Annotated in this window: 49 protein-coding genes and 1 tRNA gene (2 of these 50 cut by a window edge); 15 read left to right on the top strand and 35 right to left on the bottom strand. The window is 37.2% G+C overall.

Going from position 1 to position 57,671, the window contains the following annotated elements; all coding sequences use genetic code 11:
- Positions 1-123: the 5' end (the start) of a S9 family peptidase gene (locus P278_RS15790; protein ID WP_038268899.1), read on the bottom strand. It extends 2,088 nt beyond the left edge of the window; 123 of the gene's 2,211 nt are visible here — the first part of the coding sequence; its start codon is at positions 121-123; the stop codon falls past the left edge of the window.
- Positions 124-298: 175 nt separating this feature from the next.
- Between P278_RS15790 and P278_RS15785 the strand changes: the two genes are divergently transcribed.
- The gene (locus P278_RS15785; RefSeq protein WP_038268898.1) at positions 299-1,624 is read left to right on the top strand and encodes a hydroxymethylglutaryl-CoA reductase, degradative; all 1,326 of its coding nucleotides are present in this window, start codon (positions 299-301) and stop codon (positions 1,622-1,624) included.
- Positions 1,624-2,523: a GYDIA family GHMP kinase gene (locus P278_RS15780; RefSeq protein WP_038268897.1), complete on the top strand. Its 900-nt coding sequence runs from the start codon at positions 1,624-1,626 to the stop codon at positions 2,521-2,523. Before P278_RS15785 ends, P278_RS15780 begins: the two co-directional genes overlap by 1 nt.
- 71 nt (positions 2,524-2,594) lie before the next feature.
- On the opposite strand, the gene P278_RS15775 is transcribed toward P278_RS15780, so the two are convergent.
- From P278_RS15775 to P278_RS15745, 8 genes are all read right to left on the bottom strand, one after another.
- A complete protein-coding gene (locus P278_RS15775) occupies positions 2,595-4,712 on the bottom strand; it encodes a peptidylprolyl isomerase (RefSeq protein ID WP_038268895.1) in 2,118 nt (705 codons plus the stop codon).
- 87 nt (positions 4,713-4,799) lie between these two features.
- Entirely contained in the window at positions 4,800-6,074 is a 1,275-nt protein-coding gene (locus P278_RS15770) for a hemolysin family protein (RefSeq protein WP_038268894.1), read from the bottom strand.
- On the bottom strand, positions 6,074-6,268 hold the full coding sequence (locus P278_RS16805; protein WP_074976231.1) for a DUF6526 family protein: 195 nt from the start codon (positions 6,266-6,268) through the stop codon (positions 6,074-6,076). Before P278_RS16805 ends, P278_RS15770 begins: the two co-directional genes overlap by 1 nt.
- Positions 6,269-6,457: 189 nt before the next feature.
- A complete protein-coding gene (locus tag P278_RS15765) occupies positions 6,458-7,813 on the bottom strand; it encodes a tetratricopeptide repeat protein (RefSeq protein ID WP_038268892.1) in 1,356 nt (451 codons plus the stop codon).
- A 65-nt stretch (positions 7,814-7,878) separates the two neighbouring features.
- On the bottom strand, positions 7,879-8,433 hold the full coding sequence (lptC, locus tag P278_RS15760; RefSeq protein WP_038268890.1) for an LPS export ABC transporter periplasmic protein LptC: 555 nt from the start codon (positions 8,431-8,433) through the stop codon (positions 7,879-7,881).
- A 1-nt stretch (position 8,434) separates the two neighbouring features.
- A complete protein-coding gene (locus P278_RS15755; RefSeq protein ID WP_038269168.1) occupies positions 8,435-9,805 on the bottom strand; it encodes a tetratricopeptide repeat protein in 1,371 nt (456 codons plus the stop codon).
- Between the two features lie 19 nt (positions 9,806-9,824).
- The gene (locus P278_RS15750) at positions 9,825-11,141 is read right to left on the bottom strand and encodes a hypothetical protein (protein ID WP_038268889.1); all 1,317 of its coding nucleotides are present in this window, start codon (positions 11,139-11,141) and stop codon (positions 9,825-9,827) included.
- Positions 11,138-11,869, bottom strand: a complete 732-nt coding sequence (locus tag P278_RS15745; protein ID WP_038268888.1) for a type III pantothenate kinase — start codon at positions 11,867-11,869, stop codon at positions 11,138-11,140. The genes P278_RS15750 and P278_RS15745 overlap by 4 nt, the downstream gene beginning before the upstream one ends.
- 115 nt (positions 11,870-11,984) lie before the next feature.
- On the opposite strand from P278_RS15745, the gene P278_RS15740 reads away from it, so the two are divergent.
- Positions 11,985-12,060 (top strand) — tRNA-Phe (locus P278_RS15740).
- Between the two features lie 725 nt (positions 12,061-12,785).
- On the opposite strand, the gene P278_RS15735 is transcribed toward P278_RS15740, so the two are convergent.
- From P278_RS15735 to P278_RS15710, 6 genes are all read right to left on the bottom strand, one after another.
- Positions 12,786-13,241 (bottom strand): rhodanese-like domain-containing protein, encoded by a 456-nt coding sequence (locus tag P278_RS15735; protein WP_152973951.1) that lies wholly within the window; start codon positions 13,239-13,241, stop codon positions 12,786-12,788.
- Between the two features lie 13 nt (positions 13,242-13,254).
- Positions 13,255-14,121 (bottom strand): pseudouridine synthase, encoded by an 867-nt coding sequence (locus P278_RS15730; protein ID WP_038268886.1) that lies wholly within the window; start codon positions 14,119-14,121, stop codon positions 13,255-13,257.
- A gap of 92 nt (positions 14,122-14,213) precedes the next feature.
- A complete protein-coding gene (locus P278_RS15725; protein ID WP_038268885.1) occupies positions 14,214-15,119 on the bottom strand; it encodes a geranylgeranylglycerol-phosphate geranylgeranyltransferase in 906 nt (301 codons plus the stop codon).
- A 13-nt stretch (positions 15,120-15,132) separates the two neighbouring features.
- Entirely contained in the window at positions 15,133-16,071 is a 939-nt protein-coding gene (locus tag P278_RS15720; RefSeq protein ID WP_038268884.1) for a mevalonate kinase family protein, read from the bottom strand.
- 143 nt (positions 16,072-16,214) lie between these two features.
- On the bottom strand, positions 16,215-16,562 hold the full coding sequence (locus tag P278_RS15715; RefSeq protein ID WP_038269164.1) for a four helix bundle protein: 348 nt from the start codon (positions 16,560-16,562) through the stop codon (positions 16,215-16,217).
- An 18-nt stretch (positions 16,563-16,580) separates the two neighbouring features.
- On the bottom strand, positions 16,581-17,675 hold the full coding sequence (locus P278_RS15710) for a diphosphomevalonate/mevalonate 3,5-bisphosphate decarboxylase family protein (RefSeq protein ID WP_038268882.1): 1,095 nt from the start codon (positions 17,673-17,675) through the stop codon (positions 16,581-16,583).
- A gap of 131 nt (positions 17,676-17,806) precedes the next feature.
- Here P278_RS15710 and P278_RS15705 point away from each other — a divergent pair, with 131 nt between their 5' ends.
- Positions 17,807-18,283 (top strand): TspO/MBR family protein, encoded by a 477-nt coding sequence (locus tag P278_RS15705; RefSeq protein WP_038268880.1) that lies wholly within the window; start codon positions 17,807-17,809, stop codon positions 18,281-18,283.
- Here the strand turns inward: P278_RS15705 and P278_RS15700 are convergent.
- Positions 18,280-19,485 carry a BaiN/RdsA family NAD(P)/FAD-dependent oxidoreductase gene (locus tag P278_RS15700; RefSeq protein ID WP_038268878.1) on the bottom strand — a complete coding sequence of 402 codons (1,206 nt, stop codon included), beginning with the start codon at positions 19,483-19,485 and terminating at the stop codon, positions 18,280-18,282. The genes P278_RS15705 and P278_RS15700 overlap by 4 nt on opposite strands.
- A 28-nt stretch (positions 19,486-19,513) precedes the next feature.
- Positions 19,514-20,296 (bottom strand): glycerophosphodiester phosphodiesterase, encoded by a 783-nt coding sequence (locus P278_RS15695; protein ID WP_038268876.1) that lies wholly within the window; start codon positions 20,294-20,296, stop codon positions 19,514-19,516.
- Positions 20,297-20,452: 156 nt separating this feature from the next.
- Here P278_RS15695 and P278_RS15690 point away from each other — a divergent pair, with 156 nt between their 5' ends.
- Positions 20,453-20,863 carry a hypothetical protein gene (locus P278_RS15690; protein ID WP_038268875.1) on the top strand — a complete coding sequence of 137 codons (411 nt, stop codon included), beginning with the start codon at positions 20,453-20,455 and terminating at the stop codon, positions 20,861-20,863.
- Positions 20,864-20,900: 37 nt separating this feature from the next.
- On the opposite strand, the gene P278_RS15685 is transcribed toward P278_RS15690, so the two are convergent.
- The 7 genes from P278_RS15685 to P278_RS15655 all read right to left on the bottom strand — a co-directional run bounded on the left by P278_RS15685 (position 20,901) and on the right by P278_RS15655 (position 31,832).
- Positions 20,901-22,286 (bottom strand): alpha-amylase family glycosyl hydrolase, encoded by a 1,386-nt coding sequence (locus tag P278_RS15685; RefSeq protein ID WP_038269162.1) that lies wholly within the window; start codon positions 22,284-22,286, stop codon positions 20,901-20,903.
- A gap of 4 nt (positions 22,287-22,290) precedes the next feature.
- Complete coding sequence (locus P278_RS15680; protein WP_038268873.1) at positions 22,291-24,126, bottom strand: glycoside hydrolase family 13 protein; 1,836 nt, start codon at positions 24,124-24,126, stop codon at positions 22,291-22,293.
- A gap of 70 nt (positions 24,127-24,196) precedes the next feature.
- Positions 24,197-26,308, bottom strand: a complete 2,112-nt coding sequence (locus P278_RS15675; protein WP_038269159.1) for a glycoside hydrolase family 97 protein — start codon at positions 26,306-26,308, stop codon at positions 24,197-24,199.
- Positions 26,309-26,316: 8 nt separating this feature from the next.
- Positions 26,317-28,614, bottom strand: a complete 2,298-nt coding sequence (locus tag P278_RS15670; protein WP_038268872.1) for a glycoside hydrolase family 65 protein — start codon at positions 28,612-28,614, stop codon at positions 26,317-26,319.
- Between the two features lie 20 nt (positions 28,615-28,634).
- On the bottom strand, positions 28,635-29,273 hold the full coding sequence (gene pgmB, locus P278_RS15665) for a beta-phosphoglucomutase (RefSeq protein ID WP_038268871.1): 639 nt from the start codon (positions 29,271-29,273) through the stop codon (positions 28,635-28,637).
- Between the two features lie 61 nt (positions 29,274-29,334).
- A complete protein-coding gene (locus P278_RS15660; RefSeq protein ID WP_038268869.1) occupies positions 29,335-30,675 on the bottom strand; it encodes an MFS transporter in 1,341 nt (446 codons plus the stop codon).
- A gap of 137 nt (positions 30,676-30,812) precedes the next feature.
- Entirely contained in the window at positions 30,813-31,832 is a 1,020-nt protein-coding gene (locus P278_RS15655; protein WP_038268867.1) for a LacI family DNA-binding transcriptional regulator, read from the bottom strand.
- A gap of 308 nt (positions 31,833-32,140) precedes the next feature.
- Here P278_RS15655 and P278_RS15650 point away from each other — a divergent pair, with 308 nt between their 5' ends.
- The 5 genes from P278_RS15650 (at position 32,141) to P278_RS15630 (ending at position 42,197) form a co-directional block, all read left to right on the top strand.
- Positions 32,141-35,071: a SusC/RagA family TonB-linked outer membrane protein gene (locus P278_RS15650; RefSeq protein WP_038268866.1), complete on the top strand. Its 2,931-nt coding sequence runs from the start codon at positions 32,141-32,143 to the stop codon at positions 35,069-35,071.
- An 18-nt stretch (positions 35,072-35,089) separates the two neighbouring features.
- Entirely contained in the window at positions 35,090-36,715 is a 1,626-nt protein-coding gene (locus tag P278_RS15645) for a RagB/SusD family nutrient uptake outer membrane protein (RefSeq protein WP_038268865.1), read from the top strand.
- Between the two features lie 18 nt (positions 36,716-36,733).
- Entirely contained in the window at positions 36,734-38,026 is a 1,293-nt protein-coding gene (locus tag P278_RS15640) for a SusE domain-containing protein (RefSeq protein ID WP_038268863.1), read from the top strand.
- A gap of 71 nt (positions 38,027-38,097) precedes the next feature.
- Positions 38,098-41,481, top strand: a complete 3,384-nt coding sequence (locus P278_RS15635; RefSeq protein WP_038268862.1) for a DUF4961 domain-containing protein — start codon at positions 38,098-38,100, stop codon at positions 41,479-41,481.
- Entirely contained in the window at positions 41,478-42,197 is a 720-nt protein-coding gene (locus P278_RS15630) for a hypothetical protein (RefSeq protein WP_051413624.1), read from the top strand. The genes P278_RS15635 and P278_RS15630 overlap by 4 nt, the downstream gene beginning before the upstream one ends.
- Positions 42,198-42,199: 2 nt before the next feature.
- On the opposite strand, the gene P278_RS15625 is transcribed toward P278_RS15630, so the two are convergent.
- Positions 42,200-43,216, bottom strand: coding sequence for a LacI family DNA-binding transcriptional regulator (locus P278_RS15625; RefSeq protein WP_038268861.1), 1,017 nt, complete (start codon positions 43,214-43,216; stop codon positions 42,200-42,202).
- A gap of 238 nt (positions 43,217-43,454) precedes the next feature.
- Here P278_RS15625 and P278_RS15620 point away from each other — a divergent pair, with 238 nt between their 5' ends.
- Positions 43,455-44,651 carry a Pycsar system effector family protein gene (locus tag P278_RS15620; RefSeq protein ID WP_038268860.1) on the top strand — a complete coding sequence of 399 codons (1,197 nt, stop codon included), beginning with the start codon at positions 43,455-43,457 and terminating at the stop codon, positions 44,649-44,651.
- Here P278_RS15620 and P278_RS15615 read toward each other — a convergent pair.
- Positions 44,648-47,014, bottom strand: a complete 2,367-nt coding sequence (locus P278_RS15615; RefSeq protein WP_038268859.1) for a GAF domain-containing protein — start codon at positions 47,012-47,014, stop codon at positions 44,648-44,650. The two genes, P278_RS15620 and P278_RS15615, sit on opposite strands and share 4 nt — an antisense overlap.
- 116 nt (positions 47,015-47,130) lie before the next feature.
- On the opposite strand from P278_RS15615, the gene P278_RS15610 reads away from it, so the two are divergent.
- Both P278_RS15610 and P278_RS15605 read left to right on the top strand, forming a co-directional pair.
- Positions 47,131-47,907 (top strand): DUF3050 domain-containing protein, encoded by a 777-nt coding sequence (locus tag P278_RS15610; RefSeq protein ID WP_038268858.1) that lies wholly within the window; start codon positions 47,131-47,133, stop codon positions 47,905-47,907.
- Between the two features lie 58 nt (positions 47,908-47,965).
- A complete protein-coding gene (locus P278_RS15605) occupies positions 47,966-48,871 on the top strand; it encodes a metallophosphoesterase (RefSeq protein WP_038268857.1) in 906 nt (301 codons plus the stop codon).
- On the opposite strand, the gene P278_RS15600 is transcribed toward P278_RS15605, so the two are convergent.
- The 7 genes from P278_RS15600 to trmB form a co-directional block, all read right to left on the bottom strand.
- On the bottom strand, positions 48,868-49,197 hold the full coding sequence (locus tag P278_RS15600) for a 2Fe-2S iron-sulfur cluster-binding protein (RefSeq protein WP_038268856.1): 330 nt from the start codon (positions 49,195-49,197) through the stop codon (positions 48,868-48,870). The two genes, P278_RS15605 and P278_RS15600, sit on opposite strands and share 4 nt — an antisense overlap.
- A 77-nt stretch (positions 49,198-49,274) precedes the next feature.
- Positions 49,275-50,327: an NAD(P)/FAD-dependent oxidoreductase gene (locus P278_RS15595; RefSeq protein ID WP_038268855.1), complete on the bottom strand. Its 1,053-nt coding sequence runs from the start codon at positions 50,325-50,327 to the stop codon at positions 49,275-49,277.
- A 100-nt stretch (positions 50,328-50,427) separates the two neighbouring features.
- Positions 50,428-50,664, bottom strand: coding sequence for a NifU family protein (locus P278_RS15590; protein WP_038268854.1), 237 nt, complete (start codon positions 50,662-50,664; stop codon positions 50,428-50,430).
- Positions 50,665-50,669: 5 nt separating this feature from the next.
- The gene (locus P278_RS15585) at positions 50,670-51,806 is read right to left on the bottom strand and encodes an Mrp/NBP35 family ATP-binding protein (RefSeq protein WP_038268853.1); all 1,137 of its coding nucleotides are present in this window, start codon (positions 51,804-51,806) and stop codon (positions 50,670-50,672) included.
- A 164-nt stretch (positions 51,807-51,970) separates the two neighbouring features.
- Positions 51,971-52,303 (bottom strand): MGMT family protein, encoded by a 333-nt coding sequence (locus P278_RS15580; RefSeq protein WP_038268852.1) that lies wholly within the window; start codon positions 52,301-52,303, stop codon positions 51,971-51,973.
- Positions 52,293-52,925: a LysE family transporter gene (locus tag P278_RS15575; protein ID WP_038268851.1), complete on the bottom strand. Its 633-nt coding sequence runs from the start codon at positions 52,923-52,925 to the stop codon at positions 52,293-52,295. The genes P278_RS15580 and P278_RS15575 overlap by 11 nt, the downstream gene beginning before the upstream one ends.
- Positions 52,926-53,600 carry a tRNA (guanosine(46)-N7)-methyltransferase TrmB gene (gene trmB / locus P278_RS15570; RefSeq protein WP_038268850.1) on the bottom strand — a complete coding sequence of 225 codons (675 nt, stop codon included), beginning with the start codon at positions 53,598-53,600 and terminating at the stop codon, positions 52,926-52,928.
- 154 nt (positions 53,601-53,754) lie between these two features.
- On the opposite strand from trmB, the gene P278_RS15565 reads away from it, so the two are divergent.
- Positions 53,755-54,816, top strand: coding sequence for a glycosyltransferase (locus P278_RS15565; protein ID WP_038268849.1), 1,062 nt, complete (start codon positions 53,755-53,757; stop codon positions 54,814-54,816).
- Here P278_RS15565 and P278_RS15560 read toward each other — a convergent pair.
- Positions 54,790-55,833, bottom strand: coding sequence for a sensor histidine kinase (locus P278_RS15560; protein WP_038268848.1), 1,044 nt, complete (start codon positions 55,831-55,833; stop codon positions 54,790-54,792). The two genes, P278_RS15565 and P278_RS15560, sit on opposite strands and share 27 nt — an antisense overlap.
- Entirely contained in the window at positions 55,834-56,520 is a 687-nt protein-coding gene (locus P278_RS15555) for a response regulator transcription factor (protein WP_038268847.1), read from the bottom strand.
- A gap of 236 nt (positions 56,521-56,756) precedes the next feature.
- On the opposite strand from P278_RS15555, the gene P278_RS15550 reads away from it, so the two are divergent.
- On the top strand, positions 56,757-57,671 hold the 5' end (the start) of the coding sequence (locus P278_RS15550; protein ID WP_038268845.1) for a TonB-dependent receptor. 1,860 nt of this gene lie beyond the right edge of the window; only the first 915 of its 2,775 coding nucleotides appear in the window; the start codon lies at positions 56,757-56,759; its stop codon lies beyond the right edge, outside the window.

Genomic DNA, 57,671 nt, shown 5'->3' with positions numbered 1-57,671 from the left:
GTCCATACCTTCAGTCCTGAAAGCACCTCCCCATATTTCTTCTAATGTAATTTTCTGATTTTGAGCAGTCAGCGCAGAAGCCAACCCTAATAAAAGGAAAGAAAAAATAAATGTTCTCTTCATCGATGTTAAGGATTTTTTAAAAATCCGTCAAGTTTACTAATTATTTCACAGAAATATAAACTTTTTTAGTTAAACGTTACTCAAAACCATCTAGCTAAAAGGAAAAACAAGATATAATTCTTACAAAAAAAGGGTTTCTTTATTATTATCTTTGCTTTTTGAAACAAATCGAACCATGAAAAAACCTGTTGACGGATTTTCAAAACTGACCAAAGAAGAAAAAATAGACTGGTTGGCCAATCATTATTTTCAAGACAGAAAAGATGCCGTATCTATTATAAAACAATATTGGAATACCAATGCAGCTCTTCAGAAGCTACATGATGAATTTATAGAGAACACTATAACCAATTACTATTTACCTTTTGGTATTGCACCAAACTTTGCGATTAACGGACACTTATATTCCATCCCAATGTGTCTTGAGGAAAGTTCTGTTGTAGCTGCCGCCAGTAAGGCTGCAAAATACTGGTTAAAACGTGGCGGATTTAAGGCGGAGGTTATTGCTACCGAAAAAATCGGGCAGGTTCATTTTATGTATCATGGTGATAAGGAAAAACTTGTTCGTTATTTTAATCAAATAAAACCTTTACTCATAGAAGCTACCGACAGCATCACGAAAAACATGCGTAAAAGAGGTGGTGGTATTTTGGATATTATACTAAAAGATAAAACTGCTGATCTGGACAACTATTATCAGATACACGCTACCTTCGATACATTAGACGCGATGGGAGCTAACTTTATCAATAGTTGTCTTGAGCAATTTGCAAAAACATTTAAAGCGGGTGCTAATACTTATGAAGAGTTCACAGAGGAAGAACGAGACATTCAGATAGTAATGAGCATTTTATCTAATTACGTTCCCAACTGCCTGGTAAAGGCAGAAGTTTCTTGTAAAGTGGATGAGCTCAATGAGGATCAGAATATTTCTCCACAAGCGTTTGCAGAGAAGTTTGTAAGAGCCATAGACATTGCTAAAGCAGAGCCACACAGAGCAGTTACCCACAATAAGGGAGTGATGAATGGTATTGATGCGGTTGTTTTAGCCACCGGGAATGACTTTAGAGCAATTGAAGCAGGTGTTCATGCTTATGCGGCCAAAAATGGCACCTATTCCAGTCTAACACACGCTACCATTGATAATGGTATATTTAAATTTTGGATTGAAGTTCCATTAGCGCTGGGAACTATTGGCGGTTTAACAAATTTACATCCATTGGTAAAGCTTGCACTGGAGATGCTGGGCAAACCTTCTGCTAAAGAGCTTATGCAGATAGTAGCTGTTGCAGGGCTTGCACAAAATTTTGCTGCCATTCGTTCATTGATCACAACAGGCATTCAAAAAGGTCATATGAAAATGCATTTAATGAATATTCTAAACCAATTGGGCGCTACCGATGAAGAGAAAAGCATTGTGGTTGAGTTATTCCATAACAAAACGGTAACCCACAGTGAGGTTATCAAAGAATTTAACAACCTTAGAGCTAAGTCATTATAATGCATCATTTTCAAAGCAATGGGAAATTACTCATCACGGGAGAATACCTGGTACTTGACGGAGCACTGAGCTTAGCGTTACCCACTATCTACGGACAAACCCTGAGCATTGAAGAAAACAATAACCAAATAATTGAGTGGTCAAGTCTTGACCACCAAGGAAATCCCTGGTTTTCATGCAACATGGACCTATCCCTAAGCGGAAGTCCGAAAAATGAAGTAGAGGCCACTTTATTACATATTTTAAAAACAGCCAAGGCACTCAATCCTGACTTCTTAAAAAGCGTACAAGGAGTAAAAGCAATATCAGTTATGGATTTCCCGCGAGACTGGGGACTTGGATCTTCCTCCACCTTAATTAACAATATTGCTCAATGGGCAGGAATTAACGCATTTGATCTCTCTAACAAAACCCTTGGAGGTAGTGGGTACGACATTGCCTGCGCACAGCATAATACTGCCATATTATATCAATTAACAGATGGTAAGCCAACCATAACAGAAACCAAGTTTACCCCTCCATTCAGAGATCAAATCTATTTCATACACTTAAACCAAAAGCAAAACAGCAGGGAAGGCATTAAAAAATACAGGGCATTAAATAAATCTGTCAACACATATATAAGTGATATAAATACGATTACCAAGGGCATTCTGGAATGCACAGATGTAGCCGCGTTTAAATCTCTTATTGACACCCATGAAGATATCACCTCAAAGGCCATCGCTATGGAACCCATAAAAAAGCGCTTCTTTAATGACTTTGAGGGAAGTATTAAAAGTCTTGGAGCCTGGGGCGGTGATTTTATTATGGCTGTAGGAGATGACCAAACGCCTCAATATTTTAGTCAGAAAGGATTTGATACCATTCTTACTTTTAAAGAAATGATCAGGTTATAAATTAAGAATGACCGTAAAATAAAAAAGCCTCCAACGGGAGGCTTTTTTAATACTTAAAATCAAGATAATTTTTAATAAAAATCAGCTCTATTATCTTCAATATCGGCATTTTCACGTAGCGCGTTAAACGCTGCTCCGGTAGCTCTACCTCTATTTGTTGTTCTTTGTGTGGTTGCGTAAGGCGCATAGTTATCAAGCTCTACAGCAGGGTTCTTTTTAGTAACCTGAACCATATAAACTCCATTTTCACCTTCAATAAGTCCTGATGAAGCACCTTCTTCTATTGCGAAGGCTGTACCTACCACCTTAGGCTCACGTCCTGCACCAGCGATACTAGGGGTTTTCATATTCAAATCAGTTGCTGTCTTCACTGTCACATTATTGGCGCTTGCAAGTTCATCTAATGACTTCCCATTATTTGCTTCTATAATCTGAGCAGCTTTCTTTTGTTTTCTGATAATCGGAGCTACAAGTGCTCTTGCATTATCTACAGACATTAACCCTTCTTTAATTTTTCTAGTTAACTGAACGATAGCATAACCGCCAGTAACGTCAAATCTCGAAACATCTCCAACCTTAGTTTCCGGATTGAAAGCCCACTGAATAAGTCTTCTTTGCTCTCCTAAACCAGGAACCATTTCCTGCAAAGCCATTAAACTATTTACAGGGCGAACTGTATAATCAGACTCTTTCGCTACTGCACCAAAATTTTCAGAATCTGCAGCTGCATCCATTTCGAATTTCGTAGCCTTCGTATAAAGTTCGTTTGAAGTTTCTTCAGAAGGAATTACCTTTCTTGATATGGTGGCTAACTGAACAACGTTATACTTATCTTCTACTTTAATGATGTGATAACCAAAATCTGTTTCTACAAGGTCAACACTTCCAATTTCATTATCAAAAATAAAGTCATTAAAAGGCTTAACCATTTGACCTGGGAATATATTATCGTAGGTTCCTCCACTAAAAGCTGACCCAGGATCTTCAGAGTATTCTCTTGCAAGTGCAGCAAAATCCTCATCTGCCTTTACTTTTGCAAGCACCTCTTTAGCTAGTGCTTCAGCCTCTTCCTTAGTTCTGTTTTCCTTAAGGTTTACTCCTGTACCTTCGTACCCTATTAATATATGGCTAGCTTTTACATTACCACCTTCTCTTTTATCCATCATACGGGTAAGCTTAAAAGTCTCCCCATCTTTATATGGCCCATATACTTCTCCAACACCCAGGTTGAATAAGGTATCGCTAAATTGAGTAGGTAGTTGAGCTTTTGCAACATAGGTAGTATCAAAAGGAACATCAGAATGTTTTGCAACAAACTCCGCCACCTGATCTTTTGGTAATTCTGCAAACCCTGGAATGGTATCATTCGATTGAGTTGCATTATTATAAACTACACTTTTGTTTAAAAGAGCTTCTACTTCATTTCTAATTTCAGCTACATCAGCCTCTGAAGCTTTTTCTTCAAAAAACACATAACGGATATTTCTGGAAGCATCTCCTTCAAATTCCTTTTTGTGGTCTTTAATATAGGCAGAGATTTCACCATCGGTTACCGTAATGGTACTATCCGCTATTGATGAATAAGGAACCTGAACATATTTAAAATCTACTTTATCATTTTCAAGTTTATATGAAAGCTCACCATCTTTAATAGTAGCAACAACTCCTGCTTTAATCAGGTTAAAATAGGATTGCTCTTTTGAGGCATTAATCAAAGCATTTTCCTGCATTTCCCATTGCTGATAAGCCATTGGATTATTTGCCTTTAAATCTGCTATATATTCAACAAATTTTCCCGCATCAAATACACCAGCTTCATTTAAGAACGCAGGATTTGAAGCAAGTTGAGGGTTTGATTTAACAACATTGATTATTTGATCTTTTTCAATATTAATCCCTAACTCTTCAAATTGTTCTTCCAACAAAGTCATCCTTACCTCTTGATTCCAAACCTGATTAACAATTTGTAAGGTTGAAGCTCGTCCCTGATATTGTCTGGACAAGTTATCAACTTGTTGTGCAAACCCTTCTCTTGATACAGGGTTTCCATTGATTTCACCAACATTTGATTTTGTTGAAGAAAATGCATTATTGTTAAAAAGATCTGATACTACAAACGCGAAAAGCGCCAATCCTATAACCAGGATTAAGATCAAAGATCGACTTCTAATTTTTTCAAGAATAGCCATCTGTCATCTAAATTATTAAATATTAGATGGCGAAAATAGCACTTTTTTGCAATAATAAAAACCTGCTTAGCTAATAATTATGGCATTTTAATCGTCTTCAAGCACTTTAAGATGCAGCAGCTCTATTTTTGTATTCGTTGCTTGCAAGACTTTAAATTGAAAGTTGTCAATTTTAATTTTTTCTCCCTTTTCAGGAATCTCTCCGATTTGGTTTACAATCAGCCCTCCTATTGTATCATAATGTTCACTTTCGGGAAGCTCTAATTTATAGGTTTCATTTACATAACTCACCTCCAATCGGGCAGAAAAATTATACTCCTTATCATTGATTTTTTCTTCAAACAATTCTATGGTATCATGCTCATCTTCAATTTCACCAAACAGCTCCTCTACGATATCTTCTACCGTTAGAATGCCCGAAGTTCCTCCATACTCATCCAATACCACAGCGATACTTTTCCTTCGTTTGGTAAGCACGCCTAAAATATCACTTATCGGCATAGTTTCCGGAACAAATTCTACCGGCAGCATCACACTCTTTATCGTTCGTGGTTTCTTGAACAATTCAAAGGAATGGACATAACCAATGATATCATCGATTGTATCTTTATACACCAGTATTTTCGAGTAGCCGGTCTCTACAAATTTATTCACCAGATTCTTCGGAAGCTCATGTAATTCTGCTGCACATATTTCAGTTCTGGGAATCATTATATCGCGCGCCTTATGATCAGAAAACTCCAAGGCATTCTGAAAAATTTGTATTTCAGAATCAACATCCTCATCCTCATCGACCTGCTCCATTTGTTCGGTAATATAATCACCCAATTCTACCTTACTAAATGCGATACTTTCTGTATTACCTTCTACTTTGAAGAATACCCTCAAAATAAATTCAGAAATCCAAATAACAATTTCAGCGATCACCGAGAACAATTTATAGAACAAGTAGGCCGGTACAGCCAGCACTTTAAGCAATGTATTCGAATATATCTGAAAAAGGGCTTTTGGAAGAAACTCTGCGGTAATCAATAAAATCAAAGTAGCCAATAGCGCTTGCACAACGATAATCCTGGCAGGAACCGCATCGGAACCGACATATTCCGGATATAGCCAATAGACCAGCAGGCTACCCATATAAAAAGCATAAACAACCAAAGCTATATTATTACCCACGAGCATGGTGGTAATAAACTTTGACGGCCTTTTGGTAAGTTTTGTCAGTATTTTAGAAAGAAAACCTCCTTGCAGCTTTTCTATTTCAATATGAATTTTATTAGAGTTCACGTAGGCAATCTCCATTCCTGAAAAAAAAGCTGAAAACAGCAATGACACAATAATGATCACAACCGTGGAGCCCATCACTTATTTTTTTGTCGATTTTGGAACTTCTTACGATAGCGTCTTCTAAAGAAGAACATGAAAAAAGACACAACCGCAAACAATAAGAAAAGATAAGACCTATTGCGGTCTGTACTCCAATTTGAAACCACTTCGAAAACTGAGATTACTCCTATAACAAGGTATACCACCTCAAAAATTCTAAAAAACTTCATCTGTCATCTATTTTCAACAAAGATACATTTTATTACACAAGTTGATCATTCCCTACTACAGTTCCTTTTGCAAAATTCATCATACTTTTTTAAAGACAGGCATTAAGAATCTAACCAAAGTAATTTTAACATCCTTAAACGCTTCACATCATTAAAACCCTATTTGTTTTAACTAACAATACCATATATTTAATCCAGATTCGGCACTTTTATAACCCCTCCAATCCAACATCTCAGCTGAATTGACTTACCAGCCATATCTGCATTAAAAATTTCAGTACGCGACGGAGCAAGCCCTCTATATCTCGATGCAGCATTAAGCGCTTTACTTTTAATGGATGGATCTACCTGAGCCGCGCGGTCTGCTTTAAGAGCTGCCCTCCAATAGACAGCTTTCTTTTCGAAGGTCGTACTACCACATTCGTTAGCGCTGTTACCATAAAGATATGCCTGCAATAAATAAGCATTCCCATTGGCCGGATTAGCATCGATTGCCTTTTGAGCGTAGTCATATGATTTAGCTCTATTGGACTTGGAATATTTAGAAGCTATTTTAATTAGTAAATTGGATTTCTTAACAGGATCCGCTTCTAAGGCAACTGCTTCATTGTAGAACTTTAGTGCTTCTGCGGTATTACCCTTTTTATCATTCAGCGTACCTAATCCATAAGCACTGGAGGCAGAAGGTTCCAGTTGATGTAAAGCTTCCACCACACGCACATAAATCGGCCCATCCGAACAATCCTTATTGTCAAGTCTGTACAGGGCACGCTTCAACCACGTGGCATCGTCCGACTTTGATTCAAAATTCTTTTCATACAATGGCACCAACTTATCGCAGTCTGCTAAATTTCCAAGCTTCCCATCTACACTTGCAATTATCTTTTCCAGTTCAGTACCATTTTTTCTTACGGCATTTAACTTCTGCTCCTCTTTAGGAGTCAATGTTCCGGCATCCTCTTTCTCCGCCAGAGAAACTGCTATTTCAGCCATACTCACTGCCTCTTCGTCCAACCTGGCAGTCACCTCATCGTAACTATCAAATACCTCCTGAAGATCTTTAGTTCCTTTATCATGCAAATCGACCATTAGGGAAAAGTACAAATACAATCCCTTAAAGTTTTTAAAATTTTTTCTATCGGTTTTAAACGCATCATCGAGCATAGCATACATCTCCTCATCTGATGCCAACGCATAAGAATTCATCAACAAGGCCTTATCCGAAGCATAATCTGCTTTATCGTATTTATCAGGAAAATACTTGATATAATTATCATACAACCCAAGAAGGTCGTTCACATACTTTTTCTGATTATCGCCTGTTGTATTATCGATCTTATAATCCAAAATCCTTTTACCATAATAAAAGGTTGCAAAATTAAGACTGGGACATTTCTCATAAACGATTTTCCAAGGCTCATAAGCAGCCTCGTAATCATTTACCCTGGCATGATCATAAAAATTTTGAAGATTCAATGTACAATCCTGATCCTGAGCTGTAGCCAAGAACAATCCGAAGACAAAACAAAATAAAAAAGGCTTCATTTATTAGCTATTTTCTAATAAATATAGCCTTTTATTACATAACATTCTCTTTTTTACTACAAAAACTACTCCTTTACAACAGCACTTCCTGTATTTTCATGTGAATTCACCACTGAGAAGTCTTTATTAAAGTCTATTCCGGTTCCAGACATATTGAGTTCTTCACTGGTGAAAGTGTATTCCTTTTCGGTAAACACCCATTCGTTAGTTTGGTCCCAATAGAGTTGGGGTGCCTCCAATTTTTTACCATCATGTGTTTCCAACACTACATTACCCTGAAGATCTACCAGACTGGTTTGCGAATACATAATACCGTAATCTGCTGTAACGGTACTTTTATTATTCTGATCATCAAAAAACTCAACATAGAGGCCCTTTGGAAATTCTTGAAATTGAAATTTTTGATTTGAGAAATCTTTATTTAAAGGGCTTGTGAGGATCGCCTTTACTTTTCCCGAATCGGTATAGGTAAGTTTAAAATTCTCTGCTATCCCGGAAGGCACTTTCTGAGGAGCGTTGATACTTTTCACATCTTCATATTGACCTTGACATGAAAAAAACATTGTCACAGCGAATACTGTGACAATGCCAAATAAATTATATCTAAAAATCTTTTTCATTCTATAAGCTAGGAACCTTTACGCTTCCTCCTAACCAACAGTTAAAGGATATTGTTTTTCCGGCCATACCAGAGTTAAAAATATCAGTTCTTGATGGAGCTCTTCCTTTATAAGCCTCAGCCGCAGCATAAGCTCTACTTTTAACAGAAGGGTCCATTTGCGCTGCTCTTGAAGCTCTATCTGCAGCCTTCCAGTACACAGCTCTCTTCTCAAATGATGTAGTACCACATGAATTTGCACTATTTGCTATACATACAGCCTGTAATAAATAAGCATTACCATTAGATGGATTTGCATCAATCGCTTTTTGAGCATATTTATAAGATGTTGCATATTGCTTTCCTTTTGAATACTTCGAAGCGATTTTATAAAGCAAGTTAGACTTCTTAACAGCATCAGTCTCTAAAGAAACAGATTCATTGTAATATTTTAAAGCTTCAGAAGAGTTTCCTTTTTTATCATTCAAAGTACCTAAACCATAGGCTGAAGATGCTGAAGGCTCTAAGTTATGTAAAGCTTCTACCACCTGAACATAAATTTCACCATCGGTACATTCTTTATTATCTAATCTGTAAAGTGCACTTTTAAGCCATTTAGCATCATCCTTTTTAGCTTCGAAGTTTTTCTCATACAACGGCACTAATTTATCGCAATCTGCCAAGCCACCAAGTTTAGCATTAATACTTGAATACACTTTTTCATAAGACCCACCATTAATTCTTACGGCATTTAATTTCTTTTGTTCTTTGCTGGTCAGGGTACCTGCATCTTCCTTAGCAGCTAAAGAAGTAGATATCTTACCAAGCTTAAGTGTTTCTTCATCTATCTTTCCGGTTACATCATCATAGGCATCGAAAACATCCTGAAGATCTTTCTTTCCTTCAGCCTGAAGATCCACTAGTAATGAAAAGTATAAGTACAGAGCTTTCGGGTTCGTAAAGTTGTCTCTATCTTCTTTAAAAGCTTTGTCTAACATATTATAAACTTCCTCATCAGTAGCAAGACCCTCTTCTTTACTTGTAAGCGCCTTATCTATCATCACATCAGCCTTATCATACTTGTTAGGGAAATATTTGATAGAGTTATCATAGAGCGCCAGAAGATCGTTTATATATCCTGTTTTCTCATCACCAGACGAATTTTCTATTTTGTATTTTAAAATTTTCTCCCCGTAATAAAAGGTCGCGTAATTTAAGCTTGGACAATTATCATAAACCATTTTCCAAGGTTGATACGCAGCTTCATAATTCTTTACTTTTCCATGTTCGGCAAAGATAGACAGGTTTGGCATACATTCGGCATTCTGAGCCTGAGCTCCAGCAAAACCAACGACACCTATCAGTGCCAACATTGCTATAAATCTCTTTTTCATCTCATTAAATAATTTGCGGTTAATCATACTTTCTTTTCACGAACCATCTATCGTTGAAAGACAATCCTATATTTACGTTAAAATAATTTTCCTGAACTCTATTGTAAAGGGTGCTTCCTCTTTTTCCAATCTCCACACCTATATTAATGTTTGAAAACATTCCTGTGAACTGTGGAAGCGCATTAGTTGAAGGAACATATCCACCCAACGGCATACCAACTCCAAAAGTCATGCCAAAATCATGAGTTGGCATTCCATTCACTTTCAAACCACTCCTTCCATTATGCAATCCTGCACGGTATACAATCCTTTTCCAGTAACTAGTAAATGAATCGTAGTCAGGTATAAAAAACCCTCCGACAGAAAACCGTTCTGCATTCTCGTAAGAGGAACGCCCAAAGTTTTCAAACTTATTTTCAAATTTACTGGTTTTTTTTAATTCAAACTCAGCCCCAAGGTACCATTTTTTACTTTCACCCACCCCTAAACCGGCTGTAAATGACTGTGGTATCGATAAATTGATACGATCTAAGCCTTGTTCCGACAAATCAACATCCTGCGTATCTCTTGGGGTTTCCTCTCCGTTACTACCAATTAGCACGGTAGCAACTTCTCTTGAGTTCTCCGACACCAAAATAGATTCCGGGGTATACATAAATGATGATTGCCAGTATAACTTTTTACCTAGTTTCCCTTCATAATTTAATGCAGCCTTCACATCAAAGCCACTATACTCTGAAGCACTTATTTCCCTGGTACCGTATCGAATATCATCTCTTAATCCTAAATACTTATGTTCTGTTTTCCCGAACAAGTAACTTCCGGTAAGTCCAACACTAAGTCCTTTATACAATCTATACCCCATGGAAAAGAAGACTTTATTAACTCCTCCATCACCAGAATATCGGTTCAAGACTGCCGGACCATCTGCATCTTCTTCAATAGATTGCAATCTATACCCTACTGTTGAATACGGCTGAATACCAAATCCAAACCCAAAGCGATCAGAAACCGGAACTCCCAATGCCAGATAATCGAATGAAACAGTGGAAGCATTTTCATTGGCATCATCTGTTTTTAATCCTAAAGAATTATAAGAAAGACCTGCCGAATATGTTGTTAATCTCAATTTTGAAAACGAAGCAGGATTAGCCAGATTGACGTGTATACTATCCGAATAAACACTTAAACCACCCATCGCCCTGCTTTCAGCTGTATTATTATACTTGGATTGCCCTACACCAAAGTATGAATACGGAGATGGACTACCATTTGTTTGCGCAAAACCAACCCCTACCATCATCAGTGCAAAGGCAACAAAAATTCTTTTTATCATTCGTCTTTATTGAGTTCTAAAATATAGTTTAATCCTTCAAGAAGGATTTTCGGATTGGCAAATATGGTATTTTTTAGTCTTTTAGACAAAAAATGTGAATCTCCTCCTGTTAAAATAACTGTTAAATCTTTAAATTTCTTTTGATATTCATCTATTATACCATCAATTTCCATCGCCACACCATTTAAAACTCCAGAGGCAATACTCGATTCTGTGGAATTTCCAATTAAGGAAACAGACTCAGATGTTTCAATAAGAGGAAGTCTGGCTGTAAATTCATTTAAGGCTTTAAAACGCATCTGTATTCCTGGGGAAATAGCACCCCCGAGATACTCACTGTCTTCGTTTATAAAATCGTAGGTAATACAGGTTCCTGCATCTATTATCAAGGTATTATCGCTGGTATGATTATAAAATGCGGCTGTAACTAATGCCACCCTATCCATACCAAGGGTTTTTGGCGTCGTATACTTACTCTGAAAAGGGACTATTGAATTATTAGTAAGCAGATGCACTTTACAGAAAACCGACAAGGCTTTTATATCCTCTTCCGGACATTTAGACACCGACGAAACAATAGCATGTGAGATCTCAGGATATTTTTTAAAAATTTTTGTAATTTCTTTTAAAAAATTTTTTTCCTCTATCCTACTTTCAAACATTAACTTTTGACGCTGAAAAACAGCGAGTTTCATAAACGTATTTCCAACATCTACGATTAAATTCATAAGCTTCGGTTAAAAATGTAAAGGTACAAAACCGATTTTTTTAATAATTCGTTTTGCAGTTATTATTTTTGCACCTATATTTGCACCCGCAAACGCAGTAATACTGCAAGCAACTGGTGCCTTAGCTCAGTTGGTAGAGCAAAGGACTGAAAATCCTTGTGTCCCTGGTTCGATTCCTGGAGGCACCACCACTAAAAGCCACAACTATTTCATTTTGAAACGGTTGTGGTTTTTTGGTTTTAAGAGGGTGTTGTTAACCTACTGCCTATTATTGGATCGTGTCTATACGTTGTGTTTATGTAAATTTTGCGGTTAATCCGTATTGATATAATGGATTAAACATTGGAGGAATAGATTCCGCAACAAGTGCGGAATGACAGGTAGTGTGCATTCAGTGACAAGCACGGAATGACAGATTGATTGGATGGATTCCTCAACAAGCGAGGAATGACTTCGCGATCTCAGGGGTCAAACATTCAATAAATAGATTCCGCAACAAGTGCGGATTGACAAGTAGTGTGGATTCAGTGACAAGTATGGAATGACAAGTGCAGAATGATATCATGATTTCAAGTATTATGACCACGAGTTATTTTTATACTAAAATGATTAATTTTAAATGCACTCATACTTTATCCATACTTTAACCATACTTCAGCCATACTTGAACTACGCCTAAAATCGCCATAAATTGGCAAAATTTCCCAAACTCATCACCCCGATAATCATCAAAAAGAAAGCTTTTGTATGGTTTTACATCTATTTATACAAACGGGTAAAAAAGACAACTTTTCAGGACTATTTATTGATTAAAACACCAACAAAAACTGGCCTTGGGCATACTATTGGAATAAAAAAGCCCGAACAGAGATGTCCGAGCTTTTTTAATATTTATTTATAATTAAAATAAACTTCATTAATCCATCAACGGATATCCTTTATCTATCCAGTCGACCTTTAGGTTTTGTGAAAGATTCAATAACTTATGCCTGGTGAAGCCCATCTCATTAAGCAATGTAAATGCCGGTCTGATATTAGGGCAATCCTTAAAGGGGCAACATCCGCAATACAAAACAACATTTGCATCTTTTGGCAGCTCATTTAAGCGCTTCTCCAGCTGCTTTAAGTTATCAGACTGCTGTGCGGGTCCAAATTCCACAGAACCCTTTATTGGACCTGCAGGACCAATACTATACAAGTATACATCAGAGGTATTCCCCTTTTCAATGATACCCGCTAATTCAGACGGTTGGATTAACTGCGGTTCTGCCCATGGCTCTGAGTTGGCCTTATGATTTTCGGAACACCCTGTTAAAAAGGAAATCATAAGCACACCAAATACCCAAAATACAATTCTAGTTTTGATCATCATCACCAACTAAAAATTATAACATTTTCAGGTTATTAATCTCCTGCTCATTTAATTTCCTCCAGGTACCTCTAGGCAAATCTTTTTTAGTCAGGCCTGCAAACACAACCCTGTCTAATTTAACCACCTCATAGCCTAAATGTTCAAAGATTCTACGAACAATCCTGTTGCGTCCACTATGAATTTTAATTCCCACCTCACTCTTTGAAGCATTTTCAATATAGCTCACCTCATCAACCTCGATAAGACCATCTTCGAGCTTTAATCCGTTCGCTATGGCTTTAAGATCGTCATAGACCAAATTCCTGTTCAATTTAACATGGTATATCTTTCTAATACCATGCTTTGGATGGGTTAATTTCTTTGCCAGGGCTCCATCATTAGTAAATAATAGTAACCCAGTAGTATTTCTATCCAGTCTACCAACGGGAACGATTCTGGATTTAGTAGAATTTCTAACCAAATCCATTACGGTTCTTCTACCACGTTCATCATTTGTGGTTGTAATAAACCCTTTAGGTTTATTGAGAAGTACATACTCTTTTTTCTCAGGATTAATCGTCTTACCGTCAAATTTGACTTCATCAGTCAAGTTCACTTTATAACCTAATTCTGTCACCACTTGTCCATTCACCAACACATTACCGGAGGTTATATAAATATCCGCATCACGTCGGGAACAAACACCTGAGTTCGCTATATATTTATTAAGACGTATTTTACCGTCGTCCTGTTTATTTTTCAATAAAGGAGCCTTTTTTATCGGAGCATTACCGCGAGCAAAGCTTTGCTTCCTGGTACCACCTCTTCCGGATGGTTTCCTATTATCTCCTCCTTGCCTTCCGTGCGATTTACCTTTATTTGAATTATCCTTCCTACTCATATTCGCTAATTTTTGGCAAAGATAAGTTTTGGAATTCAGATTAACGATTTTTATGCAACGAACTTCAGATAAATCTCCTCAGTTTAAACCTTTTAGAAGATACGATTGAGAACCAGGTCTACATCAATCAGAAGTATACTAAACACTCCAGACACGATAATAAACTTTAACAAGTTGTGAATAAGCACATATTGCTTCTTAGAGGTGGATCTCCACAACAGCATTAAAAACATAATGAGCAGCACCATACACCCATAAAAGAATGTATCCATATAGCCAACTTCAAATTTGGAGATTAACAGATATGAAGGTATTAACGTGAGCAAGGTCAAAAAGGTGATGACCATTTTGGAAACTTTTTCTCCATATTTAATGGGTATGGTTTGGTATCCGTAGACCAGATCTCCTTTAATATTCTCCAAATCTTTAACGAGCTCTCTAATAAGAATTACCAAAAACAGGAATAATGCGTGTACGAAAATAACCAGGTCAAAGTTTTTATAATAAATAAAGACTGCAAAAAAGGGAGTGATTGCCAATAATGCAGAAATCAGATTCCCAACAAATGTTATTTTTTTTAATTTATGCGAATAGAGCCAGATTCCGAAAATATAAAACGAAAAGAACACCACTGCCCTGAAGGAAACATAGCTTGCTATAATTACAGAAAGAAAATTAAGTATAAAGTAGGTTGTTAACTTAAACCGCTGACTTACCAACCTATCGAGCATGGTTTTCTTAGGACGGTTGATAAGGTCTTTTTCTGCATCATAAAAGTTATTTATTAAATAACCTGAAGCAATCGCCAGTGCTGATGCTGCTACAATAGCAAAAAGATTTCCATCAAAAATAACCTGTCGAAGTGGTAAATGGGATGAGAATATATAAATAGAAGCTAAATATTGAGCAAGTACGATTACTAATATATTGTAACCTCTTACTACCGAAAACAAACTCAACAATTTGAGCAAGGTCATTTTTTGTTTTCGATTCAGCATAAACAGCTATTCTTTAAAAGTTGTAAATCACCTCTAACTTATAACCTTTCAACGCTTTTTTTGCTTTTTCAAGATCTTCGGTAAATCCTAATATATAGCCTCCTCCTCCTGAGCCACATAGCTTAAGATAATATTCATTTGTATCTATTCCCTGTTTCCATAGCTTATGAAATTGGGCAGGAATCATTGGCTTGAAATGATCAAAAGCCACATGAGAAAGCTGCTTAATGTTGGTAAACAAGGATTTGAAATCTCCTTTCAAAAAATCTTCTACACAAGCATCCGTATGTTTAACGAATTGTTCTTTTACTATTTTCCTAAATCCTTCATTCTTCATATTTTCCATGAAGATCTGAACCATAGGAGCGGTTTCTCCAACCATTCCGCTATCCAGTAAAAACACAGCTCCTTTACCATCGGCATTCTGTGAAGGTATACCGGTAGGTTCAATATCATCTTTAGAATTAATAAGAATTGGTATACTAAGATAACTGTTTAGTGGATCTAAGCCTGAGGATTTGCCGTGAAAAAAGGATTCCATTTTTCCGAAAATGTCTTTCAGGATCAAAAGTTTTTCTCGCGTTAAATTCTCAAGGACGGTAATTTTATCGAAGGCATATTTGTCATAAATTGCTGCCACCAAGGCTCCGCTGCTACCTACTCCATAACCTTGTGGAATACTACTGTCAAAATACATTCCTCCATCGATATCTCTCTGAAGTTTTTCAATATCAAAAGAAACATTTGCGTCTTCATTTTCCTGAAGTTTTTCGAGGTAATCAGCAAATCTTCTTAACGAAGCGTTGGAAAACTGTGCTTCTTCAGATAAACTGTCTGCAGATTTAAGCGCCCCATTATAAAAATTATAGGGTATAGACAATCCTTTAGAATCTTTTATGATTCCGTATTCTCCAAAGAGGAGTATTTTCGAATAAAACAAAGGTCCCTTCATTATTTAATTGATAATTGACAGTTGATAATTGACAATTGACAATTGACAGTTGACAGTTGACAGTTGACAGTTGATAATTGATAATTGACAATTGATAGTTGTCAGTACATAACAACTCATTTATTGCAAATTTATGATAAACATTATTTTCTTGCTGATTTAATGATACTTATCAACAATTTTAACACTTCTTCAATTTTTGGCTTTATCCTATTATAATTATCCTTATCTAAATAGTTAGTTTCTTTTAACAGCTCAATCCAATATTCAGATTCATTAGCCTCTTTCAAAGCTATAGACAACTTACTTATAAAGTCTGGTCTGCTTTGTGCCTGCTCGGCTTCTCTAACATTTGCCCTTACAGAAGTTCCACTCCGCAAAAGCTGTTTAGACATTATTTGTTCATTTTTTTCCTCTAACAACCACTTATAAATATAGACAATTTCTACAGCGTAAGCAAAACTCTTCTCTTTAATTACGTTTTTCTTCACGCTATCAATTTTCAATTATTAATTATCCATTAAAGAAGCGCCTAAACCAATTTGGTCACAAATATACTGTCCGTTTTCACAATACGCAACCAACTCATTCTTAATAAATGTCAAAACCGTATCTTTTTCATTTTCAGGATACAGCAGATGTACATTGGCTCCTGCATCTAAGGTAAAACAAAGGTTCGACCCAGTCGCAGATCTATACTCCCAAATTTTATTTATGATCTGAAGGGTATGAGGCTTCATCAGGATAAAATATGGTAAACTAGTCATCATCATGGCATGCAAGGTTAGGGCTTCGCTTTCAACCAGCTCAATAAACCCTTTCTGATCTCCATTTTGAAGTATCTTAATCAATTTAGACAAGTTGGTTTCTGCCTGTTTAAATCGCATTTCTGCAAACGGATGTCCATGCATCAGATCATGCCCAACGGTACTGCTTACCTGCTTCTGCCCTTTATCTACCAACAATATGGTATCCTGATAATTTTTAAAAACCGAATGTATTTCTTGAGACAACTTCACCCCATAGAGATCAGAGGCTTCTTTAACATCTTCATTTTGACCCCAGACTACCATTTCTCCTTCTATACTTCTACACGCACTTCCCGACCCCAAACGGGCGAGAAAAGAAGCTTTTTGATTAAAATAGTCATTGGTTATCTTTTCATTCAGGGCTTTTTCCACGCTCATCAAACACAAGGCCAAGGCACTCATACCACTTGCTGAAGATGCAATACCACTACTATGAGGAAAGGAATTCGAGGTATCAATAGAAAAATGATAATCTTTTACAAAAGGTATATATTTTTCAACACGTTCAAAAAACTTCCCAATTTTAGGTTTGAATTCAGGTTTCGGGCTTCCCTCAAACAATAAATCAAAGCTAAATCGCTCTTGCTGTTGTTCCTTATTTCGTTTAACATAAGCAAGTGTTGTGGTAGTAGCACAATGATCGAGTGTAAAACTAATGGAAGGGTTGGCCGGTATTTGATTTTCTTTCTTTCCCCAATATTTAACTAAAGCTATGTTGCTAGGAGATTTCCAGGTTACCGTTCCCTCGATTTGGTTTTCTATATATCGCGACGAGACAAAATCGTTTTCAGTCATTAATATTCAAAATTTAAGCAAAGATAACTCAAAGAACCTTTACATAACAATTATCATATTTTAACTGTTTTTTGCGATTTAACTTTCATCAAAAATAAATTGCTATTTTAGTACACACTAACGTTAATCCTATGAAGAAAAGGCTGATTCAAAAAATTATAATTTGCGTTTTTATTTGCCTGTTAACGGGTTTGTTTGCCAGCCTGGCTACACAATCATCTGTAGAGACCTGGTATGCCGATTTAAACAAACCTAACTTCACACCTCCGGATTGGCTATTTGCTCCTGTTTGGACAGTTCTATATATCCTGATGGGAATAGCTGCAGGAATCGTATGGAGTCGTGGCTTTTACCATAAATGGGTTAAAACAGCCATGTATCATTTTGCTTTTCAATTGATCTTTAACGCGATGTGGAGTATTGTATTTTTTGGATTCAGACAGCCTCTATGGGCATTTCTAATCATCATCACTTTACTCATCCTTATTGCGTTGACGATCAAATGGTTTAAGGTTGTCAACAAACAAGCGGCTTATTTACTTATTCCATATTTCATATGGGTATGCTTTGCAGCGGCGCTCAACTTTGAAGTTTGGCGATTGAATTAATCAGCAATCGCTTTTGCAGCTATAAAAGCTCCTGTCCATGCATTTTGGAAATTAAATCCACCTGTAATGGCATCGATGTTTAGCACCTCTCCTGCAAAATAGAGGTCCTTTTGAATCTTACTCTGATACGTTTTAAAATCTACCTCTTTTAAATCTACGCCTCCGGCGGTAACAAACTCTTCTTTAAAGGTACTTTTACCATCAACATCATATACAGATTGTGTAAGTTGGCTTGCCAGGGTCATCAATTGTTGCTTGCTTACTTCAGCCCATCGCATTTGGTCGGTAATTCCTGAAGCATTGAGTAGGGAAAACCATAGTCGCTTTGGTATTTCAAAGGGTTTAATATTCACTACTAACTTTTTACCATTATTCGCTTTCACCAGCTTCAGCTCTTCCAAAGCTTCTTCAAGGCCTTGATTATAGAGCCAGTTAATTTGAATCTTAAATTTATAATCCAGAGCATTTAAGTCTCTGGCACCCCATGCTGAAAGTTTCAATATAGCAGGCCCGCTTAATCCCCAATGCGTAATCAATACCGGTCCTTCGGAATTCAAATGCGTCCCTAAGATTTTTACAGACCCCATGGTACTAAGTCCCGGGAGACTTTTAATGCGTTGATCATTAATATTAAAGGTAAACAGCGAAGGCACTGGAGTTACGAGAGAATGCCCCAAATCTTTAATCATTCTCCAGACTTTAGGACTACTACCCGAAGCTATTAATAGTTTTTTGCAGGAGAATTCACCTTTACTGGTTTCTACAAGCCAATTATCTTGTCGTTCAATACGCTTTACGACATGTCCGGTAAGGACAGAAACGCCTAATCTATTAACCTCGTGTAAAAAACAGTCTATAATCGTTTGCGAACTATCTGAGGTTGGAAACATCCGTCCATCTTCTTCGATCTTGAGGGCAACTCCTCTTTTTTCAAAAAAAGCTATAGTATCTCCGCTGCAAAAAGTATGAAAGGGACCTTTCAATTCTTTTTCTCCTCTTGGATAATACTTCGCCAGTTCATTCGGAACAAACTCGGCATGGGTCACATTACATCGACCTCCTCCTGAAATTTTAACCTTGGTGAGTACCTCTTTCCCTTTTTCTAAAATTGCGATTTTTAGCTTTGGTTTAGTTTCAGCTATATGAATAGCTGCAAAGAAACCGGCCGCTCCTCCTCCTACAATTAGCACGTCGTAATCCATGAAGGCAAAGATATGTTAATAAAGGTAATTATAGGGCTGGCTGAAGATTTTCAACATTTGCATGCACCCTGTCGGGATAGTCCGAAATGATTCCATCTACCTTAAAATCTTTCATCAACTGAATGTCTTCAGGATTATTAACGGTCCACGGATAGACCTTAAAGCCTCTTTCCTGAATTACTTCAACATTAACACCTGTAAGTTTTTTATAATGTGGATTAATGGCTTCAGCTTTTAATTCATCCGCCAAATCTAAAGCGTTAAGAGGGTCTTCTGAGATCAACACAGCTATTGGGACATTTTTATCCAGGGCTCTCATTTTTTTGAGTTCATCCCATTTAAAGCTGCTAATAATAAAACTTTCCGTACTCCAGTTTTTGGATGTTATGTAATCTTGAATAATGGCATGAACGGGTTCAGCCGTATTAGCTCCTTTAAGCTCTATATTCAATCGAACTTTATTATCAATTATATCAAGGACCTGATGTAATTGAGGAATTTGACTCCCGTTTTTCAACTGAACTTTATTGAGGTCTTCAAGGGTTAAATCTTCAATATGAACATCAAAACCGGCAAGTCGTTTCAAATTATCATCATGAAAAACGACTACCTCTCCACTTTTAATTTTAAAGACATCAATTTCAATAGCATCCACTCCCAGATCTATTGCTTTTTTGATAGACGGAATAGAATTTTCAGTTTCGTAACCTGCAGCGCCTCGATGCCCTATTGTCATCGGACGATTCCTCTCCTTACAACTTAACACAAACAGTGAAACCATCGCTAAACAAACAATACTTATTTTTTTCATTCTGACTTAACAAAAACCCATCTGTCATCATCAGCTCCATTATTTTTCAACTTGCAAAATTAAGATTAAAATCAATTCAAAAGTTATAAGAATGTTAATTGATCCTAAAAAAAATGTATTTTTAAATCACATTAACCCCTTAAAAACAAATCAATTATGTTTTCCAAATCGAATTTATTAGCCACCATTATTGCCACCATTGTTTTCTTTTTCCTTGGTTATGCCGTGTGGGGAATTGCCCTTTCGAGCTACTTTGAGGCACATGCCACCAACAATGTTATGAAAGCTATGCCCAACATGGGCACCCTGGTATTTTCAAATTTAATAATGTCTTTTGCAATGAGTACCATTTATGGTAAATGGGCTACTGGAAAGTACAGTGCTGCCAGCGGATTTTCTTTTGGCGCCTGGATTGGAATTTTTGTAGGCTTTGGTCTTGGTTTTTTATGGTATTCCACCTCTGATTTAATGGATCTGACGGGAACGATTGTAGAAGCTATTTTGGATATTTTCTTCTATGGCATTATTGGTCTGGTTATTGGCATCGTTTATCAAAAAACTTCCTGATAAATCTACAAACCCCGCAATTGCGGGGTTTTATTTTTTACTCTTCAATTAAAATCAAATATTCCCAGGGTTGTAGTTCGTATTCAACTCCTGATTTTAACACGACATCTGTATTAGTCATATAGCTTTTAAACGAACCCTCATAGTCTACCGTTGCCAATTTAGAATCATTGGTTAAATTAGCTAAAAACAACAATCTTTTACCATTTTTAATTCTTTCAAATGCTAATATGGATTTATCATCGGAGGTTTTAACCCGGTTATAAGCTGCTGCTTCTTTTCCTCCAGCCAATGCCGGATATGTGTTTTTCAGTGTTCCTAACTTTTGATAGATTGGATAAAAGTCTCCTTTTTCTTTAATGATAGTGTCTTTTTCAAAAAACAACAATCTTTTATCCATATCATATTCCTGTCCACTATATACCAAGGGCATTCCGGGAATGCAATACGTCATAGCTGCAAAAGTTTCTGCTGCGTCTCCCATACGTTCGAATACTGTACCATTCCAGGAATTCTCATCGTGATTAGAAGTAAAATTCATAAACATATCATCTGATTCCAAAAGGGTATCATTCTTCTTCATGTAATGATCCCAATCTTCCACCGTTTTATTTCCCTGTGCAATTTCATTCATAATGTGATGTCCTTCCCACGCATATTGCATATCAAAGGCCTTCTTCAACAATTCAGGTTGTTCAGCTTCGGCTAACATAAACACAGGCTTAACGGCGCGTATGGAATCTGAAGCAGTTTCCCAAAAATCTACAGGCACCTGATGGGCGACATCACATCGAAAACCATCTATATTTTCTTCTTTTACCCAGTACAGCATGTCAGCGATCATTTCTTCCCGCATTTCACGATTGTCAAAATTTAAATCAGCTACATCAGTCCACCCCCATGATTCACCTGTATCAGGATTTAATGGATCTACAATATTTCCGTCTTCATCCTGGGTGTAATACTCCGGATGCTCCTGGATCCAAACATGGTCCCACCCGGTATGATTCGCTACCCAATCAAGAATAACATACATCCCCTGATCATGAGCCGTCTGAACTAGTTTTCTAAAATCATCTAATGTTCCGAATTCCGGATTCACTTTGGTATAATCGGTTATAGCGTAATAACTTCCCAAAGAGCCTTTACTTTTGGTGCTGGAAATCGGGTAAATAGGCATGAGCCAAATTACCTTCACTCCAAGTTCTTTTAACCTTGGAATATCTTTTGTAAAAGCATTAAACGATCCTTCTTCTGAATATTGTCTAATATTTGCTTCATAGATCACGCCTTCTTCCAAAACTTCATCTGAAACCGGCTTATAGGCAGTATATTCTTCAAGCTCGGCCGTATCCTTTTTAGGTTCGTTTTTACAGGCTCCCAGAACAACTGCTACCACCAGGACCAAACATATTTTTTTCATCTGTTTATTTTTTAAGTTCAATGATATAACTTGTTTTTGCAGGCATCTTGAGGTTCGTCGACAAATCAATTTCCATTTCAGTCATTACCTCCATTCCTTTAGAAAAATGGTAAAGGTTTTCTTTAAAGCGATCTAACTGCAAAACCTTATCACTTTGGTTATTATTAATTACAACCATTACTGAGGCTTGATCGTTATGTCTAAAATATACATAAACTTCATCGTCTGGCAAATACTGGGTCGTTTTACCCGAATGAATAACCTTTGCTTTTTTTCTCCAATTCAATAGCTTGGCGGTGAAATCAAAATAGGCGTTTTGTTTATCTGTTCTTTCCATAGCTTTGAAAGCATTATTTTGATCACTAGGCCAACCTCCAGGAAAGTCTCTGCGGATATCGCCATCACCCTTTCCTTTATCACCTTGCATACCTATCTCACTACCGTAATAAATCTGCGGTATTCCTCTTGAGGTAGCAATCAAACTCATGATTAATTTATAATCCTCGATATTCGGGTAAATGTGATTGATTCTTTCGGTATCATGGTTTTCGGCAAAAATCAACAGGTTATTTACCTCGGGGTATAAAAAATCATTCACATAATTTTCATACACTTGAATCATTCCTTTATTCCATGAAGGGTTCTCCTCTTTGAAAACTTGTCCAATAGCATCGTGCAAGGTAAAATCCATCACACTGGGCAAGTAAGAATTATAGTTTTGTATCGCTCCTATTTTACTATCCTTTTGCCAATAAGCCATTTGAGCCTGATCGTGCATCCATACCTCACCAACAATATTAAAATTTGGATATTCATCCATGATTGCTTTAGTCCATAAGGCGATAGCGTCTTTATCATTGTATGAATAGGTATCTACCCTAAACCCATCTAGATTAGCAAATTCGATCCACCATATGGCATTCTGAATAAGATACTTAAGCACCAGGGGGTTTTGTTGGTTTAGATCAGGCATTGTCTTCACGAACCATCCATCCATACAGTATTTATAATCTCTTTGTGATGCATTCGGATCCATTTGTGTTGTCATGCGATAGTTGGTTTGTGCATATCCGGGAAACTGATGTATCCAGTCATAAGTCGGTAAATCTTTAATCATCCAATGCTCCAGTCCCCAGTGATTGGTAACATAATCCATGATCAGTTTCATATTTCTCTTATGCAATTCTTTGGAAAGCATTTGATATTCCTCATTAGTCCCATATCGAGGATCTATTCGGTACACATCACTTTGTGCATAGGTATGATAGGAGTATTGATTGTCATTATCTTCACACAATGGGGTGCTCCATATGGTTGTTGCTCCCAAGGCTTCAACATAATCCAAATGATCAATTATTCCCTGAATATCTCCTCCATGTCGTCCTCCTTCAAAATCTCTGTTCACCTTTTCCGTCAATTCCGAATGTGAATCATTATTCGGATTGCCATTAGCAAAACGATCTGGCATCAATAAATAAATTACATCCGAAGCATCAAATCCTTTTCTTAACTTAGAATTTGGGGCTCTCTTTTTGAGTTCGTATGCACGAGAAAAGACTGTTCGCTTACCCTTTTTGAAGTCAATGTTGTAAATACCGGGGTCCAGTCCTTTCGTATCCATAGTTATAAAAACGTAGTTCGGGTTTTCGGTCTTCGTAATACTGGTAACCACCACATTTTCTACTTCAGGAGTGTATTGAGCAATTTCTTCACCATACACCATGATCTGAAGTTTGCTATGGGCCATATCTGACCACCAAAAAGGTGGTTCTATTTTGTCTACTTGTGCGCTTATTGCCAAAGGCAATAGCAGCATTATAAGTTTGATCGCATGTTTCATTTTACTCTTTATTGAAAAATGTCTTATTAAACACTATGGTTCATTAAGCTCAACCCAACAACTTATGAAATTATTTAATTTCAATAATACTGATGGCATATCCACCTCCGGGAGCTGATTCCAATTTTAATTTCGATTTATGTGTTACCTTTTTGGTAGTAATGGAATAAGCTTGCGGGTTGGTTTTGTAATGAGCATTTTTTGCGTCGGCATAAATCGTTGCTTTATATTTCTTTCCCTGTTCGAGAAAATCCAAGCTTATTTCAGAGGTTCTTTTTTCAACTCCATTGACATTTCCCACAAACCAATCATTCGTTCCTTTGGCTTTACGTGCTATGGTAATATACCTCCCAGGTTCGGCCTCTATATAGTTGCTATCATCCCAATCAACCGCTACATCTTTAATAAATTGAAAAGCATCGGGAAATCGATTATAGTTCTCAGGTAGATCGGCAGCCATTTGTAGTGGACTGTACATGGTAACATACAAGGCTAACTGATTTGCAATGGTAGCATTTACATGTGAATTATTATTTGGATTGAGTTTTGAAATATCCATTTCAAAAATTCCCGGAGTATAATCCATCGGTCCTCCCAAAAGACGTGTAAATGGTAAAACAGTAACATGGTTAGGTTTTGAACCTCCAAACGCTTGAAACTCGGTCCCTCGGGCGGATTCATTTCCTATTAGGTTAGGGTATGTTCTGCAAATTCCTGTAGGCCGTACTGCTTCATGGGCATTCACCATAATCTGATATTGGGCAGCCTTTTCAACGGCATATTGATAATGATTTACAATCCACTGACTGTAATGATGCTCTCCTCTGGGTAAAATATCCCCAACGTACCCACTTTTTACCGCTGGGTAATCATATTTTTTCATGAACTGATATGCGGTATCTAGATGACGTTCATAGTTTCGAACAGCACTTGAAGTTTCGTGATGCATAATCATTTTCACCCCTTTAGATTTGGCATATTCATGAATTTCTTCAACATCAAAATCCGGATAAGGGGATACAAAATCAAACACATAATCTTTGGATTGACCGAACCAATCTTCCCAACCTTCATTCCATCCTTCTACCAAAACACCATCGAAACCGTGTTTTGCTGCAAAGTCGATATATTCTTTAACATGTTCAGTGGTTGCACCATGTGTACCATTAGGGGTTGCATTTTCATAATCCGTTTCTCCCAATTTAACAGCTGGAAAATCGTTGGTATAAGACCATGAGCTCTTCCCTGTTATCATTTCCCACCAGACACCGACATATTTCATTGGTTTAATCCAGGAGGTATCCTCTATCTTACAGGGTTCATTGAGATTTAAAATCATAGGTGATGCCAGAATGTCTTCTGCCTTATCACTCACCATAATCGTTCTCCATGGACTTGTACAAGGCGCCTGGAGATATCCTTTATTTCCCTGGGCATCTGGTGTCAGCCATGATTCGAAAACGAACTTCTGATCATCCAAATTCAGATTCATCAAGGAATAATCGATCAATGCTGCTTCATGTAAATTGATATACAAATCTTCATCGGTCTTCATCATCAAAGCTGTCTGAACACCCGTTTTAGAGAATTGTTCCTGAGAAGCATTATCAGTCAGAGCCTTATCGAATAATCCTCTAATTTCGCTAAGCTTACTCTCGGTATAATCGTATTCTTGAGAGTCGTAATCTCCCGGAATCCAAAAAGCGGTATGATCGCCAGTCATTGCGAACTGGGTATGTTCTTCTTTAATGGTGAAATAGTTTAGGTTTTTCTGCTGCGGAAATTCATACCTAAATCCCAGTCCATCGTTGAACAAACGAAAACGCACTATCATAATTCGGTCCGTTTCATTTTGCTGCAGTGTGATGGCTAATTCATTATAGTGATTTGTTATCTCGGAAACTTCTCCCCAAACCGGTTTCCAGGTTTGATTATAAGAATCAACCTCTGAATCAGCAATTGTAAAATCATCAAGCAAGGACTTCTTATCATTCACTAATTCTAGTCCTAATTTACTTGATTTTATCACCAACTTGTCTTTAAAGAATAGTTGATACGCAGGGCTTCCATTTTCTATCAATGAAAATTTCATTTTTAAGTCCCCATCGGGTGAACTCAACTCCTGCGCATTTATAGACCATACACTTACGGTTACTAGAAATAAAATAATTAACTTTTTCATTGCCATGATCATTTTCCTGCTGGTTGTACTACCGTTTCTTTACCATTTATTAAAATGCTAAGCTCTTTATTTCCATCGTTAGAAATCGTGGTCTTGTCTTGTGTTACCTCCACATGAAAGATCTGATCTCTAAAGTTCACTTTAAAAGAATAGGCTTTCCATTGTACAGGAATTTTAGGTTCGAACGAAAGCTTTCCATCTTTTACTCTCATCCCACCGAATCCTTCTACAATACTCATCCACGTTCCAGCCATTGAGGTAATGTGAAGTCCTTGATGCACTTCTTTATTATAGTCATCCAGATCTAATCTTGAAGTTCGCAGGTAAAAGGTATATGCCTGATCCATTCGATCTAAAAATGCTGCCTGAATGTTATGAACACATGGGGACAAAGACGATTCATGAACTGTAAACGGTTCATAAAAATCGAAATGTCGCTCTATTTCTTCTTTAGTAAAATGATCTTCAAAGAAGTAAAATCCCTGTAAGACGTCTGCTTGCTTTATATACGGAGAACGGAGAATGCGATCCCATGACCATTTTTGGTTAATCGGTCGCTGATCTTCCGAAAGGTTTTCAACCGTAATCAATTCCTTGTCCAGAAAACCATCTTGTTGCAGATAGACTTGATTTTCTTCTGAATATGGGAAGTACATATTATCAGCAACTTTCAACCATTCGTTGATTTCGTCTTCGGTTATCCCGGTAACTGAAGCCACTCGCTGATAATCTTCGTTAAACTCTTTTTTTACTTTTTCAATATGTTCTGCTGCAAATTGAATACACCATTGCGCTATATAATTAGTATACCAATTATTATTAACGTTATTTTCGTATTCATTAGGGCCTGTAACCCCCAGGATCACATACTGATCTTTGTTGGCTGCATAATTTGCTCTTTGATGCCAGAAACGGGCTACTCCAATCATGACCTCCAATCCCATCTCCGGGATATAACTATAATCGCCTGTGTATCTGAGGTAATTATATATCGCATAGACAATAGCTCCGTTACGATGAATCTCTTCGAATGTAATTTCCCACTCGTTATGACATTCTTCACCATTCATAGTTACCATAGGATACAAAGCGGCTCCATTCGAAAACCCTAATTTCTCAGCATTTTCAATAGCTTTATCCAACTGATTGTAACGATACTTCAGTAAGTTCCTTGCAACCTGTTGATCTTTGGTAGCCATATAAAAAGGGATACAATAGGCTTCGGTATCCCAATAGGTACTTCCCCCATATTTTTCTCCTGTAAATCCTTTAGGGCCAATATTAAGTCGATCGTCTTTACCGAGGTAAGTTTGATTCAGTTGAAAAATATTAAAACGTATTCCTTGCTGGGCTTTTACATCACCTTCAATCGTAATATCTGCCATTTCCCAAATGGAAGCCCAGGCTTCCTTTTGTTTTTGTAGCAATCCGTTAAATCCAAAGGATACTGCTTTGGTTAAAACATTTTTAGCGGCTTTAACTAAATCATCTTTATCGTGATTCATCGAAGTTACATAACCGGCATATTTGTATAAAGTGGCTGTTTTCCCCTTTTCAACTTCCACCTGATATTCCTGGCTAATATATGTGGAGGACCGTGATTCTTTACTGGCAACATCTTGCAACGCACCATCAACTTCTAATCGGTTTTCCATAAAAGTACCCACATAGAAATGGGTTTTTAAGGTGCGTGCTACTATTACAGCCTGACTCTCGTTACTCTGTACCTCTAAAGTCTCCCAGAATTTTTCTTCCCAGTTGGTATCATAATTCTCTATACCGCTATCCAGATAGGGTCTAAAAACGATATCGGCATTCTTATTTATTGGCGTAACCGAATACTTTATAGCTCCTAATTCATCGATATCCAAGCTCAAGAATCGGGTTGTTTTTACTTCAACCTGTATATCATTCTGCAGGGTGGCTTTAAACGATCGTTGATACCACCCCTCTTTCATGTTCAACTCTCGCTTATAATCACTAACTTCTTTACATACGTTAAGATCTAGCGCTTCTCCATTAACATATACATTTATCCCTATCCAGTTAGGGGCATTCAACACTTTAGCGAAGTATTCAGGGTAGCCGTTTTTCCACCACCCCACTTTAGTCTTATCCGGATAATATATTCCTGCTATATAGCTTCCCTGAAACGTTTGTCCGGAATAATGTTCTTCAAAATTTGCCCGTTGCCCCATGGCGCCGTTTCCGATACTGAACAAACTTTCTGACGATCGTACTTTATTGGCATCAAATCCTTCTTCTATGATCGACCAGTTATTTGGTATGATATAATCTTGATTCATTTTTTGTTGCTGTTGAAATTTTAAAATAGATTGTCTTGTATTTTGGTAAAGTCTGCAAAAACGTACTTCGCATCTTTAAGTACCTCCGGATCCCCCAATCCAACGGATATCATACCTGCTGAATTAGCGGCTTCAATTCCTGCTTCGGAATCTTCAAAAACTACGCAGTTTGTTTTTTTAACACCTAATTCTTCTGCAGCCACCAGAAACACTTCAGGGTCTGGTTTAGCTTTAGTAACACTATTGCCATCGACGATGACATCGAATTCTTTGAACAGCCCGACTTTCTTTAATATCTCAGGAGCATTTTTACTTGCTGAACCAAGAGCTACCGGACAATCATTTGCTTTTAAAAGCTCTATATACTCAACAATTCCAGGCAATATATCGGCTGATGTCATTTGCTCAACGAATGATAAATAATATTCGTTCTTTTCCTTTGCAAGTCTTTCGAATTCATCCTGGGGAATAGATTTACCAGCCCAGTTCAATATCTTATTTAAAGAATCTACTCTGCTTACTCCTTTTAACTTTTCGTTCAATTCGGGTGTAAGCTCAAAAGCCAGTTCATCGGCGGTTCGTTTCCAGGCTAAAAAATGAAAACGAGCTGTATCGACAATAACACCATCTAAATCGAATATGTATCCTTTATTTTTCATTATTCTTTTCTATGTACAGACTTAAATTCTGGATTACTTTTTGAAATTATGTAATAGATGCCTAGGCTTTCACCACATCATCTACATCTTCTACACGTATTACCAATATGGCGGCAATTAAGAAAGACACACCGCTGGTAATAATTGCATAGATAGGGTCGCCACCGTAGAAATATTTTACTACAGGTCCGCCTATAATTGCATTAATAATCTGAGGTATTACGATAAAGAAATTGAAGATTCCCATATAAACGCCCATCTTCCTCGGTGGAATTGATCCCGCCAGAATCGCATAAGGCATGGCCAGAATACTAGCCCAGGCGACACCAATGGCCATCATGGAAAGTAACAACCAATTCTCATTAGGCGCAAAATAAACGGAAATCAAACCTAAACCTCCAATAACAAGGGAAATGGCATGTGTTCGTTTTCTACCCAACTTCAAAGCTATTGCTGGTAAGAAAAAGGCAAAAACTGCAGATACGGCATTGTATACACCAAACAAGACTCCTACCCAATCTCCGGCATTTTGGTACGTAACACTACTATTGTCGTCGAGGCTTAAGCCATAAACATGATGTGCTATGGCCGGGGTACTAAACACCCACATACCAAACAAACCGAACCAAGAAAAGAACTGTACCCAGGACAATTGTTTCATGGTTAGCGGCATTTTTTTGAAGTCTGTAAAAATATCCAGCAAGCTGGCTTCCTGATCTGAGTAATCTTCTGCATCATCATCGAAAGATGCCAATTCTTCAGGAGTGTATTCTTTGGTGGTAAAAACGGTCACCAAAATACTTACAGTTAATACAATTGCTCCTACCACAAACGATATAAGAAGGTTTAATGGAACTTTGCCTACTTCTGCCTGATTCGAAATCCCTACCCAATTAGTTAAAGCATATGGCAACCATGAGCCTATCACAGCACCTAAACCTATTAATACTGTTTGAATACTAAAACCGAGGGTTCTCTGATCTGAAGGAAGGTTATCTGCCACTAATGCTCTAAAAGGCTCCATGGCGATATTAAAAGAAGCATCCATAATCATTAGCATTCCGGCCCCCACCCATAAAGCGGGAAGGAAGGCCGTAAACAAATCAGCATTAGGCATCAACACCAAACCGAGGGATGCCAAGACAGCTCCAACCAGAAAATAGGGTCTTCTACGCCCAAGTTTTGTCCAGGTTCGATCACTATAATGACCTATTATTGGTTGTACGATCAACCCTGTTAACGGGGCGACAACCCAGAACCAAGATAGCTCATGAACATCTGCTCCAAAAATTTGTAAAATTCTACTGGCATTGGCATTTTGAAGTGCAAAACCCATTTGAATTCCCAAGAACCCGAAACTCATATTCCAGATTTCCCAGAAACTTAACCTACGCTTTTCCATTATCGTAATTTACTGATTACTAATACGATAAGCGCTATGACTTATCAAAACTTTATTTAGGTGAGAAGTAAAAATATAAGTTTTGACAGCTGCTAATATAGTGTTTTTTTGAAACTTAGCTTCTTTTTTTAAAAAATTTAAACTGGATTTGTCGACTCTCTTTCAATCAATGAGGTCTTGATCACTTCTGTTCTATAATGAGAATCATCCTCTACTTCTTCCAGCTTGTCTATTAGTAGTTTAGCCGAGGTTTCCCCTATTTCAAACCCGTGCTGGTTAACGGTTGTTAATCTCGGGAAAGAGTTTTGCGCCAAAATTCCATCAGAAAAAGCTACTATTGATAATTGTCTGGGAACATCAATATTTCTTTTACGAGCTTCACGTAAAGCTGCTACTGCAAAATATTCATTTACACACAGTAAACCGTCGAAAAGCTGTGTTCTAAACAATTCAAATATCTGTTTCTCACAATTGATATCATCTATCCTCACAATCAGTTTTTCATCGATTGGGATCCCAGCATCCTCCAAAGCATTTTTATAACCTAAGGTTCTGTAATTACCTACACTTAAATATTCTTCGGTTGTAACCAAAGCAATCCGCTTACATCCGGACCTCACCATATGCCTCACTGCGTTGTATGCACCGCGTCCATCGTCAACCACTACTTTATCGCAATAAATCTCATCGGTTACCCTATCAAACATTACCAGTGGCATTCCCTGATTAATCACTTCACGCAGATGATGATAGTCCTTTTTTCTTTGCGTGCCTTTAGATAAGGAAATAATAAACCCATCTATACTTCCATTGGCAAGGGTTTCCATGTTGATCACTTCTTTTTCAAAGTCTTCATTTGACAAACACACAATTACATTATACCCTCTTTCATTTGCATGTTTTTCGATGCCACTAATAACCTTTGTAAAAAAGTGATGCACAATCTCAGGAATGATTACCGCGATATTTTTAGTTTTTCTATTTTGAAGACTCACCGCAATATTATTCGGCTTATAATTATAAAGCTTGGCAAAAGCTTTTACTTTATCAATAGTTTCCTGACCAATTTCCGGACTATCTTTTAAAGCCTTCGAAACTGTTGATACAGAAACATCTAATTCTTTAGCTATTTGCTTTAATGTCACTTTTTTCTTCATGTCGTTTAGGCACATTTACATTCAAATATACAATATAAATAACATTTGAATGAGACACCTAAAAGAGACACAGAACCGCAGTGAGAATACGAATTTCTTCATACAAGCGCCCTAGATTTATCATTCTCATAATTTTGTATCTTATTAATTATTAGATCCTCATTTGGAGAAAAGTTTTTAACACTCTAACGTTTTCGTAAGGGTATTTGGGGCACCCCGGGATTTCTTGACTGTTTTTTTACATAGATTTAACATCGAGAAGTAAAAATATAACCAAACAAAGTCTAACAAACTATCTTAAATTATCTATGAGAACATTTCAAAAATATGTCTTACTTATGTTGCTCACCATTCCCCTGGGAGCGTTTGCGCAACAGACTGTAAGAGGTGTGGTTACAGAAGCCTCTTCTGGACTTCCTTTGCCTGGGGTAAATGTAATTGTGAAAGGAACCACCACCGGAACTACAACAGATTTTGACGGTAATTATGAAATAGAGGCTGAAAATGGAAGTATTCTTCAATTTTCATATATAGGATTTCAAACGATTGAAAAACCAGTTACGGAGGAGACCTTAAATGTAGCCTTACAAGAAGACACCCAACAACTTGACGAGGTGGTTGTAATTGGATACGGTACCGTTAAAAAAGAAGATGCCACCGGGGCTGTAGACATGGTTACCTCGAAAGATTTCAATCAAGGTCCGGTTACATCGGCACAACAGTTAATCTCTGGTAAAGTTGCAGGGGTTTCAGTAACCTCCGGGAGTGGTGCACCGGGAGAGGGACAAAATATTGTTATCCGGGGACTTGGATCATTAACACTTTCGAACAGTCCGCTGATTGTGGTTGATGGAATTCCTTTGGATAATGGTGGCGTGGGAGGATCACGAAATCCGCTGAACCTTATTAATCCTAACGATATTGAAAGTATGGTTGTCTTAAAGGATGCCTCAGCTACTTCAATATATGGTTCCAGAGCAGCTAATGGTGTCATTATGATTACTACTAAAAAAGGTAAGGATGGAGAATTTAAATTCAACTATTCAGGATCTACGGTGGTTTATTCACCTATAGACGACATTAATGTATTAAGCCCTTCTGAATTCAGAAATTTAGTCACTGAAACCGGAAGTGATGATGCGATTGCAAGAATGAGTAATTCCGCTACCGATTGGCAAGATCAGATCTATACCAATGCAGTTGGTTTTGAACATTCATTCAGTGCTCTGGGAAATGCCTTTGGAGTACCAATGAGAGCTTCTCTGGGGTATTCAGACCACGATGGTATATTAAAGTCTGATAATTTTAATCGTACAACGGCTTCACTGAACTTAACTCCCAGCCTTTTTGATGACCATTTAAAAATAGAGTTAAATGCACGAGGGATGTATACCGAAAACACTTTCGCTAACAGGGGAGCTATAGGTTCATCTATTGCCTTTGATCCTACGAAACCTGTATTCGATCAAAATGCGCCGGATAAATTTAATAATTACAGTGGCTGGTACGTAACAGATTCAGAAACTGGTGACGTTATTCAAAATAATCTAGCGCCTACCAACCCGGTAGCTTTATTGAAACTTCAGGATGATAATGCCGAGGTGAGACGTTTTATTGGTAATGCCAAAGTCGACTATAAACTACACTTTTTCCCTGATCTTACGGCTACTGTTAACATGGGGTACGATATTTCTAACAGCAACGGAAGAACTGTTGTTTCTGAAAACATGCCTTCTTCTCAAGAGGACTGGAACGGATCGTTGTTCAGATATTCAAATAATTCCCGAAATCGTTTATTTGATGCCTATCTGACCTATCAAAAAGAAGTTAACGACCATAGCTTCAATTTTGTTACGGGATATTCTTATCAGGACTTCAGATATGACGATGATAATTATAACAGTGAGCTTGAAGAAGATGGAAATCCAGATTTCATCCAGATTGGAAGATCAAAAAATGTACTACTCTCATACTTCGGTCGTTTTAACTATGGTTTTCAGGATAAATATTTATTAACCGCCACATTAAGAGCAGACGCATCATCTAAGTTAAACCCTGACGATCGTTGGGGGTATTTCCCATCTGTGGCACTGGCGTGGAATATTCAGAATGAAGACTTTTTGATGGCGAGTAAGGTCGTTGATGAATTAAAACTACGAATCGGGTACGGAGAAGTAGGTAATGTTAATGGATTAGGAGATTATAACTTCTTAACAAGATATACAGGAAGTCAATCTACTGCAAATTATCAATTTGGTTCCACTTTTTATCAAACTTATCGTCCTGAACCGATTAATGAAAATCTGCGTTGGGAGGTTGGAAAAACGTTTAATGCCGGAATCGATTTCTCTCTTTTCCAAAGAAGAATTTATGGTTCAATCAATGCTTACATAAAAGAAACACAGGACTTAATTAGTAATACAACTATCGATCCTTTCACGAATTTCGGAAATATTATTCCAGCTAACATTGGTGATATGGAAAACAAAGGATTTGAAGTTGCGTTAAACTGGAACGCCATAAGAAACGATCATTTCAAATGGACTATCAGTTACAACATTGCCGTAAATGATAATGAAATTACGAATTTACCAGATCAACAATTTGTAGGTGGCATTTCGGGAGGTGTAGGTAATACCATCCAAACACATATTGAAGGGGAAGCTCCTTTTAGCTTTTTAGTTTACGAACAAGTATACGATGATGCCGGAAAACCTTTAGAAGGTGTATATGTAGACAGAAATGATGATGGAATTATCAATGATAATGACCGGTACATTTACAAAGATCCTTATGCCGACATCTTCATGGGATTGAACACTAATTTAACCTATAAAGATTGGGATTTAGCGATCATAACACGTGCTAATTTTGGCAACTACATGTATGACAACGTAGCTTCCAGCACTAGTTATTTGGCAAGATTAACCGAGAACAATATTTTAACGAATTTGCATGCTGACTATTTAGCGACTGGATTCAGTACCATTACAGAAACGAATCTTCAAAGTGATCACTATGTTAAGGATGCTTCATTCTTTAAAGTTGACAATATCACATTAGGGTATACATTAAAAAATGCATTGCCTAATGCAAGTATCAGACTTTATGGTTCAGCTCAAAACATTCTTACCGTATCAGACTACAATGGAATAGATCCTGAGATATCTGGAGGAATTGACAACAATTTCTACCCTAGACCAAGATCGTTTGTGTTTGGAGTTAACCTTGATTTTTAATAAAAAAAGCTATTCAAAATGAAATTTATATATAAAATATTTTCAGCATTGATCTTAGCCAATTTAGTATTGGTTTCATGTCACAATGAACTCGATCAATTTCCCATCGATCCTGATAGCTTTACAGAAGAAGATGTTTTTTCTACCGCAGATGAAGCCAAAGGAGCATTAACAAAGTTATATGCCAGTTTAGCATTAACCGGTCAGCAAGGTCCTGCCGGTGATGCAGATATTGATGGTGTAGATGAAGGTTTTTCGCAATATTCAAGAATGTTGTACAACCTGAATGAACTTACCACTGACCATGCTGTTGTTGGTTGGGGTGACCCGGGGCTTCCTAACTTACATGGTATGAGTTGGTCTGCTAGTAATGACTTTACCGAAGCAATGTATTATAGATTAGCTCAGGAAGTTTCATTCTGCAATTCATTTATTGCCAATGCAGAAGCCTTAAGTAACGATAGTGAAGTACTGTCTTTTATTGCAGAAGCTCGTTTTTTGAGAGCATTTGCCTATTACAATTTAATTGACATGTACGCAAATGTGCCTCTTACAACAATAGTTTCGACTGAATTACCCGAACAGAGTAATAGAGCCGAAATATTTTCCTTCATTGAGAATGAGTTATTGGAGATCCAAGACCTTCTCAAAGAAAGTGGAAGCAATGAATATGGGCGTGTTGATAAGGTTGCTGCCTGGGCTTTACTTTCAAGGTTATATTTAAATGCTGAGGTATGGACAGGAGAGAATCGATTAGATGATTGTATTGTCTATTCAACAAATGTTATTAATTCTACCTATCAAATAAACACTAATGATGCCAATGGAAATGGTTCTGCATATGATGAACTGTTCCTTGCTGACAATGATACCAATGGTGCACAAAATGAATTCATCTTTGCCTTGAATTTTGATGGCTTACAATCCAAAACTTATGGAGGCACCACGTTTTTAGTTCACGCTTCTATTGGAGGAACTATGGCGGCTTCTAATTTTGGTGTAAATGGTGGCTGGGCAGGATTAAGAACCACAAAAGCTTTAGTCAGTAAATTTGATAATGCCATTACCGCTACGGATGGTGATGGACATCCAACAGACTGGGCTGACAGCAGAGCAATGTTTTATACTGACGGGCAAAATTATGAAATTGAGACTATCGCAAACACCTTTGAAGATGGCTATGCGGTTACCAAATTTAAAAATATCGATTCTGAAGGAAACCAGGGAAGTGATGCCGGCGGCGATTTTGTGGACACAGATCTCCCTATTATCAGATTAGCTGAGATCTATTTAAACTATGCTGAAGCTACTGCAAAAGGCGCGAATGGTGGTGACCTCAATCTGGCGGTTAGCTATATCAATGCATTAAGAGAAAGAGCCTATGGAAATACTTCAGGAAATATATCAGCGGGCAGCCTAACACCAGCCTTTGTTCTTGATGAAAGATCTCGAGAATTATACTGGGAAGGTCAGAGAAGAACAGACCTTATTCGCTATGGACAATTCACGACTGCCGATTATCTATGGCCATTTAAAGGTAACTCAAGGGATGGTATCAGTGTAGAGGACTTTAAAAATTTATTTCCGCTGCCAAATAATATTATTGTCACCAACCCTAATTTAACCCAGAATAAAGGTTACTAATCATTAAAATGAATAACAATGAAAAAGTTTTATCATAAATTATTTTTCATGATCTCACTTTCAGCTTTAATGTTTAGCTGTGACAATGATGATTATGAAGTAACCCTCAACCCAGAGGCCAATACTCAAGTTTCGGTATCCAGTTCGAACGTGATGCTTTCAAAAGAAGACAAAGATCAGGAAGTGCTTACGGTTTCCTGGACAGAGCCAGCATTTGGATACGATGCGGTCGCTCAATATAACGTTCTGTTTGATGTAAGTGGAGGCGACTTTAGTGAAGCAAAAAAAGTAGCTGCAGGAGATGACCTCCAAAGTGTCTTTACGAACGAAGCACTTAACAATATTGCTTTGGGCCTTGGGCTTATTCCAGAAGAAACTGCTCAAATGGACGTTCGTATAGAAATTAAAATGAGTGATATCGAAAGTCTTTTTTCTGGAACACAGAGCATCAGCGTTGTCCCTTATTCTGAAAAAATTGATCCTTCAACAACATGGGGTATTGTTGGTTCTGCAGCAAATGACTGGGGAGCCACACCTGATCTCCCTTTCTATAAGACAGGTACTGATGGAGTATTAGTAGCCTACGTAGCACTAATTGATGGTGAAATTAAATTCAGAGAAAACAACGATTGGACACTTAACTATGGAGATGATGGTGCCGATGGAACACTCGATGAAGGCGGAACCAATATAGCGGTGAACGCGGGAACTTATAAGATCGAACTGAATCTGAACGACCTTACTTATACCATCGAGGAATATACCTGGGGCCTAGTAGGTTCTGCAACTCCAAATGGTTGGGATGGACCAGACTTAGCTTTAACTTACGACCCTTATACAGATACCTGGAAATCAATAGTGACCCTGGCGGAAGGTGAAATGAAATTTCGTCAAAATAATGATTGGGCCTTAAACTATGGAGATACCGGAGTTGACGGGACCCTGGATAATGGTGGAGACAATATTGTTGTTGAAGCAGGAAACTATTTTGTTACTGTGAACTTCAACACCTTGGAATATTCAATTGAACCAATAGATCTATGGGGTGTAATAGGTAGCGCCACTCCGGGAGGATGGGATTCCGATACCGATATGACCTATGATTTCGCCGATGACACCTGGAAGCTGAATGTCGACCTAACAGCCGGGGAAATCAAATTCAGAGCTAATGACGACTGGGCATTGAACTATGGAGACACTGGCGTCGATGGTATTCTTGATGAAGGAGGGGATAATATTGCCGTTGATGCAGGGAGTTATACAATTACTTTAGACATCGAAAATCTTACGTATACGCTAACAGCTAACTAAATTACCTGTTTCCACAAAAAAGGGCTGTTTTTTTTACAAATCAGCCCTTTTTATCTTAAAAACCATCCATTATGAGGTCTTTTTTACTTTCATTTATATTCTTCATTTCCTCTTTATCCTTTTGCCAGGTTACCATATCGCCACAGCAATTCAGCACAGATGATTCCATAACCATAACTATCAATATTAATGCAACCACCACCAACTGTAATGGTTTTAATAATCCTTCAAAAGTATATATGCATTCGGGGATTGGAACCGAATCAAATCCCTGGGCATACAATGTGATTGGAAATTGGGGACAAGATGACGGTATTGGGCTAATGACGGCTAACGGAGACGGCACCTGGAGTATCACCATTACACCCAACACTTATTTTGACCTTACTTCCGAACAAGCTGCTAACGCCACTAAAATGGGAATGGTTTTCAGAAATGAAGATGGCTCGCAGGAATTTAAAGCTACTGACTGTAAAGACTTCCTCTTTGATGTAGGTTCTTTTCAATTGAACCTCATCAATCCTACAAAAGATCCGGTAATTTTAAATTCGGGAGCCTCAATTAGTATTTCAGCTAACACCTCGACCGATGCTTTTTATAGTCTATTAGCCAATGAGTCCCTGATCAACACAAGTTCAACGGCGTCTACTTCATACACCTACAATTATATGGTAAACGAAAATACAAGTTTTACCCTGGAAGCTGTCAGTAATGGGGAAACCAAAAGCTTAACATTTGAAGCATTTGTAAACCCCGGCGTTATTGAAGAGTCAATTCCTGTAGGAATGCTGGAAGGTATCAATATAGATCCCAATGACCCTACTAAGGCTACCCTTGTATTATATGCTCCAATGAAAGAATTTGTTCACGTAATAGGCGATTTCAATGATTGGCAAGTGGACAATTCTTATTTAATGAAAAAAGACAGCTCAAAGGATTTATTTTGGATTGAACTCACAGGACTCACCCCTCAATTTAACCATTTGTATCAATATTTAGTTGAATATGAAATTAATATTGCCGATCCTTATTCTACCATCATACTGGATGAATACAACGATCCCTTTATCAACGATATTACTTATCCTAATCTTCCCGCATATCCAACAGGAGCAACCACTGAAGCTGTTACGCTATTGCGAACAGGAGATCCGGTATACAACTGGCAATCTACTAATTTTCAAAAGCCGGCAAAAACGGACCTCATGGTCTACGAACTTCACTTAAGAGATTTTGATGAACTTCATAGTTTTGATGCTGTTAAAGATCGATTAGATTATCTGCAAAAATTAGGAATAAATGCGATCGAATTAATGCCTGTAAACGAATTTGACGGTAATGAAAGTTGGGGTTACAATCCTTCTTTTCACATGGCGTTAGATAAATACTATGGCACTCCGACAGCATTTAAACAATTTATCGACGAATGCCATACAAGAGGCATGGCAGTTATTATCGATGTGGTATACAATCATGCCACAGGGCAAAACCCATACTTCAGACTCTGGAACGATAGTAATGGGGGCCTAGAAGGAAATGCCTCCGCAGAAAATCCCTTTTTCAATCAGGAAGCAACTCATGCCTACGCATTTTTTAACGATTTTAACCATCAGACTGATGCTACAAGAAGATATGTTGAAAGAACAACAAAATATTGGATTGAAGAATATAAGGTTGATGGATTCAGATGGGATTTAACGAAAGGATTTACCCAAAACTGTACAAATGACGAGAACTGTACTAATTCATATAATCAAGACAGGGTTGATGTTTTAAAATTGTACGCAGATTTCCAATGGGAGATCGATCCTGATTTTTATATCATCTTTGAACATCTTGGTATAGGTACCTCAGCTGAGGAGGAAGAAGAATGGGCCAATTATCGTTTTGATGAGGGTAAAGGAATTATGCTTTGGAACAAACTAAACCCAGAATACAATGAAGCCACCATGGGCTACCATGAAAACGGTAAATCTGACTTTTCAGCTGTTTCATTTAAAGTCAAGAATTTTCCGGGAGTCCTGAATATGTCTTATATGGAAAGTCATGATGAAGAGCGGCTCATGTTTAAAAATTTAGCATATGGAAATTCAGGACCAGACCATAACATCACCCAGTTATCTACGGCTTTGGATCGGTTAAAACTGGCAGGGGCTTTCTTCTTTACAGTCCCAGGCCCGAAGATGATCTGGCAATTTGGTGAATTGGGATACGATTATTCGATTGATTTTAATGGTAGGGTTGGAAATAAACCTATTCGCTGGGATTACTTTGAAGATCCCGAAAGAAAAGCTATTTATGATCTCTGGTCTAAACTTATAAAACTAAAATTAAATGAACCTATTTTTAAAACTCTTGATTTTAAGGTTGATTCAGGAAGAGATGACGGTTTAAAGTCTATACATTTAAAAAACTCTTCAACGGAAGCTGGTGCGATTAGTTTCGTTACCATAATCGGTAATTTTGGTGTTACCACACAAAACATCGACCCGGAATTTCAAGAAGCCGGAGTATGGTATGAATTCCTCAATGAAAATTCAAAACATATTGTTAGCAATACCACAGATCCTATAGCGCTCGCACCGGGTGAATTTAGAATATACGGGAATAACCCAAGTGCTTTATTTCCGAATAGCAATCCTCCTGACGAAGATAGTGACGGGGTATTAAATACGGACGACCTTTGCCCTAATACAACTCTTGGCGCTACGGTTGATATCAACGGATGTGAAATATTCACCCTACCAAATACAAACTTCAAAATAATGACGACCAGTGAAACATGTCGAGATGCCAATAATGGTAAAATTGAGGTAACCACAGAAGAGGTTTTGCCTTACTCGGTTTCCCTGATTGGCAATGGTCTTGTTCTGAATGAATCATTTAACACTAGCTGGTCTGCCGAGGCACTGGCGTCCGGTAGTTACTATTTATGTTTTACCGTGGATGGCGAAGCGGACTATGAACAATGTTTTACTGTAGTGATAACAGAACCAGATGATCTTTCAGTTCAATCTCAGGTAAATACCAAGTTAAAATTAGTTAGCTTGAACTTAAGCGGTGGGGACCGTTATCAGGTGACTGTTAATGGAATTACCCAGGAAACGGATAAAGAACAACTCACAGTAAGTCTTAAAGAAGGTGAAAACAGAATTTCTGTCACAACCGGAATCGATTGTCAAGGAGTATATGAAGATCTTATTTATGTTTCTCCATCGGTATCTTATTATCCCAATCCGGTTATTGATGAAGTTACTGTTTTATTAACCACTGAAGACTCAAAAACAGATGTCTCAATTCATTCAATTGATGGTAGGCAAGTATATAAGAAAACTCAGGAAATAAGTCCTGATAATAGCATTAAGATACCAGCTTCACAATTAGCTCCCGGGCACTATTTAATAGTTCTTAAAGGAAAATCTTTAAGTCAAACCATTAAAATCATCAAGCAATGATTCGCTATAAACAACATAGAACTATTTTTTATTTTTTAATTGTAATGTTAATACTTTCGTGCAGTAGTGGTGGAGACTCAGAAGAAGAAGAAGAGCAAATTAATCCGCCAACAAAAGCTTCCTTAGAATTTCCTGCAAACAACGAAGTATGTGTAAGTGGAGAATCAATAAACGACATCCAAAGTAAAGTGTCTTTTTCCTGGATGCCTTCAGTACATACGGACCTATATGAACTGATCGTTAAAAATTTAAATACTGATGAAGAAAAAACATATACTTCTACTTCTTCTACAACCGACATCACCTTAATGAAAGGAGAACCATACTCTTGGTTAGTCATCTCAAAATCTGACAAAACCACGGATACTGCCCAAAGCGAAACCTGGAAGTTTTATCTTGCAGGAAATGGGACTTCCAATTATGCTCCTTTCCCCGCTGCGATAGTTTATCCGAAATCCGGGGCTACTATTTCAGCTTCATCAGGTACAACATACTTAGAATGGGTTGGTACCGACGTTGACAATGACATTACATCATATGATATATACCTGGACACCATTGACGGTAAAACCGAAAGTGTTGCAAATGATTTCAATGCCTCAACCTTAGAGAATGTTAATTTAGTAACTGGCAAAGTTTACTATTGGCAGGTTATAACCTATGACATCGAAGGAAATCAATCCTCTTCTGGAATTTACAGTTTTAAGACCGAATAAAACTATTTGGTGGACTCCCTGTGAATTAAGGTAGTTTTTAATATATGAGTATTATAGGGAATGTGCTTGTCTTCATTCTCCAACCTATTGATAAGCATGGTTGCTGCTTGTCGGCCTATATCTTCACCGTGTTGACTGACCGTCGTTAAGGTAGGACTTGCACATTGTGAAATTATACCATCAGTAAATCCTATAACTGAAAAGTCTTCCGGAATACGCATGCCCAATTTCTGAGCCACTTTCATGGCCGTTACGGCAAAGTATTCTGTAACTCCAAAAACAGCATCAAAATTATTGGCTTCAATAAATTCCTTTATTTCATCCTGACCTCCGTTCAATGCTTCTAATTTGAGTATATGATCTGGATTTACCGGCAAGCCAGCATTTTCCAGAGCGGCTGTATAACCCTGAGTTCTTAATCTCCCCACACTTAAATAGTCAGGCATTGTAATTAAACCTATATTCTTAGCTCCTTTTTCAATTAAATAATTAACCGCGTTAAAAGCACCCTGAGTATCATCAATAATAACCTTATCACTATCTACATGATCGGTTACCCGGTCTACCATTACAATTGGCATTCCTTGATTGATGACTTCATTCAGATGATGAAAGTCCTGTTTCTCCTGGGTTTCCTTAGCTAAGGACAGGATAAAACCATCAATACTCCCGTTAGCAAGCATTTGTGCGGTAATCACTTCTTTTTCAAAAGATTCATCAGATAAACACACCACTACATTATAACCCTTTTCGGTGGCATATCTTTCCACGCCGTTAATAATGGAAGAGAAGAAATGATGAACTATTTCAGGAACAATGATCCCAATATTTTTTGTCTTCTGATTTTTAAGGCTCAGCGCAATATTATTGGGTTTATAGTTATGCTCCTTTGCGAACGCCTTAATTACCTCTTTTGTTTTATCGCTAATTTCGGGGCTATCACTTAAGGCTTTAGATACAGTAGAAATAGATACATTTAACTTCTTTGATATTTCCTTTAAGGTAATTCGTTGCTTCATGTTCAATCAATTATTTACGGAACATACAAAATTAGGATAAAGTAATTATATAAAACATAATTTCCTAGTAGTATTATTTTAAATAACGAAATTTTCATAGTGTTAGTCAACCTTCTCCTGGCCATAGGTTCTTGTTTCTTTGGTTTATGACGACTTACGAAATCACGATGTTTATGAATTGATAAATATTTTTTCAATAAAAAGAGTAACTTTAGGTCTATAAAAATTTATCTCTAAAATGGCTACCATCCTTGAAAAAACAAAGGAGTATGTTCTTAATACCTTAAATCAAGAGCTCCCACATGGATATTTATACCACAACTACAATCATACCCAAAGGGTGGTCAAACATGTTCATGAGCTTATTGAAGCGGAGCATATTGATACGAATGATGCTGAAATACTTGAGCTTGCAGCCTGGTTTCATGACATAGGCTACATCCAAACCAGAAAGAATCATGAAAGGGAAGGAGCTGAAATGGCTGAAAAGTTTCTTAAAAATGAAAATTATCCTGATGATAAAATACAAACAGTAAAAAGTTGTATTCTTGCTACTGCGTTCAATGCTTCACCCAGCACTCAGCTTGAAAAAATAATAGCAGATGCAGATTTTTCACATTTCGCCTCGACCAATTATGATGAAATATCGGACTTATTAAGAGAAGAGCTTCGTCTGTTGAATTTCAAAGAATATTCGGATGAGGAATGGCTGGAGGAGAACATTAAAATGTTTAAAGAACACCACAAATTCCACACCCAACATGCTATAGAATTTTGGCAACCTCAAAAAAGCAAAAACCTACTAAAGCTAATTAAAAGCTTAAGGAAGTTACGAGGTAAACTGGAAGCCGAAAGGTTAAAGGCACTGGAAAAAAAGCAAAAGAAGAATAAATCGGGAGTCCCCGAGCGTGGAATAGAGACTATGTTCAGGGTTGCCATGAGAAATCACATTAATCTTAGTAGCATTGCTGACACCAAAGCGAATATTTTACTTTCCGTTAATGCCATCATTATTTCATTGGCTCTTTCCAACCTGATTCCAAAGTTGGACAATCCGTCTAATGCCTATTTAATTTATCCGACAGTAATATTTGTTTGCTTTAGTGTAGTCTCTATGGTACTATCAATTATAGCTACCAGGCCTAAAATAACCAGTGGGGAATTCACAAAACAGGATGTTATTGACAGAAAGGCAAACCTCTTGTTTTTTGGAAACTTTTATAAAATGGACCTGGAGGAATACCAATGGGGAATGAACGAAATAATGAATGACAAAGATTATCTTTACGATAGCCTTAGCAAAGATTTATACTTCTTAGGTAAGGTGCTGGAACGTAAATATCGAATACTTAGAATTACCTATAGTATTTTCATGTTAGGAATCATCATTTCTGTTTTGGCCTTTGGTATTTCGTTTAAAGCTGCCGGATTTTAATTTTTCAACTCTTGTATTAAATCATCGTAGGTATAGAATATCTTATCGCTATCCTTCTTTTTGTAAAGAACCTCAACCTTAATAGCCTTAAGACCACTTACTCCCTGAAGACCTTCCAGCTCGATTATTTCTACATTTTGAGATAACAGTTGCTTCGATTGTAAAAACTTTATATATCTCATATATTCTCTTTCATCCTTTTTTTGAGAATACACGATGGCTATTTTTCCTTTTTCAGTTAATCTCTTTTTGGTTCCTTTGATATAAGCCTTATCCAACCGCTTCTTTAAAATTTCATATCGAGCGTTGTAAGTACCGTCAACATCAAACTGCTTTTCGTCCATGCGGAACCGAATTGACAAAGGTGAATTATATACCAGTAATAATGAAGCAACATCTAACTGAATCGGCAATTCCGGAAGTAAATTATAGTGGGCATTTTCCATTTCGCACATCACTTGTAATTGCCACAGCCGAAGGTTATATAGATACAACTCATTAAAGCTATCCTCTCTGGTGATGGTTTCACCAATATACATATTGTGTTCTACCCCATCGGTTTTGTACCGCTCAAAATAATGAGGATACATAGCTTGTGCGTTCTTTTGTTGCTTGTCTATAATCGATGCCAACCGCTTATTAATTTTAGTAACCGTAATATCATAATTCTTACGATGGTCATATATTGCTCCTGACTTTTCATCAATCTGAAAGAAATAATTAGATATCAAGTCACCTAAATATCCTTGTTTCCCTTCCATATGCCTTAAAAAAGGGTGGACTTCATCATTTAATAAATCTAATATATTCTGCTCGGTATCTGTATGCAGGGTTGATTTTAAGTTCGTCAGATATGGCTGAATTCTGAACAATAACTCTTCGTAAATAGGCAATGGGTTAATTTCAAAAGCCTGCTTAAAAATCTGTTCCACTAATGACAGTTGTATCATGAGGTCTTTTCTAATAGATTCATTTCTCGCTTTTGAGGAATCTTTTATATCTATCTGACCATATAAGGGATAAACATCATTGAATACAATCTCCTGAAAACTTGTTTGATTCCCTAAAGTATTATCTTTCAGAAATCGTTTAGCCTCCTGTTCGAATCGCCAATATACGCTGTCGTGAATTGAAGTACACTCATGTTGAATAATGGCTTCTATTTTGTTATGGTATTCTTCTTTGGAGCGAACAGTGGCCGCCACCAAATAAGGCATTACATCTTTTAATTTATTGGCATTAATACTATTTAACTCCCTGGTACGCTTTGAAACTAATTCAAGTACTCCCAGCAGCTCCTTCCCGTCTACTACAGGCGCTAATATCACACTTTTAATACCCTGCTCCTTAAATATCTTAAATTCATATTCGTCGGGAGAACGTTTAAAATACTTATCTACATCAGAAATGGCAAAACATTCATGATTTTCGATAAGCTTCTCATATGAGAATTTACAGAGGCTTGTTTTACAACCTTTAGAAGTATTATCCTTTAATAAAAAACTTGGTATATTTTCGGAGAAATCTCGTTCAAACTGGTTGGTCTCTTCATCAAATCTCACAAATCCTACCCTCAGATCGTGAATATTAAATATGGACTGAAAAATTCTTTCAAACTGGTCTACAAAAAAATCGCCATCTACCCTTTGGGATAAAAGTCCTGTTTTTAGTTCGGATATCGAATTTTCGAGGGTTACATCAAACATGGAGGCAATAATAAAGCCTTTAGCCTGCCAACTATTTGGCGGGAAATGGTGCTTCCAAAGTTCAATGTTCTCAAAATTATCTAGCAATTCAGCAATATCTTCGTCTGAAATGTCCTTTGATTTATCTGTCGAAACAAGCTCCATAAAATCAGCATTATACATGATTCTGTATGTTTTGACCATGCCATTTTTATCCGGAACATCAAAGAATAAGGGACTCTTAAATTGCAGATCAATATTATATTGATAAGATAATATAAAACTGCAAGCCAGGATGTACATATCTTCTTCTCGGGTATGCCTCATCTCAAAGCTGAAGTCAGTACCTGCCTCTTCCATGATTTTTTTAAATCGCTTTGAGGAGTTAAACACGACATTATCAAAAGGAATTGTTGCAATTTTAATCTCGTTTTCGGTAAGTACCGGCGCAAAAGAATCCTGAAGAATGACCTGAATTGGTTCTCTGTATTTTTCTAAAAGGGATACATCTATAAATCCGGACCTCAACACAGGGTAGGGTCTTTGGACTTCCAGAACTTTTTGAGCTCGCTCCGCCAGCAAAATATCTTCTCCCTTAGCTTGTTCCTCATATTTTTCAATGAGCTTATTAAAACTAAGTTCCATGGTAAACGGCAACTCTTGATGATTCCAATTCATCCCTTTTCGATTTGAATAATAATAAATTTACTAAAAATTCGTTTGTTTGGTCGTTCTTCTCGTCTAAAACTTGCAGTGTAATTATACCTCAGTTATTTTTGCAAAAATTTCAAAATATGATTGAAAAGGTATTTGAAGCAATCAAAGAAGAAAGAAGTTCCTTATTAGAACATCCACTTTACAAAGATATTAAAACCCCAGAGGAATTAAACATTTTCTTGCAACATCATGTTTTTGCTGTATGGGATTTTATGAGCTTGCTTAAGGCACTTCAAAACAGCTTAACTTGTACTCAATCGCCATGGGTTCCTGTTGGCAACCCTCAAACCCGCTATTTGATTAATGAAATTGTTCTTGCCGAAGAAACTGATATCAATGCAGAAGGCCTCAGGCAAAGTCATTTTGAAATGTACATTGAAGCGATGAAATCATTTGGTGCATCAACTGTGGCTATTAAAAACCTTCTGGCTTCCCTTTCTTCAAATAATGACATTATTAGTGCTATTGCTTCATCATCGCTTCCAGAGGGTGTTAAACAGTTTCTAAATTTTACATTTGAAATTATAGCAGATGCAAAGCCGCATAAAATTGCTGCTGCATTTACTTTTGGGCGAGAAGAACTTATCCCTGACATGTTTACTTCTATTCTAAAGAATATGGAGCTTAACTTCCCGGAAAAAGATTTAAGCAAACTCATATACTATTTTGAAAGACATATTGAACTTGATGGAGATGAGCACGGACCAATGGCCATGAAAATGGTAGAAGAGTTATGCGATACGGAAGAAAAATATCTGGAATGTATTGCTGTAGCCAAAGAAGCTCTTGAGAAAAGAATTCTTCTATGGGATGGGATTTTGGCTGAAATCAAAACAAAAACATTGACCGTATAAAACAGTAATTAGATTGAAAAGTGCTATTTTTAAATGCTTTTCAATTGATATTGCTTGTATGGCTACCAAACATAGATTAACTAATGCATTCAGTAATGCTAAAAAGATAACTTTTAACGATCAGTCTAAGTTTATTCTTTTCAGCGACTGCCATAGGGGTGATAATAGTTATGCCGACGACTTTGCCAACAATAGAAACATCTATTTCTACGCACTTAATCAGTATTATAAAAATGACTTCACTTATATAGAACTTGGTGATGGTGATGAATTGTGGGAGAATTTGAGCTTTGAATCTATCTTCAAATCCCACAAACATATTTACCTCCTTTTGAAAAATTTTTATGAAAAAGGCAGGCTATTCATGATTTATGGAAATCATGATATGGTTTACAAAAACAAAGACACAGTCGCTAAAAATTATGATCATTATTTCGACCCTGTAACGGGTACAGAAATTCCATTACTTCCAAACATCAACTTTCACGAAAGTATTGTATTGGAGCATGAAGTCACCAAGCAAAAAATATTCTTAATTCATGGACATCAAGCTGATTGGTGGAACTTTGGCTTTTGGAGATTAAGCAGATTAATGGTAAGGATTCTATGGAAACCTCTTCAAATTATAGGAATCGCTGACCCTACAAGCCCAGCTAAAAACTATAAAGAACTTATAAAAATCGAGCGTCGAATTAAACGATGGATAGTTGAGGAGAATAACCAGCTAACCATTGCTGGCCATACCCACAGGCCTAGATTTCCCGAACCGGGACAGATACCATTTTTTAATGATGGAAGTTGTGTGCACCCCAGAAGCATAACCGGACTTGAAATAGAAAATGGTAATATTACCCTTATAAAGTGGTATACAGATATTACCGAAGATGGGTATCTCCGAATCGTCAGGACGGTCCTGGAGGGACCCCGAAAATTAAAAAATTACCTTATAAAAAAGGATGTTTAACTCTCTGGTGCTAATTCAATTTCAAGACCTTCCAAATTATCCGTTAACTGAATTTGGCATCCTAAGCGGCTATTATCCTTTACATAAAATGCTTCAGCCAGCATGGCGTCTTCATCTGGAGACATCTCTGGTAATTCATGATCCGAGTTTACGTAGCATTGACAAGAAGCACACATAGCCATACCTCCACAAATACCTATGGTTCCTTCAGGGGCTAGTTCATATGCTTTTACCAATTCCATGACATTCATAGCCATATCGGTTGGTGCCTGTACCTCGTGTGTTACACCTTCCCTATCTGTAATTTTAATCGTAATATCGGACATCGAATTAAATTTGGATGCAAAAGTAGTAAAAGAAAACAAATAGTCTACTAAATCAGTAGACTATTTGTTTTAAAATTTTATTCTATCGTTTTAACTACGGCTTTTGGCGCTTCCTTTCTGGTTCCGTCAAAACCATCTACTCCACTTACCGTTGTATATTTCATAACGTATTTTTTATCAGGATATATACGCTGATAGGCACTTTGACACATTAGCGTAGCTTCATGAAATCCACAAAGGATTAATTTAAGCTTCCCCGGGTATGTATTTACATCACCAATAGCATAGACCCCAGGAACATTGGTTTGATAATCCAGTGTATTATCTACTTTAATCGCATTCTTTTCGATTTCAAGTCCCCAATTTGCAATTGGGCCAAGCTTAGGAGCTAATCCAAATAGTGGTATAAAGTGATCTGTTTCCAATCGGATTTCTTCACCTTCTCTTTCGGCAACCAACTCCTCTAATTTGCCGTTACCTTTAAGTTCTGTAATTTCAGCAGGGGTTAACAGGTTGATTTTACCCAACTTTTTTAATTCCTGGACCTTCTCTACCGAGTCGAGAGCACCACGGAATTCGTTACGTCGGTGGACCAAGGTAACCTCTGCGGCTACATCGGAAAGAAATATACTCCAATCAAGGGCAGAGTCACCACCTCCTGCTATTACCACACGCTTATCACGATAAAGCTCTGGATCTCTTATGATATACTCCACTCCTTTATCTTCGTAGTTTACTAAATTATCAATTAGCGGTTTACGGGGTTCAAAACTTCCCAAACCACCAGCGATAGCCACTACCGGGGCGTGATGTTTTGTTCCTTTATTAGTAGTAACTATAAATGAACCGTCGTCTAATTTTTCAATAGTATCAGCTCGCTCTCCCAAGGTGAAACCCGGTTCGAAAGGAGCTATCTGAGCCATTAAATTATCTACTAAATCACCAGCTAAAACTTCTGGAAAGCCTGGAATATCGTAGATTGGTTTTTTAGGATATATTTCTGAGCATTGCCCTCCTGGCTGTGGCAATGCATCAATTAAATGGCATTTTAATTTAAGTAATCCGGCCTCAAAAACAGCAAATAACCCTGTAGGACCTGCTCCTATTATTAATATGTCTGTTTTAATCATTACAATAGCAATTTTAATTCAGTAATTGCCTCTTCAAAGGGAACAATATTACCGATTTCATACTGTAGTGTTATCCTCTATTTTAGCAATAGACTTTAACCTAAGCTATATTTTCTACTTTTTCAATTTGAGGCACATATTTCTTTATGGTTGTCTCTACCCCAGCCTTTAATGTCATCTGATTGACATGACAACCTACACAAGCACCTTCCAGACGAACCCTTACTAGCGTTTCGTCTACAGAAATCAATGAAATATCGCCTCCATCACTTTTTAAAAAAGGGCGTATTTCTTCTAATGCCTTTTCTACATTTAACTTAATTTCGTCTAAAGTCATAATTACTACTTTTTAGCCGCCGAACAACCTGCCATTGTGGTTATTTTAATAGCTTCGGTTGGTGGTAAACTTTTGTTTCGGCTCACCACTTCTTGTATAACATTCTTTGTTAACTCTTCGAAGGATTCTTCAAGAGGGGTTGCTGTTTGCAAAGCTGCAGGTCTCCCTGCGTCACCAGCCTCTCTTATGCTTTGCACCAATGGAAGTTCACCTAAGAAAGCAACTTTTAAGTCTTCTGAAAGATTTTTGGCTCCTTCTTTCCCAAAGATATAATATTTATTGTCAGGTAATTCTTCAGGTGTAAAATATGCCATATTTTCTATGATTCCCAATACCGGCACACTTATGCTCTCTTGTTGAAACATAGCTACTCCTTTACGAGCATCCGCCAGTGCCACATTTTGAGGTGTACTTACTACCACTGCTCCCGTAATAGGCATTGCCTGCATAATACTTAAATGAATATCTCCAGTCCCCGGAGGTAAATCTATAAGCAGAAAATCTAATTCTCCCCAATCAGCATCAAATATCATTTGATTTAGTGCTTTTGCAGCCATTGGTCCACGCCAAATTACAGCTTGGTTAGGTTGCGTAAAAAACCCGATAGAAAGAATCTTAACCCCATAATTTTCGATAGGCTTCATTTTGGATTTTCCATCGACATTTACGGCCAATGGTCGTTCTCCTTCTACATCGTACATCAAGGGAATAGATGGTCCATAAATATCAGCATCCAAAAGTCCAACTTTAAAACCCATTTTGGCCATAGTTGCAGCCAAGTTAGCGGTAACAGTTGACTTACCCACACCTCCTTTACCTGAGGCTACGGCAATAATATTTTTGATTCCGGGAATTGGCTTCCCTTTAATTTGATTTGCCTGTGGTTTTTCAGGAGCGTCTACTTTAATATTTACTTTCACTTTAGCCTTTTTATAGACCTTATCGTGGATGGTTTTTAATATTTCAACTTCAGTTTTCTTTTTAGCTTGCAGGCTTGGGTTGTTTATAGTGATATCAACGACTACTTCATCTCCAAAAGTCATCACATTTGTAACTGCACCACTCTCTATCATGTTCTGACCTTCTCCAGGTGCTGAAATACTTTCAAGAGCTTTTAATATATCTTTCCTGTTTAACTTCATATATTCTGATGACGTTTATAATTATAATTCTCAAGGTTATTCACCTCTAATTAAATTGATTCTAAATTGCAAAGATAATGGTTAGCTTTTAGATAATAAAGATGTTAGATCGAAAACAATAATAAGTGGATAATAGTAATTGATAGACTTCATGCCTAAATGGCTCATAAAAGTTCGTCCATTGGATCCCAAAAATACTTATCCAAATCAATAATTTGATTATCTTTCACTAAAACACCTTCATTTTCAAGAAGTTGCTGCATTAGGTTTGTTCCTTGAAAATGGTGTTTCCCGGTAAGGATGCCCTTTCTATTCACCACGCGATGCGCCGGAACATCCTCTTTTAAACTACTGCCATTCAAAGCCCATCCAACCATACGTGCACTTCTTGCTGCCCCCAGGTATTTGGCGATAGCTCCATAACTGGTAACACGACCATAAGGAATCTGTCTGGCAATTTCATAAACCCGTTCGAAAAAATTATCGTTACTCGCCATAAAAGATTCGAATAAATGTTATGATCACCAAGATAAGCATCAATACTGACAACACATAGTCTGAATAGCGGGAGAATCGGTCACTTTTTGCCTGTAGCTTATCAAAATACACGACATACATGTAAAGCATTGCAAATGTTCCAGCTCCGGCAGCTATTATGAATGTCAATACGTCCCACAATTGAAATTTAATCCATCCGGAAACTTTCCAGGCCGCATTTAATCCGCAAAAATAGGGTATCGGAAGTAAGTTAACCAGTGCCAACAACATTCCCTTAAGAAAACTACCTCGTTTACTTACGTCAACCTCCTTAAACTTTTTCTCTTTATTTTTTCTGGCCACGATGAAAAAATAAACTGCAAAAAAACCAAATACCACCAATGCTATTTTTAGGAGTATGTCTATTACAAACGGATTGTTGTAAAGGTATTTTGATATTAATACGGCAACATAGGCCTGGGCAACAACAGTGGTTGAAGCTCCTGTTGCAAAGAGAATTCCATTAGCCTTTCCTTTAGTCAAGCTCACCTTTGCAGCTGTCATATTAATCAAACCAGGTGGAACGACTCCCATAAGTGCTGCTGAAAAAGTGGCAAAAAAAAGTATGGCTAAATGTTCCATTTATTTTATCTTGAATTTAATGTAGGTAATAGGTTTTTGCTGCTCAAGATACTGCTTTTCATAAAAAGTCTGAATCGAGGTAACCTCATCCGGACTTCCTTCATTTTTATAGACATTATGGTTTGCGTATAAGACCTCATGACCCTCACCATGTAACAGGCCCAGTGTATAACCATGCATAAACTCACTATCCGTTTTCAGGTGCATAACACCATCAGGCTTGAGTATTCTTTTGTACATCTGCAAAAAGGCACTGTTCGTCATTCGGTGCTTAGTTCGTTTATATTTGATTTGAGGATCAGGAAACGTGATCCATATTTCGGAAACTTCTCCAGCTTCGAAAATGTTTTCTATCAATTCAATTTGAGTTCTTAAAAAGCCGACATTGGCAACATTTTCCTCAAGAGCCGTTTTAGCGCCTCTCCACATTCGAGCTCCTTTGATATCGATACCGATAAAGTTTTTTTCAGGAAACCTTCTTCCTAAACCTACACTATACTCTCCTTTACCACATCCCAACTCCAGTACAATAGGATGGTCGTTTTTAAAAAACGCTTCATTCCATCTCCCTTTTAATGAAAAGGTACCATTCATCAACTCCTCCCTGGTAGGTTGTACCATATTTGAGAATGTCTCATTCTCTCTAAAACGCTTTAATTTGTTTTTGCTTCCCACTTTAAATTCTTTAATTAAACCACATACAACAAGCGGTTCTCTTCAAAACCACCTCCCAAAAAAATTTCGGTTTAGAAATAAATATTTCAATTATTTAATATTTTGACAAAATTAGGGAAATATACAAGAGATAAAAATGTAGTTTTTTTGTAAAATGACAGAAAGAAAAAAGATTCTGGTTGCTCCATTAAACTGGGGACTGGGTCATGCTACGAGGTGCATTCCTATTATAAATGCCCTAAAGCAACAAAATTACACTCCCATTATAGCTTCTGACGGGGTGGCTCTTGAACTCCTCAGAAAAGAATTCCCTACCCTTAGCACTATAGAATTACCGTCGTATCAAATTCAATATGCAGTTAAGGGAAAGAATTTTAAGCTAAAAATGATTTGGGATTCTCCTAAAATCATTAAAGCTGTTACAGAAGAAAGAAACCAGTTAAAGGCTCTTATAAAAGAATTTGACATCGATGGAATTATTTCCGATAACAGAATGGGGGTTTACAGTAAGGATGTTCCTTCGGTTTTTATCACCCATCAATTAAACGTTCTTACCGGCAATACGACCTGGCTTAGTTCAAAAATACATCAACAAGTCATTAAGCGCTTTTCAGAATGCTGGGTGCCAGATATAGAAGGAGAACCCAACCTTACAGGAAAGTTAGGACATTTAACAAACTCGGATCTTAAGATTAAATACCTGGGGCCTTTAAGTCGTCTTGATAAAAAAGTACAGAAAAAGGTTTACGATTTAATGGTAATAATTTCCGGCCCGGAACCACAACGCACCATACTGGAAGCCCTTTTAACAAAAGAGGTTGATAAGTTTGATGGTAAAGTTTTGTTCGTAAAGGGTAAAATTGAAAAAGAGCAAAAAATTGAACGAAACGGACATGTAACATTTTTCAATTTTATGAATTCCGCCGAACTGGAGGCTGCTTTTAATCAGAGTAACATTGTACTCTCCCGATCCGGATACACCACCGTAATGGATTTGGCTAAACTTGAAAAAAAAGCATTTTTTATTCCGACCCCTGGTCAATACGAACAAAAATACCTTGCAAGGCGCCTGGACAAACAAGGTATTGTTCCTTATGCCAGGCAAAAGGATTTCCGTATTGAAGACTTAAAGAAGATAAATGATTATTCAGGGCTATCTGATTTTAGGACTGAGATTGATTATACCAGTCTATTTAGCCTTTTCGAGGGTAAATGAAAATTCGGAACCCATTCCAAAAACACTTTCCACATAAATTTTTTCTTTATGGGCTTCAATAATGTGCTTTACAATAGAAAGTCCTAAGCCAGAGCCTCCTTCTTTACGGCTACCACTTTTATCAATTCTGTAAAAACGCTCAAAGATCCGAGCTATATTATGCTTTTCGATTCCCTCTCCGTTATCTGTAATCCTGACAATTACTTTATTTTTAATTAAATTCTCAATGCTAACCTCGGTGGTTCCTTCTTCTCTTCCGTATTTAATAGAGTTTACCACCAAATTTGTAACCACCTGTTGAATACGTTCTTTGTCGGCGTACACCATGATGGGCTCATCATAAGGCATATCGAATGTAAGCGTGATATTCTTCTTGGCAGCTTTCATTTCAAACATTTCAAATACACTTTGCACCAATTCGACAATATCAAATTCTTCATATTCCAGATGCAAATCACCAACTTCCAATTTAGTAATCATATCCAGATCTTTGACAATATATATGAGTCGCTCTACACCCTTATTTGCTCGTTGAAGATATTTTTTTCGAACTTTTTTATCATCCATCGCGCCATCCAGTAAAGTCTCAATATACCCCTGAACAGTAAATAAAGGTGTTTTTAATTCATGAGAGACATTCCCAAAAAACTCTTTTCTATAGTTTTCACGAACTTTTAGGGTTTCTATCTCAAGTTTTTTATCCTTGGCAAACTTTTCGATCTCGTGGGTTAGCGTTCGCATATCTGTTGTTACTGCCTGATTCTGGAAAGAACTGGACTCCAGCAGTGAAACATCGTCATAAATTTGCTTTACTCTTCGATAGATAAACTTTTCGACTCTGTATTGAAGGATGAAAAAGCATAATGCGAATAAGGAAAGAGCGAAAGTAATAATTACCCACAGGTCGAATTCATAGAGTAAATACAAGAACACCCCTACAATCGTTGATGCAATTAGGGTGATATATGTTGAAGAACGTAATGCAAACCTATATGACTTTTTAAGTTGTATTGCCATTTAAAGAACAAACTTATATCCGACCCCCTTAACAGTTTTAAAGTGATCATCACCAATTTTTTCGCGAAGTTTACGAATATGCACATCAATGGTACGGCCACCAACAACCACTTCGTTACCCCATACTTTATCTAATATTTCTTCTCTCTTGAATACTTTGCCCGGTCTAGATGCTAAAAGCGAAAGCAACTCAAATTCTTTTCTAGGTAAAATTATCTCTTCCCCATTCTGAATAATCTTGTATTCATCTCTATCAATAGTAATATCACCTACTTTCACAACTTTATCAGCCGTTTCACCACCTTCTTTGAATCTTCTCAACAAAGCTTTTACTTTACTCACCAACACTTTAGGCTTGATCGGTTTTGTGATGTAATCATCTGCACCTGCATCAAATCCTGCAACCTGGGAGTAATCTTCACCTCTGGCTGTTAAAAACGTAACCACAGTTTCTTGTAGATCCGGCATTTTTCGAATCTGCTCACATGCTTCAATACCATCCATCTCCGGCATCATAACATCCAAGATAATTAGGTGTGGCTGTTCCTTTCTTGCTTTTGAAACCCCTTCGGCACCATTTTTTGCGGTAATTACCTGATACCCTTCATTAGATAAATTGTATCCAACGATTTCAAGAATATCCGGTTCATCGTCTACCAGAAGAATTTTAATGTCTCTTTTTTTCATTGCTTTAAATTTACTTCAACAACTCCTTAAGAACCAGTTATTAATGATCTTAAGAATTTTGTTTCTTTTTAAAATTTACGCTCAAAAGTAAAGATAATATTAATTAATAAAAGGAGTTAACATTCATTTAATACGCGTAACACAAAGCTAACAATGTAATTACAGAACATTAACCTGTGAATAACGTCACCTTTACAGTGCCCCTGTTTCTTTGCGCCAGAATTTAAAGTGACGTGATGAGACAATTATTAGTATTATTATTTTTAGCGGTTACCACCCTAACAATGGCACAAAACAATGCAGGTTCAGTGGTAGGTAAAATTACGGATAAGGAATTAAACAACGATCCCTTACCCTTTGCAAATGTACAAGTAAATGGTACAACAAAAGGAACAACCACCGACATGGACGGTTTGTTCGAAATCGGGAGCATTCCTCCGGGAACCTATTCAGTAACCATTAGTTTTGTTGGTTATGAGACTGTTACCATCCCTAATGTTAAAATAGAAGGAGGGAAAGTAACAGAGATTAACACTGGATTAGGTGCAGGTAGTGTAAGCCTGGACGAGGTAGTTGTTACTACTACGGTAAGAAGAGAATCTGAAACAGCTTTGCTATTAGATCAGAAAAAAGCTATCGAAATTAAGCAAAGTATCGGTGCGGAAGAACTTGCTCGTAAAGGTGTTAGTGATGTTGCCACAGCGGTAACAAAAACAACTGGTATTTCTAAACAAGAAGGTTCAGGAAGCATTTATGTTCGTGGTCTTGGAGACAGATACAACTCCACTACCATGAATGGACTACCATTACCATCAAACAATCCTTCCAGAAAAAACATCAACTTAGATATTTTCTCTACCGACATCGTTGAATATATCGGGATTTCAAAGACCTTCAATCATAAAAACTACGGAGATTTTGCAGGAGCAAATATCGACATCATCTCTAAAAACTATAAAGGAGATGGCTTTTTTGAATTTGGAGTAGGTATTGGGGGAAACACCAGCGCCATGGAAAGAGACAAATTCTATTTACAGGATGGTCCTAACAAAACTGGTTTTTACAACAAAGATTACCCAAACAATCCTTTAACGTCTTATAACTTTGATACAAGTTGGGATAGAAACACCAGTACTCCTGTCGAAAATTCA

This window comes from Zhouia amylolytica AD3, assembly GCF_000511935.2.
Classification (GTDB): Bacteria; Bacteroidota; Bacteroidia; order Flavobacteriales; family Flavobacteriaceae; genus Zhouia; species Zhouia amylolytica.
Note: the sequence above shows the minus strand (reverse complement) of the source record. Positions and strands in the feature narration are given on the sequence as shown.

Coding starts and splice junctions, on each gene's coding strand:
- P278_RS15785 (WP_038268898.1), top strand. CDS start 299: ATGAAAAAACCTGTTGACGGATTTTCAAAACTGACCAAAGAAGAAAAA.
- P278_RS15780 (WP_038268897.1), top strand. CDS start 1,624: ATGCATCATTTTCAAAGCAATGGGAAATTACTCATCACGGGAGAATAC.
- P278_RS15775 (WP_038268895.1), bottom strand. CDS start 4,712: ATGGCTATTCTTGAAAAAATTAGAAGTCGATCTTTGATCTTAATCCTG.
- P278_RS15770 (WP_038268894.1), bottom strand. CDS start 6,074: ATGGGCTCCACGGTTGTGATCATTATTGTGTCATTGCTGTTTTCAGCT.
- P278_RS16805 (WP_074976231.1), bottom strand. CDS start 6,268: ATGAAGTTTTTTAGAATTTTTGAGGTGGTATACCTTGTTATAGGAGTA.
- P278_RS15765 (WP_038268892.1), bottom strand. CDS start 7,813: ATGAAGCCTTTTTTATTTTGTTTTGTCTTCGGATTGTTCTTGGCTACA.
- lptC (WP_038268890.1), bottom strand. CDS start 8,433: ATGAAAAAGATTTTTAGATATAATTTATTTGGCATTGTCACAGTATTC.
- P278_RS15755 (WP_038269168.1), bottom strand. CDS start 9,805: ATGAAAAAGAGATTTATAGCAATGTTGGCACTGATAGGTGTCGTTGGT.
- P278_RS15750 (WP_038268889.1), bottom strand. CDS start 11,141: ATGATAAAAAGAATTTTTGTTGCCTTTGCACTGATGATGGTAGGGGTT.
- P278_RS15745 (WP_038268888.1), bottom strand. CDS start 11,869: ATGAATTTAATCGTAGATGTTGGAAATACGTTTATGAAACTCGCTGTT.
- P278_RS15735 (WP_152973951.1), bottom strand. CDS start 13,241: ATGATGATCAAAACTAGAATTGTATTTTGGGTATTTGGTGTGCTTATG.
- P278_RS15730 (WP_038268886.1), bottom strand. CDS start 14,121: ATGAGTAGGAAGGATAATTCAAATAAAGGTAAATCGCACGGAAGGCAA.
- P278_RS15725 (WP_038268885.1), bottom strand. CDS start 15,119: ATGCTGAATCGAAAACAAAAAATGACCTTGCTCAAATTGTTGAGTTTG.
- P278_RS15720 (WP_038268884.1), bottom strand. CDS start 16,071: ATGAAGGGACCTTTGTTTTATTCGAAAATACTCCTCTTTGGAGAATAC.
- P278_RS15710 (WP_038268882.1), bottom strand. CDS start 17,675: ATGACTGAAAACGATTTTGTCTCGTCGCGATATATAGAAAACCAAATC.
- P278_RS15705 (WP_038268880.1), top strand. CDS start 17,807: ATGAAGAAAAGGCTGATTCAAAAAATTATAATTTGCGTTTTTATTTGC.
- P278_RS15700 (WP_038268878.1), bottom strand. CDS start 19,485: ATGGATTACGACGTGCTAATTGTAGGAGGAGGAGCGGCCGGTTTCTTT.
- P278_RS15695 (WP_038268876.1), bottom strand. CDS start 20,296: ATGAAAAAAATAAGTATTGTTTGTTTAGCGATGGTTTCACTGTTTGTG.
- P278_RS15690 (WP_038268875.1), top strand. CDS start 20,453: ATGTTTTCCAAATCGAATTTATTAGCCACCATTATTGCCACCATTGTT.
- P278_RS15685 (WP_038269162.1), bottom strand. CDS start 22,286: ATGAAAAAAATATGTTTGGTCCTGGTGGTAGCAGTTGTTCTGGGAGCC.
- P278_RS15680 (WP_038268873.1), bottom strand. CDS start 24,126: ATGAAACATGCGATCAAACTTATAATGCTGCTATTGCCTTTGGCAATA.
- P278_RS15675 (WP_038269159.1), bottom strand. CDS start 26,308: ATGAAAAAGTTAATTATTTTATTTCTAGTAACCGTAAGTGTATGGTCT.
- P278_RS15670 (WP_038268872.1), bottom strand. CDS start 28,614: ATGAATCAAGATTATATCATACCAAATAACTGGTCGATCATAGAAGAA.
- pgmB (WP_038268871.1), bottom strand. CDS start 29,273: ATGAAAAATAAAGGATACATATTCGATTTAGATGGTGTTATTGTCGAT.
- P278_RS15660 (WP_038268869.1), bottom strand. CDS start 30,675: ATGGAAAAGCGTAGGTTAAGTTTCTGGGAAATCTGGAATATGAGTTTC.
- P278_RS15655 (WP_038268867.1), bottom strand. CDS start 31,832: ATGAAGAAAAAAGTGACATTAAAGCAAATAGCTAAAGAATTAGATGTT.
- P278_RS15650 (WP_038268866.1), top strand. CDS start 32,141: ATGAGAACATTTCAAAAATATGTCTTACTTATGTTGCTCACCATTCCC.
- P278_RS15645 (WP_038268865.1), top strand. CDS start 35,090: ATGAAATTTATATATAAAATATTTTCAGCATTGATCTTAGCCAATTTA.
- P278_RS15640 (WP_038268863.1), top strand. CDS start 36,734: ATGAAAAAGTTTTATCATAAATTATTTTTCATGATCTCACTTTCAGCT.
- P278_RS15635 (WP_038268862.1), top strand. CDS start 38,098: ATGAGGTCTTTTTTACTTTCATTTATATTCTTCATTTCCTCTTTATCC.
- P278_RS15630 (WP_051413624.1), top strand. CDS start 41,478: ATGATTCGCTATAAACAACATAGAACTATTTTTTATTTTTTAATTGTA.
- P278_RS15625 (WP_038268861.1), bottom strand. CDS start 43,216: ATGAAGCAACGAATTACCTTAAAGGAAATATCAAAGAAGTTAAATGTA.
- P278_RS15620 (WP_038268860.1), top strand. CDS start 43,455: ATGGCTACCATCCTTGAAAAAACAAAGGAGTATGTTCTTAATACCTTA.
- P278_RS15615 (WP_038268859.1), bottom strand. CDS start 47,014: ATGAATTGGAATCATCAAGAGTTGCCGTTTACCATGGAACTTAGTTTT.
- P278_RS15610 (WP_038268858.1), top strand. CDS start 47,131: ATGATTGAAAAGGTATTTGAAGCAATCAAAGAAGAAAGAAGTTCCTTA.
- P278_RS15605 (WP_038268857.1), top strand. CDS start 47,966: ATGGCTACCAAACATAGATTAACTAATGCATTCAGTAATGCTAAAAAG.
- P278_RS15600 (WP_038268856.1), bottom strand. CDS start 49,197: ATGTCCGATATTACGATTAAAATTACAGATAGGGAAGGTGTAACACAC.
- P278_RS15595 (WP_038268855.1), bottom strand. CDS start 50,327: ATGATTAAAACAGACATATTAATAATAGGAGCAGGTCCTACAGGGTTA.
- P278_RS15590 (WP_038268854.1), bottom strand. CDS start 50,664: ATGACTTTAGACGAAATTAAGTTAAATGTAGAAAAGGCATTAGAAGAA.
- P278_RS15585 (WP_038268853.1), bottom strand. CDS start 51,806: ATGAAGTTAAACAGGAAAGATATATTAAAAGCTCTTGAAAGTATTTCA.
- P278_RS15580 (WP_038268852.1), bottom strand. CDS start 52,303: ATGGCGAGTAACGATAATTTTTTCGAACGGGTTTATGAAATTGCCAGA.
- P278_RS15575 (WP_038268851.1), bottom strand. CDS start 52,925: ATGGAACATTTAGCCATACTTTTTTTTGCCACTTTTTCAGCAGCACTT.
- P278_RS15565 (WP_038268849.1), top strand. CDS start 53,755: ATGACAGAAAGAAAAAAGATTCTGGTTGCTCCATTAAACTGGGGACTG.
- P278_RS15560 (WP_038268848.1), bottom strand. CDS start 55,833: ATGGCAATACAACTTAAAAAGTCATATAGGTTTGCATTACGTTCTTCA.
- P278_RS15555 (WP_038268847.1), bottom strand. CDS start 56,520: ATGAAAAAAAGAGACATTAAAATTCTTCTGGTAGACGATGAACCGGAT.